59 protein-coding genes, 1 tRNA gene, 1 other RNA gene and 1 pseudogene (1 of these 62 cut by a window edge) are annotated in these 55,734 nt (G+C 40.3%); 35 read left to right on the top strand and 27 right to left on the bottom strand.

Annotated features, from left to right (window positions below; all coding sequences use genetic code 11):
- Positions 1-146 precede the first annotated feature (146 nt).
- The 3 genes from F3G98_RS07895 to rpsT form a co-directional block, all read right to left on the bottom strand.
- Positions 147-566 carry a TOBE domain-containing protein gene (locus F3G98_RS07895; protein WP_021086663.1) on the bottom strand — a complete coding sequence of 140 codons (420 nt, stop codon included), beginning with the start codon at positions 564-566 and terminating at the stop codon, positions 147-149.
- A 312-nt stretch (positions 567-878) separates the two neighbouring features.
- Positions 879-1,946 carry a peptide chain release factor 1 gene (prfA, locus tag F3G98_RS07900; protein WP_004317452.1) on the bottom strand — a complete coding sequence of 356 codons (1,068 nt, stop codon included), beginning with the start codon at positions 1,944-1,946 and terminating at the stop codon, positions 879-881.
- Positions 1,947-1,960: 14 nt separating this feature from the next.
- Positions 1,961-2,230 (bottom strand): 30S ribosomal protein S20, encoded by a 270-nt coding sequence (gene rpsT / locus F3G98_RS07905; RefSeq protein WP_004317319.1) that lies wholly within the window; start codon positions 2,228-2,230, stop codon positions 1,961-1,963.
- 157 nt (positions 2,231-2,387) lie between these two features.
- Between rpsT and glmM the strand changes: the two genes are divergently transcribed.
- From glmM to F3G98_RS07935, 6 genes are all read left to right on the top strand, one after another.
- Positions 2,388-3,728, top strand: a complete 1,341-nt coding sequence (gene glmM / locus F3G98_RS07910; protein ID WP_004317384.1) for a phosphoglucosamine mutase — start codon at positions 2,388-2,390, stop codon at positions 3,726-3,728.
- A complete protein-coding gene (gene lspA / locus F3G98_RS07915; RefSeq protein WP_149725985.1) occupies positions 3,721-4,173 on the top strand; it encodes a signal peptidase II in 453 nt (150 codons plus the stop codon). Before glmM ends, lspA begins: the two co-directional genes overlap by 8 nt.
- Complete coding sequence (locus F3G98_RS07920; RefSeq protein WP_107805591.1) at positions 4,163-4,525, top strand: NINE protein; 363 nt, start codon at positions 4,163-4,165, stop codon at positions 4,523-4,525. The genes lspA and F3G98_RS07920 overlap by 11 nt, the downstream gene beginning before the upstream one ends.
- A gap of 9 nt (positions 4,526-4,534) precedes the next feature.
- Entirely contained in the window at positions 4,535-4,969 is a 435-nt protein-coding gene (locus F3G98_RS07925; RefSeq protein WP_004317437.1) for a HemJ family protein, read from the top strand.
- Positions 4,970-4,978: 9 nt separating this feature from the next.
- Positions 4,979-5,524: an HI_0983 family protein gene (locus F3G98_RS07930; protein ID WP_021092665.1), complete on the top strand. Its 546-nt coding sequence runs from the start codon at positions 4,979-4,981 to the stop codon at positions 5,522-5,524.
- A 116-nt stretch (positions 5,525-5,640) separates the two neighbouring features.
- The gene (locus tag F3G98_RS07935; protein WP_004317286.1) at positions 5,641-7,080 is read left to right on the top strand and encodes an acetyl-CoA carboxylase subunit A; all 1,440 of its coding nucleotides are present in this window, start codon (positions 5,641-5,643) and stop codon (positions 7,078-7,080) included.
- A gap of 40 nt (positions 7,081-7,120) precedes the next feature.
- Here the strand turns inward: F3G98_RS07935 and F3G98_RS07940 are convergent, their stop codons facing one another.
- A complete protein-coding gene (locus F3G98_RS07940) occupies positions 7,121-8,050 on the bottom strand; it encodes an outer membrane protein assembly factor BamB family protein (RefSeq protein WP_149725986.1) in 930 nt (309 codons plus the stop codon).
- A 99-nt stretch (positions 8,051-8,149) separates the two neighbouring features.
- On the opposite strand from F3G98_RS07940, the gene F3G98_RS07945 reads away from it, so the two are divergent.
- The 3 genes from F3G98_RS07945 (at position 8,150) to F3G98_RS10450 (ending at position 10,802) form a co-directional block, all read left to right on the top strand.
- Complete coding sequence (locus tag F3G98_RS07945; RefSeq protein ID WP_103639742.1) at positions 8,150-8,722, top strand: SMI1/KNR4 family protein; 573 nt, start codon at positions 8,150-8,152, stop codon at positions 8,720-8,722.
- A gap of 169 nt (positions 8,723-8,891) precedes the next feature.
- A complete protein-coding gene (gene gdhA, locus F3G98_RS07950; protein WP_021084055.1) occupies positions 8,892-10,250 on the top strand; it encodes an NADP-specific glutamate dehydrogenase in 1,359 nt (452 codons plus the stop codon).
- Positions 10,251-10,637: 387 nt separating this feature from the next.
- Complete coding sequence (locus F3G98_RS10450; RefSeq protein ID WP_180999503.1) at positions 10,638-10,802, top strand: hypothetical protein; 165 nt, start codon at positions 10,638-10,640, stop codon at positions 10,800-10,802.
- Between the two features lie 1,183 nt (positions 10,803-11,985).
- On the opposite strand, the gene infC is transcribed toward F3G98_RS10450, so the two are convergent.
- The 3 genes from infC to F3G98_RS07970 all read right to left on the bottom strand — a co-directional run bounded on the left by infC (position 11,986) and on the right by F3G98_RS07970 (position 15,238).
- Entirely contained in the window at positions 11,986-12,504 is a 519-nt protein-coding gene (gene infC, locus F3G98_RS07955) for a translation initiation factor IF-3 (protein WP_103608697.1), read from the bottom strand.
- The gene (thrS, locus tag F3G98_RS07960; protein ID WP_103608698.1) at positions 12,501-14,321 is read right to left on the bottom strand and encodes a threonine--tRNA ligase; all 1,821 of its coding nucleotides are present in this window, start codon (positions 14,319-14,321) and stop codon (positions 12,501-12,503) included. The genes infC and thrS overlap by 4 nt, the downstream gene beginning before the upstream one ends.
- 335 nt (positions 14,322-14,656) lie before the next feature.
- Entirely contained in the window at positions 14,657-15,238 is a 582-nt protein-coding gene (locus F3G98_RS07970) for a YbaK/EbsC family protein (protein ID WP_103608699.1), read from the bottom strand.
- Positions 15,239-15,301: 63 nt separating this feature from the next.
- On the opposite strand from F3G98_RS07970, the gene ung reads away from it, so the two are divergent.
- Positions 15,302-15,988 (top strand): uracil-DNA glycosylase, encoded by a 687-nt coding sequence (ung, locus tag F3G98_RS07975; protein WP_103608700.1) that lies wholly within the window; start codon positions 15,302-15,304, stop codon positions 15,986-15,988.
- Positions 15,989-15,995: 7 nt separating this feature from the next.
- Here the strand turns inward: ung and F3G98_RS07980 are convergent, their stop codons facing one another.
- Positions 15,996-16,289, bottom strand: coding sequence for a hypothetical protein (locus tag F3G98_RS07980; RefSeq protein WP_103608701.1), 294 nt, complete (start codon positions 16,287-16,289; stop codon positions 15,996-15,998).
- Between the two features lie 78 nt (positions 16,290-16,367).
- Here F3G98_RS07980 and F3G98_RS07985 point away from each other — a divergent pair, with 78 nt between their 5' ends.
- The 4 genes from F3G98_RS07985 to F3G98_RS08000 all read left to right on the top strand — a co-directional run bounded on the left by F3G98_RS07985 (position 16,368) and on the right by F3G98_RS08000 (position 20,148).
- Positions 16,368-16,898: a pyridoxamine 5'-phosphate oxidase family protein gene (locus F3G98_RS07985; protein ID WP_103608702.1), complete on the top strand. Its 531-nt coding sequence runs from the start codon at positions 16,368-16,370 to the stop codon at positions 16,896-16,898.
- Positions 16,899-16,918: 20 nt separating this feature from the next.
- On the top strand, positions 16,919-18,085 hold the full coding sequence (locus tag F3G98_RS07990; RefSeq protein WP_223231337.1) for a replication-associated recombination protein A: 1,167 nt from the start codon (positions 16,919-16,921) through the stop codon (positions 18,083-18,085).
- A gap of 40 nt (positions 18,086-18,125) precedes the next feature.
- Entirely contained in the window at positions 18,126-18,641 is a 516-nt protein-coding gene (locus F3G98_RS07995) for a helix-turn-helix domain-containing protein (RefSeq protein ID WP_103608704.1), read from the top strand.
- An 88-nt stretch (positions 18,642-18,729) separates the two neighbouring features.
- A complete protein-coding gene (locus tag F3G98_RS08000) occupies positions 18,730-20,148 on the top strand; it encodes an alanine/glycine:cation symporter family protein (RefSeq protein WP_103608705.1) in 1,419 nt (472 codons plus the stop codon).
- Positions 20,149-20,192: 44 nt separating this feature from the next.
- On the opposite strand, the gene F3G98_RS08005 is transcribed toward F3G98_RS08000, so the two are convergent.
- On the bottom strand, positions 20,193-21,509 hold the full coding sequence (locus tag F3G98_RS08005) for an Ig-like domain-containing protein (RefSeq protein ID WP_103608706.1): 1,317 nt from the start codon (positions 21,507-21,509) through the stop codon (positions 20,193-20,195).
- Positions 21,510-21,739: 230 nt separating this feature from the next.
- A tRNA-Val gene (locus F3G98_RS08010) sits at positions 21,740-21,815 on the bottom strand.
- A gap of 223 nt (positions 21,816-22,038) precedes the next feature.
- Here F3G98_RS08010 and F3G98_RS08015 point away from each other — a divergent pair.
- From F3G98_RS08015 to F3G98_RS10465, 4 genes are read left to right on the top strand one after another with little or no spacing between them, the layout of a single operon-like run.
- On the top strand, positions 22,039-22,476 hold the full coding sequence (locus F3G98_RS08015; protein WP_149725987.1) for a cytochrome c3 family protein: 438 nt from the start codon (positions 22,039-22,041) through the stop codon (positions 22,474-22,476).
- Positions 22,473-23,177: a cytochrome c3 family protein gene (locus F3G98_RS08020; protein WP_149725988.1), complete on the top strand. Its 705-nt coding sequence runs from the start codon at positions 22,473-22,475 to the stop codon at positions 23,175-23,177. The genes F3G98_RS08015 and F3G98_RS08020 overlap by 4 nt, the downstream gene beginning before the upstream one ends.
- The gene (locus tag F3G98_RS10460; RefSeq protein ID WP_188116986.1) at positions 23,177-23,497 is read left to right on the top strand and encodes a PleD family two-component system response regulator; all 321 of its coding nucleotides are present in this window, start codon (positions 23,177-23,179) and stop codon (positions 23,495-23,497) included. The genes F3G98_RS08020 and F3G98_RS10460 overlap by 1 nt, the downstream gene beginning before the upstream one ends.
- Positions 23,498-23,536: 39 nt before the next feature.
- Complete coding sequence (locus tag F3G98_RS10465) at positions 23,537-23,818, top strand: winged helix-turn-helix domain-containing protein (protein WP_188116987.1); 282 nt, start codon at positions 23,537-23,539, stop codon at positions 23,816-23,818.
- Between the two features lie 377 nt (positions 23,819-24,195).
- Here F3G98_RS10465 and F3G98_RS08030 read toward each other — a convergent pair whose 3' ends face one another.
- The 3 genes from F3G98_RS08030 to F3G98_RS08045 form a co-directional block, all read right to left on the bottom strand.
- Entirely contained in the window at positions 24,196-25,080 is an 885-nt protein-coding gene (locus F3G98_RS08030; protein WP_103608708.1) for a methylenetetrahydrofolate reductase, read from the bottom strand.
- 66 nt (positions 25,081-25,146) lie between these two features.
- Positions 25,147-27,420: a 5-methyltetrahydropteroyltriglutamate--homocysteine S-methyltransferase gene (gene metE, locus F3G98_RS08035; protein ID WP_103608709.1), complete on the bottom strand. Its 2,274-nt coding sequence runs from the start codon at positions 27,418-27,420 to the stop codon at positions 25,147-25,149.
- Between the two features lie 574 nt (positions 27,421-27,994).
- Positions 27,995-29,491 (bottom strand): C69 family dipeptidase, encoded by a 1,497-nt coding sequence (locus F3G98_RS08045; RefSeq protein WP_103608711.1) that lies wholly within the window; start codon positions 29,489-29,491, stop codon positions 27,995-27,997.
- A 201-nt stretch (positions 29,492-29,692) separates the two neighbouring features.
- Here F3G98_RS08045 and rpmI point away from each other — a divergent pair, with 201 nt between their 5' ends.
- Both rpmI and rplT read left to right on the top strand, forming a co-directional pair.
- Positions 29,693-29,884 (top strand): 50S ribosomal protein L35, encoded by a 192-nt coding sequence (rpmI, locus tag F3G98_RS08050; protein WP_012000969.1) that lies wholly within the window; start codon positions 29,693-29,695, stop codon positions 29,882-29,884.
- Positions 29,885-29,984: 100 nt separating this feature from the next.
- Positions 29,985-30,341, top strand: coding sequence for a 50S ribosomal protein L20 (rplT, locus tag F3G98_RS08055; protein WP_004317321.1), 357 nt, complete (start codon positions 29,985-29,987; stop codon positions 30,339-30,341).
- Positions 30,342-30,750: 409 nt separating this feature from the next.
- Here the strand turns inward: rplT and dapF are convergent, their stop codons facing one another.
- Positions 30,751-31,494: a diaminopimelate epimerase gene (gene dapF / locus F3G98_RS08060; protein WP_149725989.1), complete on the bottom strand. Its 744-nt coding sequence runs from the start codon at positions 31,492-31,494 to the stop codon at positions 30,751-30,753.
- A 75-nt stretch (positions 31,495-31,569) separates the two neighbouring features.
- Between dapF and F3G98_RS08065 the strand changes: the two genes are divergently transcribed.
- Positions 31,570-32,190, top strand: coding sequence for a DNA alkylation repair protein (locus tag F3G98_RS08065; RefSeq protein ID WP_149725990.1), 621 nt, complete (start codon positions 31,570-31,572; stop codon positions 32,188-32,190).
- Here F3G98_RS08065 and coaE read toward each other — a convergent pair.
- The gene (gene coaE, locus F3G98_RS08070) at positions 32,180-32,782 is read right to left on the bottom strand and encodes a dephospho-CoA kinase (RefSeq protein WP_103608714.1); all 603 of its coding nucleotides are present in this window, start codon (positions 32,780-32,782) and stop codon (positions 32,180-32,182) included. The two genes, F3G98_RS08065 and coaE, sit on opposite strands and share 11 nt — an antisense overlap.
- A gap of 79 nt (positions 32,783-32,861) precedes the next feature.
- Here coaE and purM point away from each other — a divergent pair, with 79 nt between their 5' ends.
- Genes purM through F3G98_RS08085 form a run of 3 tightly spaced genes read left to right on the top strand, consistent with a single transcriptional unit; the run spans position 32,862 to position 34,556 of the window.
- Entirely contained in the window at positions 32,862-33,845 is a 984-nt protein-coding gene (gene purM, locus F3G98_RS08075) for a phosphoribosylformylglycinamidine cyclo-ligase (RefSeq protein WP_103608715.1), read from the top strand.
- A complete protein-coding gene (locus tag F3G98_RS08080) occupies positions 33,845-34,135 on the top strand; it encodes a hypothetical protein (protein WP_103608716.1) in 291 nt (96 codons plus the stop codon). The genes purM and F3G98_RS08080 overlap by 1 nt, the downstream gene beginning before the upstream one ends.
- Before the next feature lies 1 nt (position 34,136).
- A complete protein-coding gene (locus F3G98_RS08085) occupies positions 34,137-34,556 on the top strand; it encodes an RDD family protein (protein WP_103608717.1) in 420 nt (139 codons plus the stop codon).
- Here the strand turns inward: F3G98_RS08085 and F3G98_RS08090 are convergent.
- Both F3G98_RS08090 and F3G98_RS08095 read right to left on the bottom strand, forming a co-directional pair.
- A complete protein-coding gene (locus tag F3G98_RS08090) occupies positions 34,519-34,731 on the bottom strand; it encodes a bifunctional hydroxymethylpyrimidine kinase/phosphomethylpyrimidine kinase (RefSeq protein WP_223231328.1) in 213 nt (70 codons plus the stop codon). The two genes, F3G98_RS08085 and F3G98_RS08090, sit on opposite strands and share 38 nt — an antisense overlap.
- A 229-nt stretch (positions 34,732-34,960) precedes the next feature.
- Positions 34,961-35,386: a hypothetical protein gene (locus F3G98_RS08095; protein WP_103608718.1), complete on the bottom strand. Its 426-nt coding sequence runs from the start codon at positions 35,384-35,386 to the stop codon at positions 34,961-34,963.
- Positions 35,387-35,499: 113 nt separating this feature from the next.
- Here F3G98_RS08095 and ffs point away from each other — a divergent pair.
- Positions 35,500-35,597: signal recognition particle sRNA small type (gene ffs / locus F3G98_RS08100), an RNA gene on the top strand.
- On the opposite strand, the gene F3G98_RS08105 is transcribed toward ffs, so the two are convergent.
- From F3G98_RS08105 to dnaA, 5 genes are all read right to left on the bottom strand, one after another.
- Positions 35,584-36,819, bottom strand: a complete 1,236-nt coding sequence (locus tag F3G98_RS08105; RefSeq protein WP_021092473.1) for an HD domain-containing protein — start codon at positions 36,817-36,819, stop codon at positions 35,584-35,586. The two genes, ffs and F3G98_RS08105, sit on opposite strands and share 14 nt — an antisense overlap.
- The gene (gene queF, locus F3G98_RS08110; protein WP_223231329.1) at positions 36,819-37,436 is read right to left on the bottom strand and encodes a preQ(1) synthase; all 618 of its coding nucleotides are present in this window, start codon (positions 37,434-37,436) and stop codon (positions 36,819-36,821) included. Before queF ends, F3G98_RS08105 begins: the two co-directional genes overlap by 1 nt.
- Positions 37,437-37,489: 53 nt before the next feature.
- The gene (gene gyrB / locus F3G98_RS08115) at positions 37,490-39,799 is read right to left on the bottom strand and encodes a DNA topoisomerase (ATP-hydrolyzing) subunit B (RefSeq protein WP_103608719.1); all 2,310 of its coding nucleotides are present in this window, start codon (positions 39,797-39,799) and stop codon (positions 37,490-37,492) included.
- Positions 39,800-39,816: 17 nt separating this feature from the next.
- The gene (gene dnaN / locus F3G98_RS08120; RefSeq protein ID WP_148787045.1) at positions 39,817-40,884 is read right to left on the bottom strand and encodes a DNA polymerase III subunit beta; all 1,068 of its coding nucleotides are present in this window, start codon (positions 40,882-40,884) and stop codon (positions 39,817-39,819) included.
- A gap of 153 nt (positions 40,885-41,037) precedes the next feature.
- Positions 41,038-42,348 carry a chromosomal replication initiator protein DnaA gene (gene dnaA, locus F3G98_RS08125; RefSeq protein ID WP_103567040.1) on the bottom strand — a complete coding sequence of 437 codons (1,311 nt, stop codon included), beginning with the start codon at positions 42,346-42,348 and terminating at the stop codon, positions 41,038-41,040.
- Between the two features lie 122 nt (positions 42,349-42,470).
- Here dnaA and ruvC point away from each other — a divergent pair, with 122 nt between their 5' ends.
- From ruvC to F3G98_RS08160, 8 genes and pseudogenes are all read left to right on the top strand, one after another.
- The gene (gene ruvC, locus F3G98_RS08130; RefSeq protein ID WP_103567041.1) at positions 42,471-42,950 is read left to right on the top strand and encodes a crossover junction endodeoxyribonuclease RuvC; all 480 of its coding nucleotides are present in this window, start codon (positions 42,471-42,473) and stop codon (positions 42,948-42,950) included.
- A 16-nt stretch (positions 42,951-42,966) separates the two neighbouring features.
- The gene (locus F3G98_RS08135) at positions 42,967-43,656 is read left to right on the top strand and encodes an MOSC domain-containing protein (RefSeq protein ID WP_149725991.1); all 690 of its coding nucleotides are present in this window, start codon (positions 42,967-42,969) and stop codon (positions 43,654-43,656) included.
- A 105-nt stretch (positions 43,657-43,761) separates the two neighbouring features.
- A pseudogene (locus tag F3G98_RS11140) lies at positions 43,762-44,511 on the top strand (cache domain-containing protein); the annotation flags it as partial.
- A gap of 723 nt (positions 44,512-45,234) precedes the next feature.
- Complete coding sequence (locus F3G98_RS11145) at positions 45,235-45,687, top strand: methyl-accepting chemotaxis protein (protein ID WP_411160837.1); 453 nt, start codon at positions 45,235-45,237, stop codon at positions 45,685-45,687.
- A gap of 97 nt (positions 45,688-45,784) precedes the next feature.
- On the top strand, positions 45,785-46,300 hold the full coding sequence (luxS, locus tag F3G98_RS08145; protein WP_149725993.1) for an S-ribosylhomocysteine lyase: 516 nt from the start codon (positions 45,785-45,787) through the stop codon (positions 46,298-46,300).
- Position 46,301: 1 nt separating this feature from the next.
- Positions 46,302-47,408: a DNA adenine methylase gene (locus F3G98_RS08150; RefSeq protein WP_149725994.1), complete on the top strand. Its 1,107-nt coding sequence runs from the start codon at positions 46,302-46,304 to the stop codon at positions 47,406-47,408.
- A gap of 16 nt (positions 47,409-47,424) precedes the next feature.
- The gene (locus F3G98_RS08155) at positions 47,425-47,691 is read left to right on the top strand and encodes a hypothetical protein (protein ID WP_103608726.1); all 267 of its coding nucleotides are present in this window, start codon (positions 47,425-47,427) and stop codon (positions 47,689-47,691) included.
- Positions 47,672-47,962 carry a type II toxin-antitoxin system RelE/ParE family toxin gene (locus tag F3G98_RS08160; protein WP_103608727.1) on the top strand — a complete coding sequence of 97 codons (291 nt, stop codon included), beginning with the start codon at positions 47,672-47,674 and terminating at the stop codon, positions 47,960-47,962. Before F3G98_RS08155 ends, F3G98_RS08160 begins: the two co-directional genes overlap by 20 nt.
- Before the next feature lie 30 nt (positions 47,963-47,992).
- On the opposite strand, the gene thyX is transcribed toward F3G98_RS08160, so the two are convergent.
- From thyX to F3G98_RS08185, 5 genes are all read right to left on the bottom strand, one after another.
- Entirely contained in the window at positions 47,993-48,619 is a 627-nt protein-coding gene (gene thyX / locus F3G98_RS08165; protein ID WP_103608728.1) for an FAD-dependent thymidylate synthase, read from the bottom strand.
- An 89-nt stretch (positions 48,620-48,708) separates the two neighbouring features.
- A complete protein-coding gene (gene flgE, locus F3G98_RS08170; RefSeq protein ID WP_149725995.1) occupies positions 48,709-51,153 on the bottom strand; it encodes a flagellar hook protein FlgE in 2,445 nt (814 codons plus the stop codon).
- Between the two features lie 85 nt (positions 51,154-51,238).
- A complete protein-coding gene (locus F3G98_RS08175; RefSeq protein WP_149725996.1) occupies positions 51,239-51,535 on the bottom strand; it encodes a type II toxin-antitoxin system RelE/ParE family toxin in 297 nt (98 codons plus the stop codon).
- Position 51,536: 1 nt separating this feature from the next.
- Positions 51,537-51,788 carry a hypothetical protein gene (locus F3G98_RS08180; protein WP_149725997.1) on the bottom strand — a complete coding sequence of 84 codons (252 nt, stop codon included), beginning with the start codon at positions 51,786-51,788 and terminating at the stop codon, positions 51,537-51,539.
- 31 nt (positions 51,789-51,819) lie between these two features.
- Positions 51,820-53,187: a Na+/H+ antiporter NhaC family protein gene (locus F3G98_RS08185; RefSeq protein WP_149725998.1), complete on the bottom strand. Its 1,368-nt coding sequence runs from the start codon at positions 53,185-53,187 to the stop codon at positions 51,820-51,822.
- A 119-nt stretch (positions 53,188-53,306) separates the two neighbouring features.
- Here F3G98_RS08185 and pyrE point away from each other — a divergent pair, with 119 nt between their 5' ends.
- Together pyrE and F3G98_RS08195 are read left to right on the top strand one after the other, a co-directional pair.
- Complete coding sequence (pyrE, locus tag F3G98_RS08190) at positions 53,307-53,915, top strand: orotate phosphoribosyltransferase (RefSeq protein ID WP_149725999.1); 609 nt, start codon at positions 53,307-53,309, stop codon at positions 53,913-53,915.
- 205 nt (positions 53,916-54,120) lie between these two features.
- Positions 54,121-55,734, top strand: partial view of a methyl-accepting chemotaxis protein gene (locus F3G98_RS08195; RefSeq protein ID WP_149726000.1) — the 5' portion only. It continues 90 nt past the right edge of the window; only the first 1,614 of its 1,704 coding nucleotides appear in the window; its start codon is at positions 54,121-54,123; the stop codon falls past the right edge of the window.

A 55,734-nucleotide genomic window follows, 5' to 3' on the forward strand; every position in this document is an offset into this window, starting at 1 on the left:
TTTATTTTTTAAATTTGAGGGATATAAATATTAATCAAATTTTTATTTGACTAAATTTATAAAGGAAATTTGTGTTTATTTTGGCTATTAGCTTAAATTTAAATATTAGTTTAAAGAGAGAGTCGGAGCAAATTTGCCCCGAGAAATTATTTAACGCCAACTATGATTTGAGTTGCTTTGATGATAGCAGTTACTTTGTCGCCTGCTTTTAAAGCCAAATTTTGAACTGACTCTCTTGTGATGATAGCTGAAATTTTGCTGCCATTTGCGTCAATGATAACCTCAGCATTTACAGCGCCATCTTTTATCTCGCTAACAACGCCTTTGATTTGATTTGTTGCGCTAAGCTTGATGCTGTCGTCTTTTGAAACGATAACGCTTGAAGCTTTGAATAAAAATATAGCTTTTTTACCAACTTTAAGATCAAGAGCTTTTTCGCTATCAACTGTAATAGTTGCTTTTAGGACCTCACCACCTGCTAGTTTGCCAGCTATTAGCGAATTTACCGCACCTGTTCTTACTTCTGATATCTCGACGTTTAGTTGATTTCTTGCACTTAGTGACATATTTTCTCCTTATTTTGATTTAATGTTTGGGTATTATAGAGTATTATTATTAATGCAAACTTATGATCAATCAATAAAATTTTTTAATATCATAAGTAAAGATTTATAATTTATCAAAGTCCAAAATACCGCGCTAAATGAACTAAAATCTAAAAATTTAATTTAAATTATTTTTGAAAAATATATTGAATAAATATTATTTTTTATTATAAAACAGACAAACTAAGATCGTTTCAAGATCAGATTACTTTAGATCTTAGTTTGTAGATTTTTGATTTTTAATGACTTGGTGAGAATTTATAAATTTTGCGCTTAAATGCCAGCCTCAAGCATAGCTTCTGCTTGATAGTGAGTGATAAGCGGCTCTATGATCTCATCAAATAATCCTGCAGCCATGATCGCATCAAGGCGGTAAAGTGTTAAATTTATGCGGTGATCGCTTATGCGGTTTTGTGGGTAGTTATAAGTTCTTATCCTGCCTGAGCGGTCTCCAGTGCCGACTTGACTCTTGCGCTCGCTAGTCTCTTTTGCAAGTCTCTCTTGCTCTTGCATCTCGTAAAGTCTAGCTTTTAGCACCTTCATCGCAGCTTCTTTGTTTTTGTGCTGGCTCTTGCCATCTTGGTTTGTGACAACAAGTCCTGTTGGTATGTGCGTGATCCTAACGGCACTATCAGTTGTATTTACTGACTGACCGCCGTGGCCCGAGCTTCTCATAACATCAACTCTTATATCATTTGGATTGATCTCGATCTCGCTGTCTTCAACCTCTGGCATGATAGCCACAGTCACAGCCGAGGTGTGCACCCTGCCCTGACTCTCAGTCTCTGGCACGCGCTGAACCCTATGTGTACCACCTTCAAATTTTAGTCTAGAGTAAGCGCCTTTGCCCTTTATAAGCACGATGATCTCTTTAAAACCGCCAGTATTGCCCTCGCTTTGGCTAACGATCTCAAATTTATATCCACGAAGCTCTGCATATCTGATGTAAGCGTTAAAAAGATCCCCAACAAATAGTGCAGCCTCGTCACCACCGGTGCCTGCGCGAATTTCTAAAAATATATTTTTATCATCGTTTGGATCTTTTGGAAGAAGTAAAATTTTAATCTCTTCTTCAAGCTTCTCTCTTGAAATTTCTAAATTTTTAAGCTCATCTTTTGCAAGCTCGCCAAGCTCAGAGTCCTCAAGCAGGGCTTTATTCTCTTCGATGTCGTTTAGAATTTGTAGATATTTTTTTGCAGCAGTTGCGACTGGCTCGATAGATGATTGCTCTTTTGAGAGCTTTGTCATCTTTTCGATATCGTTTGCTATATTTGGATCGCTTAGAAGCGTAGAAATTTCATCATAGCGATCCAAAAATGGATGAAGTTTATCAGCAAACATTAAAATTTAATAGATTAAGCAGCTTTTAGAGTATTTACTAATTGAGCAAGGCGACTAACGCGACGAGCAGCAGTTTGCTTCTTCAAAAAGCCTCTACTTACGAAGCTGTGGATGCTTTTGTTAGCAACTTTTAAAGCTTCATTTGCAGCATTTAGATCTTTAGCTTCTACAGCTACACGCACTGCTTTTGTGATGTTTTTAAGTCTAGTGCGGTAAAATCTGTTTCTTTCTGTTCTTTTTATAGTTTGTCTAGCTCTTTTTTCAGCAGATTTATGGTTTGCCATAATATACCTTTTTTGATAATTTTAGTCCGTGATTATATGAAAAATATATTTAATTGTAACTGAATTTAAGTCTGCTTTAAAACAAATAAAATTTTAGATTTTAAATTTGATAATTTCTGATAAAATAGCACCATTTTATAATAAAAAGGATAATTTTATGAAACTTTTTGGAACAGACGGAGTTCGTGGTAAGGCTGGCGAAAAGCTTTCAGCTCAAACATCTATGCGCCTTGCAATGGCTGCTGGAATTTACTTTAGAAAGACCTCAGCGACAAATGTGATTTTGGTTGGAAAAGATACTAGAAAAAGTGGCTATATGATAGAAACCGCCATCGTTGCAGGGCTAACTGCAGTTGGCTACAACGTCCTTCAAATAGGCCCTATGCCAACGCCTGCAATCGCATTTTTAACAGAAAATATGCGCTGTGACGCTGGCATAATGATAAGCGCCTCACACAACCCATACTACGATAACGGCATCAAATTTTTTGATAGCTTTGGCAACAAGCTTGATGAGACGATAGAGGCCGAGATAGAAAAAATCTTCTACGACGATGAGCTCATCGCAAACGCCCAAAAGACGATGACAGAGATCGGTGCAAACAAGAGGATCGACGATGTTATCGGCAGATATATCGTGCAGATCAAAAATTCATTCCCAAAAGAGCTAAATTTAAAGAATTTACGAGTAGTTTTAGATGTGGCAAACGGAGCTGCTTATAAGGTCGCACCAACTGTATTTAGCGAACTTGGAGCTGATGTCATCGTCATAAACAACGAGCCAAATGGTAGCAACATCAACCAAAACTGCGGCGCACTTCACCCAGAAGATCTAGCAAGCGAGGTAAAAAGGCTTCGTGCTGACATCGGCTTTGCATTTGACGGCGATGCTGATAGACTTGTCGTTGTCGATGAAAACGGCGAAGTTGTGCATGGCGACGCGATACTTGGCTCACTTGCAGCATTTTTACACGAGCAAAAGGCGCTAAAAGGTGGAGCCATCGTGGCTACGGTGATGAGTAACGCCGCACTTGATGACTATCTAAAAGCTCACAAGATCAAGCTACTTCGCTCAAACGTAGGCGATAAATACGTGCTTGAGATGATGAAAGAAAATGGCATAAATTTTGGCGGCGAGCAAAGCGGTCACGTCATTTTTAACGACTACGCTAAAACTGGCGACGGACTTGTTACTTCAATGCAAGTAGTTGCTATGATGCTTAAAAAAGGCAAAAAAGCTAGTGAAATTTTTGGCGAGCTAAAGCCGTATCCGCAAATTTTGCTAAATTTAAAGATCACAGAGAAAAAGCCGCTTGATAAGATAGAGGGGCTAAAAGAGCTTGAGGCTAGCCTTGCAAAAGAGGGCATAAGATCGCTATTTAGATACTCTGGCACTGAAAATTTGATCAGACTTTTGCTTGAGGGTAAAAATCAAACTTTAGTTGAAAAACGCATGGATGAAGTTGAGAAATTTTTTGTAAAAGCCCTAAATGCATAAAAGCTTGATTAAATTTTTCATCGCGTTTTTTCTCATTTTTATCGTTGATCAAGCGATAAAAATGATATTTATAGATGGTTTTTCGTGGGAGGGCGAGTTTTTCTCGCTAGTTCTTACATATAATAAGGGCGTTGCATTTTCGATGTTTGCCTTTTTAGATGAGTGGCTTAAATTTATCCAGATTGCCCTCATTTTAGGCGTTTTTGTCTATCTAGTCGTTGAAAAAAAGCTGCTTTGCTCGCATGCCATTTGGCTTGGAGCTTTGCTAGGAGCTGGTAGCTCAAACATCACAGATAGATTTATCCATGGCGGCGTCGTGGATTACGTCTTTTGGCATAAGTGGTTTAACTTTGCGGTCTTTAACTTCGCTGATGTAATGATCGATCTTTGCGTTGTGATGATACTTTGGCAAAGTTTTAGAAAAAGGAGAGAGAGTGGGAAATAATATCTACGTCGCATACGCACTTTGGCTACTTACTGGCTGGCTTGGAGCGCATAGAATTTACCTTGGTAAATTTATCACTGGCTTTTTGATGATGGGACTATTTTTCATTGGCTACTCTACGTTTTATTTCATTATAGGCATACCATTCTTAGCTATCTGGGGCATTTGGTGGCTTATCGATGCATTTTTAGTTGGCGCTTATGTTGAGAAAAATTTACAAAAAGTCGAGCTAAAAGAGAGACTAAAACTAAAAGATAAAGAGGATGACTTAAAAAGGCTTTACGAGCTTTTTGAGAGTGGTGCGATCAGCAAGGCTGAATTTGAAGCTAGAAAAGAGATACTTTTTAGATAAGGAGACGTTATGGCAGAATATTATCTTTACTTAAAATACCTCCACTATTTGTTTTTCATCTCGTGGATGGCAGTGCTGTTTTATCAGCCAAGGCTCTACGTTTATCACGTAGAAAACATGGACAAGCCAGACTTTGTAAAGGTGGTTGAGGTGATGGAGTACAAGATGTATCACTACATCGGCTGGGTCGCACTGATTGGCTCATTTGTCACTGGTATATTGATACTTATCGCAATGCCTGATCTTATAAAAACTGGTCACATCCATGTCAAAATTTTAGTTGTCATCTTAATGGCTATCTATCACCTAGACCTTGGACGCTACATGAAGCAGCTCAAAGAAAAGCGCTGTAACAAAAGTGGCATCTTCTTTAGAGCTTACAACGAAGTGCCAACTATCGCGATGCTCATCATCATCTGGGTAATGATAGTAAATCCATTTTAAAGGAATTTGATGAAGAAATTTTTAGCATTTATCGCTTTGCCAGCGCTCTTGCTCGCAGCTACTCAGTATTTTGAGCCGATGCAGATAAAATTTGACAACAGACTCTACTCGCTAGCAGGCTCAGCCAAGCCTGTGCCAAATTTATTCACGCAGGAGTACTTGCTGCCTGGCGAGAAACTAGATAGTTTTAGCTACATGCTCTCGCTAAATACCCTTAAATTTGACGCTACGCCAGAGCAAGCGGTCGAGCAAAAGATAAATGATCTAAAAGAACTAAAAGCAAAAGGGCTAAAAGTGGCTTATAAAAAGGGCTCGCTCGCAAATGAAATTTATCTTGATATCACGATATTTTCAAACCTAAATGGCGTGCCAACAGCCGAGCACTCGATATATCGCTACACCAAACAAGGCGGAAATTTAGTCCTTTTTACCATCCAAAGGCGTGCTTATAAAAAAGAGGGCATTCAAAGATTTGCTACAAATTTCACGATCGAGTCGCAAGACTTTAGCAAAAAAGCCCTAGCCACACCTTTCCCACAAATCATCAGCAAATAAAGAAATTTGAGTGTAAATTTAGCCTTTGCACTCAAATTTTAAAACCAGACTTAACAAATTTATCTAAAAATAAAACGAATAGTTATATGATAAGAAAAACTCAAAAAGGATAGCCTATGATACATAAAATTCTTATCGCAAATCGTGGTGAGATCGCAGTTAGAATAGTCAGAGCTTGTAGGGATTTACACATCCAAAGCGTAGGAATTTACACAGCACCAGACAGCGAATGCTTGCATGTAAGGATCGCTGATGAGGCCTATCAAGTGGGCGAAGATCCGATCAAGGGCTATCTTGACGCCAAAGCTATCGTAAAGCTTGCAAAAGAGTGCGGGGCTGACGCGATACACCCAGGATACGGCTTTCTAAGCGAAAACTACGAATTTGCAAAGGCGGTTGAGGACGCTGGGCTTATCTTCATCGGTCCAAAAGCCGAAGTCATCAAGAAAATGGGCGATAAAAACATCGCTAGATATCTAATGAAGAAAAACGGCATACCGATAGTTCCAGGCACTGAAAAGCTAAATGATGAGAGTATGGACGCCATAAAAGAACACGCTAGACGCATCGGCTATCCAGTCATCTTAAAAGCAAGTGGTGGCGGTGGCGGCCGTGGTATCAGGGAGGTCTGGCAAGAAGAAGATATGCAAGATGCCTTTGAGTCATGCACCAGAGAGGCAAAAGCATACTTTAACAACGACGAAGTTTTTATGGAGAAGCTTGTCGTCAATCCTCGCCACATCGAGTTTCAAATTTTAGGCGATAACTACGGCAACATCATCCACCTTTGCGAGCGTGACTGCTCTATCCAAAGGCGCCACCAAAAGATCATCGAGATCGCACCTTGCCCATCAATTAGCGAAAATTTAAGAAAGATCATGGGCGTGACCGCAGTGGCTGCTGCAAAGGCTGTGGGCTACTCAAACGTAGGAACTATCGAGTTTTTACTAGATGACTACAACAACTTTTACTTTATGGAGATGAACACTCGTATCCAAGTAGAGCACGGCATCACCGAAGAGATCACAGGACATGATCTTGTCGTTAGGCAGATAAGGATCGCAGCTGGTGAAATTTTAGAGATCGAGCAAAGCGACATCAAACCACGAGGCTATGCGATAGAAGCAAGGATCACGGCTGAGAATGTCTGGGAGAATTTCATTCCAGCACCAGGCACGATCGAGGGCTACTACCCAGCTCTTGGCCCATCTGTGCGCGTCGATAGCCACGTCTATAAGGACTACACCATACCACCATTTTACGACTCACTTATCGCAAAACTGATCGTCAAGGCGACTGATTACGATCTAGCGGTAAATAAGCTTGAAAGAGCACTTGAAGAATTTACCATCGAGGGCGTGCGAACGATCATCCCATTTTTGCTAACGATCAGCAAGAGTAAGGAATTTAGAAGGGGATTTTTCGATACTAGCTACGTTGAGAAAAACTTAAAAACTATCCTTGAAAACACCTATGATGATATGAACAAAGAGCCAAATGACGACCTAGAAGAGGTCATCGTAGAGGCGATAAAAAGATATAAAAAGAAGAGATAAATTTATCTCATTATGGCTTTGGCGATAAATTTCGCCAAGGCTAAATTTCCGCGCAAACTGCGTAAATTTTAGCTCCGTCATTAGCCACAGCATAGAGCCTGCCACCGCTTACTAGCATGATCTGATCTGCGCTAAGTCTAAATTTCTCAAACTCTATCTCTTTTAATAGCAAGCCATCTTTGGCGCTTATCAAAACTGGCTTATTTTTGCGGTTTGCGAGCAAAATTTGACCTTTGATCCAAACAAAATGCTCCGTGCCGCTGGTTTTAAACTTAAACATCACCTCGCCACTTTTTGCATCCACGGCGTATAGATCTCCACCCTTGCCAGCGGTGCCAAAGTAAAGTACCCCATCATTCAGGCAAACTGGCGTGTAGAGATATGCACCAAGCTTTAGCCGCCAGATGGTCTTGCCTATCCTTGCGCCCTGCTCTTTGGGCGGCAAATTAGTGTTTAAATTTTCATCTTTTGCTTCGCTTTTGAGCTCTGCGCCGCCCAAAATTTCTTTGCACTCCATCATAAATGGCGAGCTCATGCGTACGCAAAAGCCATCAAATTCATACGTTTTAGCGTCGTTATATATCTCTTTTATGGGCTCCTTAGCAACGCCGAGCTCGCTCATCTGCCCGTCACTTATTTTTATAAGCTTTGCAGGGGAGTTTATGTAGCCCTTGTAGTATCTCGTATTTAGCACGAAGTAGCCATTTTCTGGGTAACAACGCGCATTGCTAGCTATAAAAATTTCGCTTTGTTTATAGGTAAGCGTTGATCTTTTATGCTCGCTAAAGTCGCGTGAAAATGTATCTAGTAGCACGTAGTTTGGCGTTAGTTTTTGAGCTATCTCTAGCTCGCTAGGCACCCCAAAAGCAAAATGCACAAATGCAATGCGCTCATCCATCTCGTAAATGCCAGTTACGCCGTGCCCGCGAAACTCCACACCAGGCATATCAAGAGGATATGATCTAACCACGCTAGCTCCTTAAATTTATGGCGATTATAACCTAAATTTCAAAGCGCACTAGGCTAAATTTGATAAAATTTGCCAAATTTAGCAAATTTAAGGAGCAATATGTTTTTAAAACTAGACGAGATCGCTAGAAAACTAGATCAAATTTTCTTGCCGCTAGAGCAAGAGGGTATGACTGGCATGAGACTTTTGCCGCAAAAGGACGCTTTGGCGTTTATGCAAGCACAAAAGAGCCTTGGCGTAAATTTCCCAGCCAAATTTACAAATCTTTTAAGCAAATTTGAGCTTGGCAATTTTGAAATTTGCAATATCAGTTTTGGCTGTAGAGGCGACTACGCGAGCGAGCTAGTGCGCCTAAACAGCGTAGATGAGTTTGGTGGCAAATGGTGGAGTGGCGAGGATCGCCCAGTAAATTTGATAGTTTTTGCCGTGGGAGATCCTTGGATATTTTTGCTTGATTGCGCGAGTGGTGCGGTCTATGCGTGGCTACTTGAAGATAAAAAGCTTTGCAGCAGGCGCGTTGCGAGCGACTTTGAAAAATTTTTCATAGCGCTTGCTAGCACCTATATAGCAAGGCTAAATGATGAAGCCATGCCATCAGCCCAGCAAATCCTAAATTTTGTCCATGCAGACGACACAGCACTTGATTTTTGGCAAGAGATGGCGCAAATTTAGTAAATTTTATAAATTTATCCTAGCAACCAAAGCAAAAACCACTTTTTATAAATTTAGTTTCGATATGTAACACTCATTGCCCAAAATAAAAATATTAAAATATCTTTAAATAAAAATTTTTTCTAGCCGAGCTAATATTTAACTACAAAAAAAGGAAAAAGGAGCAAAAATGAGCGAGTACATCGAACAAACGATGGAGTGGATAAAGAAGACCAACCCAGGTCAAGGCGTCTTTGTCCAAGCTGCGACTGAGGTTTTAAACAGCCTAGAGCCGCTTATCAAAAGAGAGAGCAAGTACCAAAAACACGCGATCCTAGAGCGCATCGTCATCCCTGAGCGCACGGTGATCTTTCGCGTGACATACACGGGCGATGATGGCAGACCAAAGGTAAATAACGGCTACCGCGTGCAGTTTAACTCAGCTGTTGGCCCATACAAAGGCGGTCTAAGGCTCCACCCAAGCGTCGATCTTGGCGTGCTAAAATTTCTTGGATTTGAGCAAATTTTCAAAAACTCGCTCACTGGCGTAAATATCGGCGGCGCAAAAGGTGGTAGCACCTTTGATCCAAAGGGCAAGAGCGAGGGCGAGATAATGCGCTTTTGCCAAGCATTTATGAGCGAACTATATCGCCACATCGGCAACACCGTGGATGTGCCAGCAGGCGACATCGGCGTGGGCGCTAGAGAGATCGGCTATATGTTTGGCCAGTATAAAAAGCTAACTGGCAGATTTGATGGTATCCTAACTGGCAAGGGGCTAAACTGGGGCGGCAGCCTAGCGCGCACAGAGGCTACTGGATACGGACTAGTATATTTCACTCAAAACATGCTAAAAAAAGCTGGACTTGATCTAGAGGGCAAAAAATGCAGCGTCAGCGGTAGCGGAAATGTCGCCATCTACACGGTCGAAAAGCTCTATCAAGCAGGCGCACTGCCTATCACCGTCTCTGACTCAAACGGATATGTCTATGACGCTGAGGGCATCGATCTAGCGGTGCTTAAAGAGCTAAAAGAAGTAAAACGCGCTCGCCTTAGCGAATACACCAAATTTAGACCAAACGCAAAATACGTAAGCGTGAGCGAATACAAAGAGGGCAGAAACGGCGTCTGGGACGTGCCATGCGACGGGGCCTTCCCATGTGCGACACAAAATGAGCTTCACCTAGCTGACATAAAAGTGCTTTACGCAAATGGCTGCCGCTTCGTGGCTGAGGGCGCGAACATGCCAAGCACGCTTGATGCGATAAATTTCATGCTTGCGCAAAAAGACTTTCACTTTGCTCCAGCAAAAGCAGCAAATGCTGGCGGCGTGGGCACAAGCGGACTTGAGATGATGCAAAATGCTGGCATGACTTCGTGGAGCTTTGAAGAGGTCGATCGCAGACTTCATGGCATCATGAATCACATCTTTGAACTAAGCTACGAAACAAGTAAAGAGTTTGGCGATGAGGGCAACTTAGTGCTTGGCTCAAATATCGCTGGCTTTAGAAAAGTGGCTGATGCGATGATAGATCAAGGATATGTGTAGGCTGATTTGCTCTGTAAATTTACGTCCAAGCCAAATTTGGACGTAAATCGATACGAGGCAGGCTATGGTTTTTAGCCAAAATGGAATTTGCCTTTTGCACGGCAAATTTTACTAGCAAGCCAGCAAATTTACGCTAGCTTGAAGTATTTTATGCCGTGTTCGTTTTGACAAATTTTTGCTGGCGAGGCAGATGCGAATTTGAAGCTTGACTAAATTTCACTAGGGTGGTGAGCAGACCACTTTTTTAGAGCTTTTAGTATAAATTTTGTCAAAATAGCCGATATGGCGGTAAATAGTGGTGCGGCGAGGCTCGTCCTTTAAATTCGATGGTTTTTACTGCGGATGATCCGTTGATGTTTTTGCTTGATTGCACGAGTGGTGCGGTCTATGCGTGACTACTTGAAGATGAAGAGCTTTGCAGCAGGTGCGTTGCGAGCGAAAAATTTTCATAGCGCTTGCAACTTCGACATAGTAAAGCTAAATGACAAAATCCTGCCAGAAAGCGAGCAAGACCTAAAATTTCTCAAGCAGATAACAGAGCACTTTTTTTGACAAGAAATGGCTTATGAAATTTAGTAAATTTAGGCTCGTCCAGCCTAAATTCTCTTTTATAAATTTAAGCTACAAACAAGTAAATTTCTTACTAAATTTAGCCTAAGCACACACACCATAAATTTATAAACTCGCAAGATGGTTATCAAATTTACTTTACTAGACGACTTTATCCAGTCAAATTTCAGCAAAGCACCCATGCAAGGGTCGGCAGCAGAAAAAAGGTGGGATAAATTTTTGTAAGCGAAAATTGAAATTTACTGCATTTAACCCACAAATAAGCAAATTTCTCATCAAATTTAGTCACCACATAAAAAGTATTATTAAAACAATATTTCTCTTGCCAAATTTAGCTAGATATTAGGCAAAAATTAGCTTAAAACACTCACGCAAGCGCTAAAAATTTGTAAGCTCAAAAGGACTTTTTCAAATTTACTCCAACAAGTTGGCTTTACCAAGTAAAATTTCAACAAAGCAACCCACACGAGCGATAGCAAAATAATTAAATTCTGCTAAGTAAAGATTAAAATTTGATAAATTTAAGCTGCAAATAATCAATTTTCTTACCAAATTTGCCTATCACATAAAACCAAAAGTAGTCAAAACATTTTGTAAAAAGCATTATTAAAGCAACATCCCGCCCTTGCCAAATTTAGCTAGCTCATAGGCAAAATTTAGCTTAAAAACTCTCACTCAAGCATATAAAAAACAAAATTTAAAACTCACAAGAAGTTTTAGGCACAGCGCTTTTGCGAGTGACAGCAAGATAATCAAATTTGGACAAGGGAATTTAAATTTTGCTAAATTTAAGCTACAAATAATTAAGTTTTTTACCAAATTTAGCCTGCAATTAGACAAAATTTGGTTTAAAACACCCACGCAAACACTTAAATTTACAAACTCGCAAGAAAGTCAATTTGTCTAGATTATTTTCAGCACAACGTCTATACAAGTGATGTCAAAGTATTAAATCCCAGCAAGCAAAAATCAAAATTTACTAAATTTAAGCCGCGTCTAAATTCATCCTACAAAATTTAACCACAAGCCACATCAACAGCAAACACCCCCAGCGTAAATTTAGCAGATATAAAAATGATAGAATTTTTGAGAAATAGTTATTTATGAGTTTTTTGTATTAAAAATTTAGTAAAAGAGCAAGCACTAGCCTGCTCTTTGTGAGAATTTAACCCTTTTTTGGAGTTACAAGCATATTTACATAACGACCTTCTATCATAGGCTCTTTGTCGCGGTCAGCTTCATCTTTGATCATCTCCCAGACCTTCTCAAGCATGGCCACGCCAGCTTCTGGAGTGCTCATCTCGCGACCCTTCAAAAACACACGAAATTTAACGTGTTTGCCGTCTTGCAAAAATTCGCTCGCATGTTTGACCTTGTAGTTTATATCGTTTTGGGCGATCTTAACAGAGAGCTTTATCTCTTTGACGTCGATGATTTTTTGCTTTTTCTTGGCCTCTTTTTGCTTTTTCTCTTGCTGATAGCGGAATTTACCATAGTCCATTATCTTGCAAACTGGCGGCTTCGCATCAGGCGCTATAAGCACCAGGTCAAGCCCAAGCCTATTTGAGATCTCTAAAGCCTCATCTCTTGAGATGACACCGTATGCTGTGCCATCATCCCCTACACATCTTACCTCTCTCGCCCTTATATCTTCATTGAGCAATACTTCATTTTCCTTACTCAAAAATGTACCTCACTAAGTTTCTCCTTCGTTAAATTTATAAAATCCGCCAAGCTCATATCGCTCTGCGTCCTAGCCTGTCTATCGCGCAACGCAACGCTCTTATTCGCTACTTCGTTGTCTCCTAGCACGACTATCATAGGCACCCTTTGTTTTTCTGCCGTTCTTATTCTTTTATTTAAACTCTCATTTTTACTTGCGATCTCGCTATCGACGTTGATCTTTCTTAGCTCGCGTGAAATTTCTTTTGCATAGTCTAAATGCGCGTCGCTAATAGGCACAATGACGACTTGCGTTGGAGCTATGAAAAATGGCAACTCACCAGCAGTGTGCTCAAGTAAAATTCCTATAAATCTCTCAAAACTGCCAAGCAAGGCTCTGTGAAGCATTACAGGGCGCTGTCTTTCGTTGTTTGCGTCGATGTAGCCTAGGTCAAAGCGCTCTGGCAGGTTAAAATCCACTTGGATCGTGCCGCACTGCCACTTTCTCTTAAGCGCGTCAGTTATCTTAATGTCGATCTTTGGTCCATAAAATGCGCCGCCGCCCTCGTCGATGCCGTATTTAAAGCCGTTTTCATCAAGAGCTTCTTTTAACGCTTTTGTAGCAGTTTCCCAAATTTCATCGCCGCCGATCGCTTTGGCTGGCTTGGTTGAAATTTCCATCTCATAGTTAAAGCCAAAATTCTCCATTATCTTGCCAGCAAATTTTAAAATTTCTAAGATATTTTCTTTTATCTGGCTTGGCATACAAAAGATATGTGAGTCATCTTGTGCAAATTCACGCACCCTGAAAAGTCCGTGAAGCACGCCGCTTTTCTCATGGCGGTGTACGACGCCGTATTCAAAAAATTTAAGCGGCAAGTCGCGGTAAGAGCGGATGTCACTTTGATAAACTTTGATATGACCCACGCAGTTCATCGGCTTTATGCCATACTCTGTCTCATCGATCGTCGTAAAGTACATATTTTCTTTATAGTTTGCGTAGTGGCCGCTCTTTTTCCACACATCAGCTTTTAAAAGCTCTGGTCCACGCACTGGCTCGTAGCCACGGTCACGGTGAGCTTTATATAAAATTTGCTCTAACTTCGAGCGCAAACGTCCGCCGTATGGCAGCCAGATCGGCAAACCACCGCCCACTTCTTCATCAAATGTAAACAGCTTCATCTCGACGCCAAGCTTTCTGTGATCGCGCTTTTTAGCCTCTTCGATGATGCGGATGTGCTCTTTTAGGCTCTCTTTGTCTGCGTAAGCTGTGCCGTAAATTCTAGTTAGCATCTCGCGGTTCTCATCGCCGCCAAGATACGCGCCAGCCACGCGTGTAAGCTTGAAGAATTTTAAAAATTTAGTATTTGGCAGGTGTGGTCCGCGGCAAAGATCTTCAAAATCGCCTTGCGAGTAGCTGCTCACTTCGCCATCTGGGATTCTTTTTAAAACCTCTTGTTTTAAGTCGTCATCTTTAAATTTATCGCTCATATTAGCTTTGGTTGAGCAAGTTTTAACTATGTCAAATTTCTTCTCAGCAAGCTCTTTCATCTTATCTTCGATCGCTGCTAGATCGCTCTCACCTAGCTTCGTACCCTCATCATCAACTCTAAAATCATAATAAAATCCATCTTCTACGTTTGGTCCGACAAAGAATTTCGCCTTTGGATAGAGTGATTTGATAGCTTGTGCCATGAGGTGTGCACAGGAGTGTCTGATAACGTGTAGTGCCTCTTTTGAGTTGTCGAAATAGACAGGCTCAGCACTACTCTCACGCCCTGCGATACTTTGAGTATCGACTATTTCGCCATTTAGTTTGTATGCGATGATATCGCTCATTGTTTTTCCTTATATCAAATTGTCTTTTTTACGATAAAAGAACGATTAAGGATTTTATCAAAATGGGCTTTAAGCTAAACTTAATATTTGCTAAGCAAATTTTTATAAATTCTTTTTAAATTTAGTAAAATTTGAGTTAAAATTTTTGCTTTTAAAATATAAACTTTTATATATAAAGATAAAAATCCCTAAAATATACGTATTTTATCTATATACTTTATTATACTTTAAGATTATCCCTGATAATATTTGCTCCTGAAATGAATTTAGCAATTTCTCGTCTTTGCATTACTTAAATTCATTTTTCTCCCGACTAATTTAGTGCTAGGAAGTGGTTAGCCTAGCACTTTTTCTTTTGCAAATTTAACAAATACTGGCTTTACTATCCTGGCGTAGTCTTTGGCGTTTAAGATGAGTGATCTATCAAGAAGCCCCGCATTAAAGGCAATCTCCTCGTTTCGCTCTAGCAAACTTTCGTCCACAACAAGGTGTAAATTTTTATGAAAGCTAAATGGCGGAACCGAGCCAAATACGCAATCAGCCAAGGCCGTAACCTCCTCTGGGCTAGCAAGGCTTGCTTTTTTGCCATCAAATTTTTGCGCAAGCGCGTCAAGATCAGCCTGCTCGTCCGCTGGTAAGACAGCGAGCAAGTAAATTTTACCAGCCTTCATTGCTGGCCTTTCATCATCTAGCAAGTAGCCTTCAAGTACATTTTCATCTTTAAAAATTTCTCTAAATTTCGCTTCATCAATGCCTTTTATAGAGCACACCAGCGCCTTTGCGCCCTGACTCATCTTCGTGCCCCTTATCTTCGCAACCTCCTCTGAAGTCCTCGCGCTCTCATGCTCTATCACTCTAAATTTAGCCCCATTTTTGCTAAGAAGATCGTGGATTTTATTAAAAATTTGCTCTGACACAGCTCTTTCCTTTGGATAAATTTAGTTAAAATTATACCGCTAAAACGACAAAAGGGCAGGAAAATGCAGATAAATTTAGATGACGTAAAGATCGAGCCAAGCTGGAAAGAGGTGCTAAAAGATGAGTTTTTGAGCGAAAATTTCGCACGCATCAAAGAAAATTTCTTAAAAGCAAAGAGCGCTGGCGTCGTCTATCCACCAAGTGGGCTTATATTTAACGCATTTAACCTAACGCCATTTCACGACGTCAAAGTAGTCATCCTAGGTCAAGACCCATATCACGGCGCAAATCAAGCCATGGGGCTAAGCTTTTCAGTGCCTAGTGGCGTGAGGGTCCCGCCAAGCCTTGTGAATATTTACAAAGAAATTTACGCTGACCTTGGCATAAAAGAGCCAAATAGCGGCGATCTTACAAAGTGGGCAAAACAAGGCGTGCTGCTTTTAAACTCGACCCTTAGCGTAAGTGCGGGAGCTGCAAATTCTCACGCAGGCTTTGGCTGGCAGGGCTTTACAGACGCAGTTATAAGAAAGATAAGTGAAAATTTACAAAACGTAGTTTTTATGCTCTGGGGCAACCCAGCCAAGGCAAAAGCACCGCTCATAAACGCTAGCAAGCACCTCATCTTAGAAGCAGCCCACCCAAGTCCGCTAGCTCGTGGGGCGTTTTTTGGCTGCAGGCACTTTTCCAAGGCAAACATCTACCTAGCAAACCACGGGAAAACACCCATCGAGTGGGACTTAAACGCTTAAATTTGAGCTATTTTTTAAGCTCAGCAAGAAGCTTATTTACTTTTTCTAGCTCGTTTTTGCAAAATTTCTCATCGTTATTTTGCATTATCATAGCCTCTTGGCCGATTTGTCTTTGCTTAAACTCATCAAATTTAAGCTCAAAAAGCCTTAGCGCTTTCTCGTCACCTGCAAGCTTCTTGCTCTCTTTGGCGTAAAGCTCATCAAGATAGAGCCTGCTTTGCTTTACATACTCCTTGCAAACCTCGCTTGCACCAAATAAATTTACGCCCAGAAAAAGGGCAAAAATAGCAAATTTTTTCATATTTTTCCTTGAAATTTTTGCGTTATACTAGCCTTTAAGCACTTAAATTTTAAAATATTTTGCAAAAAAAGGATGAAAATGAGGCGAAAAGATAGAGAACTAAGCCCTGACGAGGCGCTTGACATTATCGATAGTTGCGAATATGGCGTGATCTCATGTGTGGATGAAGAGGGAGAAATTTTTAGCGTGCCTATCTCGCCTGTTAGAGTTGGTGAGAGCATTTTCGTCCACGGAGCGACCGCTGGTAGCAAGGCAAAACTGCTACAAAATGGGCGAAAAGTGGAGTTTGTCTGCGTTAGCTTTAATAAAGTCCCGCACCTAAATGATAGCGAGCTAGAGGCGATAAAAGACGACGGCAAGGCGCTTGGCGGTAAGGTCTTTACGACTGAATACAAAAGCGCCATCGCAAAAACAAGAGCCTACGAAGTGATAGATGATGCAAAAAGATATGAAATTTTAAAAATTCTCAGCCAAAAATACACCGCCTACGCGATGAGCACCTTTGACGTGGCGGCAGAGTATGGGCTAAAAAATATGAAAATTTACGAGCTAAAGATAGAGAGCCTTAGCGCAAAGGCCAAAATTTTACCAAAAGTGGCAAAGGAGTAAATTTGAGCTCACTTGCACTGATGTTTAGACCAAAAAACTTGGATGAAATTTGCGGTCAAAGGGCGGTTAAAGCAGCCTTTTTAAAATTTATAGCTACAGGGAAGATACCGCACTCCATATTTTATGGTCCAGCAGGCTGTGGCAAGACGAGCTTTGCAAGGGCTGTGGCAAGCGGGGCAAACTACGACTTTTACGAGTTTGACGGCGGAAATTTAAAGATAGATGACTTTCGCAAAATTTTAAAAAACTACGAAAACGCCCTAAATAAGCCACTCTTTTTCATAGACGAGATCCACAGGCTTAGCAAAACACAGCAAGAAGCGCTACTTATCCCCATGGAAAACTACAAAGCCCTAGTCATCGGCGCTAGCACGGAAAATCCCTTTTTCACGCTAAGCTCAGGCATCAGAAGCCGCTCGATGCTCTTTGAGTTTAAACCGCTTAGCAGTGGCGATTTTGAGGAGCTTCTTGGCAAGATAAAAGAGCAAATTTCATTTAGCATAGATGAAGATGCCAAAGAGTATCTCTTTAAAAGTAGTGGCGGTGACGCAAGAGCTATGCTAAATTTACTCGAATTTGCCGTCACGCTTGATGAAAATGTGAGCTTAGAAAATTTAAAAATACTTCGCCAAAACGCCCTAAAAGAAGGGGCAAAAGAGGACGACACGCACTACGAGCTAGCAAGTGCTTTTATAAAAAGCCTACGCGGAAGCGACGAAAACGCCGTCATATACTACCTTGCAAGGCTCATAGACTCTGGCGAGAGCGCAGACTTCATCGCAAGACGCATGGCGATATTTGCCAGCGAAGACATCGGCAACGCAAACCCAAATGCGCTAAATTTAGCCGCAAGCACGCTAAGTGTGGTAAAAGAGATAGGCTTTCCAGAGGCTAGGATCATACTGGCTCAGTGCGCCGTCTATCTAGCTAGCTCGCCAAAGTCAAACTCCAGCTACAACGCGATAAATGCCGCACTAAGATACGTGCAAAGCGAAGAAATTTTAAAAATTCCGCCATATCTAAAAAACCACACAAAAGAGAGCAGGGACTACCTTTATCCGCATGATTTTGGCGGCTGGGTCGAGCAAAAATACCTAGAAAAACCGCTCATTTTTTACAAAAGCAAGGGCATAGGCTTTGAAAAAACGCTAAATGAGTGGCTAGAAAAGATAAGGTCAAAGGGCTAAATTTAGGTTTTACCCTTTTGAAATTTAAAAAGGTACGTGCATGAACAAGCAAAATTTAGAATATATCGCAAATTTAAAAGTAGATGATGTTCCGTGGGATAGACTAAGCTGTAGTTACGGCACGGCGGAGCTTTTTGCACAAATTTTAAACACACTTACAAAGGCTGTAAAAAAGACCAAATTTAATGAAAATGAGCTTAGTGATCTGCTTGATGAGATAGTGGCTCAGTGCGAGTATCAAGAGACTTTTTGGCACGCAACGCCCTTTGCGCTCGTTTTTCTAGTGCGAATTTATAAAAGTGCGCTAAGCGAAAAAGGAGAAGCAGCTAAATTTATCTCACGTAAGCTTGAAGAGTTTTTTAAGCTTATGCTTGAAATTTGCGAAAAAGTAGAGCAGATGGAGCATGCAAAGCCGCTTGCAAAGATGGAGCAAATGCTAGAGCCAGAGTATCTTGATATCGTGGATCAAGATGAGCTAAGCTATGACGATAGGCTATTTTACAGCTTTTATTACTATTCACGCATGGTTTTGCAGGGCGCTTTTGTAAAAATTTAGTTTGGGTATGATTTTTTAGCTATTAATTTAAATTTTATATTTATTCAAATATACTTCTCAAATCCAAATCAATCACGAAAGTTAAAAAATGCCTACAAATTTTGCTGAAATTTTAAATAACTGCGTTGAAAGTATAAATTCATTTCTCTGGGGTCCATACTTCCTCATCGCCCTACTTTGCGGCACTGGACTATTTTTCACCATTAGACTTGGCTTTGTTCAGATTTTTAAATTTAAGATGGGTTTAGGCGAACTTTTTGGAAATTTCTCACTTCACGGCGAGGCTGCTGGCAAGGCTGGTATGAGCTCGTTTCAAGCAGTAGCAACCGCTATCGCGGCGCAAGTTGGCACTGGCAACCTCGTTGGTGCGACGACAGCGCTTATCATGGGTGGCCCTGGAGCCATTTTTTGGATGTGGTGCGCAGCTTTTTTAGGCATGGCTACAAATTTTGCTGAAATTTGCCTCGCTCAAATTTACCGCACCAAAGATGACAGCGGCCACACGATAGGCGGTCCAGCCTTTTACATAAGCCGCGGATTAAAGGGCAAATGGGCGAAATTTCTAGCTGGATTTTTCGCTATCGCTATCATCATCGCGCTTGGCTTTATCGGCAACATGGTTCAGGCAAACTCCATATCAGACGGCTTTAGCGGTGCTTTTGGCATACCGCAGTGGCTAACAGGGGCGTTTTTGGCTCTCATTTGCGCGCTAATTTTCATAGGCGGCGTAAAGGCAATAGCAAGGGTCGCTGAAAAGATCGTGCCGTTAATGGCGCTACTTTACATCGTTGTTGGCGTGGTTATCATCGCTTTAAATTTTCACCAAATCCCAGAGGCGATCTCGCTAATATTTAAAGCTGCGTTTAACCCTTCGGCTGCTTGGGGCGGGGCAACTGGAGCTAGCATCGCAGCTGCTATGAGATACGGCATCGCAAGGGGACTTTTTAGCAACGAAGCTGGCATGGGCTCGACCCCGCACGCACACGCTGCTGCAAACGTCAAACACCCAGTCGATCAAGCCGTCCTTGGCATAATGAGCGTCTTTATAGACACCTTTGTCATCCTAAATATAACCGTTTTTGTGGTGCTAACCGCAAACGTCATCAGCTTTGAAAACGGCAAGGCGGTCTTTACTGGCATCACCTTGGTGCAAGAGGCGTTTTCGTCGCATATCTTTGGCAAAACTGGCGGTTATAGCTTCGTGGCGATCTGCCTATTTTTCTTCGCATTTACGACGATCATTGGCTGGTACTACTTCGCTGAGATCAACGTGCGCTACCTTTTTGGTGCAAAAGCGGTTAAAATTTTTAAAATTTTAGTTGTTGTTTTTGTCTTTTTAGGTAGCTTGCAAAAGGTTGATTTTGTCTGGAGCCTAGCCGATATGTTTAACGGCCTTATGGTTGTGCCAAATTTAATCGCCATTATCCTTCTAAGCCCAGTCGTGGCTAAACTTTTAAAAGATCATGACGCTGGCAAAGATTACGACGTAAAAGAGTATTTGAAGTAAATTTAAGAGTATGTGGAGAGAGGCTCTCCACATTAAATTTATGATTATAGGTGGTCAGTTGGAGCAACAGTTATAGGCTCAAGTGGCATATAAAATGTCGTTGCTTGAGGCTCTGCGTATTTATTGCCAGCCTCATCTACTGATGAAGCTTGGACTGTATATTCATTAGTACCAAGAGTATCCAACACACTACTCTCAGCTCTCCAGTTACCATCAGCATCAGCCCTAGCACTTAGTCTTTCAACTACATGAGCTTCGTTGCCTTGCTCTACCCAAGAGTTACCTAAGCCATCACGATTAATAATATCAGCAGTTTTGATAACCAAATTTATATCAGCAAATGCCTCTGCTTTGCCCTCTATAGTCGGTGAAAAGTCGTATTGTTTATTGCTATCATACATTGTGTTATAGTGCTTTAGGTTTGAAAAATCATCAGTAGATATTTTCGTGATAGACAAGGTGCTATTGTCTGTATCAACAGTTATCTCTTGCGTGCTTGTAGCTTTTAGCTCTTCGCCGTTTGCAGCTACTTTGCTAGCCTCGATAGTAAATTTATGATCCCCATCAGCTAAAGGCGAAGTTGGTGTGTATGACCAGTTTCCGTCTGCATCAGTAGTTGTTGTACCAAGTAGCGGTGCATTTTCTCCTTCGCCATCAAATATGCTTATAGTAGCGTTTGAAGTAGCCTTGCCAACTAAAGTTGGAGTGTTATCATTTGTGATATGCAGACCTGTTCTTTGTGAATTTTCATGCTCTAAGATATTGCCCTCGATGTCAAGGTTGCTGCTTGTCACAGTGTTTGTATTGCCAGTCACTACGTTATCATCAACTGCTGTGACAGATACTTCTAGTGGCTGCGAGAATATATTGTTATATGCATTATCTATCGCAGCTGCAAGTGTATCAAGACTAAAGCCCTCCTCGCTTACGCCACCGCTTACATTTGTAAAAGCCTCTGCACTTGCATTTGCTTGAGAGCTTAGGTTTTCAAAATTTGCATTGATGTTTGAGTAGTGACCGCCATTTGCAAAGCTAGCAGCGCCAAGGCTCACGCCATTCGAGCTTACTCCGCCTGCTGATTGAGTGCCGCCAGCTGCAGTCTCTTCAAGATCAGAGATATTTTTACCATTTAGTAGTTGCTCTTGTAGCGATGCTATCTCTTTGCCAGTCTCATCGCTAGCATTTTCATTTTGAGTTTGTGCAGCTTGCACCTCAACCTTTACGCCGTCTTGCTCTTTTATGACCTCGTTGTCATAGATCACGTCGCCTGCTTTTAGAGTTCTTTGATTTCCATTAGCATCAACTGCGACGATGGCATCCGTGCCGATTATTGATTTGATTAGTCCTTTAACTTTACTCATAATTTTTCCCCTTTGCGTATTTTTATGTTGTCAATTATAAGTAAAAAATTTATTTTATAGCTATTGTACTTTGGTACAGTTGTGACATTTTAGAAATGTGAAGTTGTAAATTTTTGAGTTAAATTTAGCAAGAATTTGCTGTATTTTAGGGATTTAGTTTAAAATTTAAAAATGGTAGAGTTACAAAAAATATTTTTGGATTTTACGTTTTGGGAAATTTTATATAGAAATGGTGGCCCCGAATGGACTCGAACCATCGACCACTACCATGTCAAGGTAGTGCTCTACCAACTGAGCTACGGGACCAAAGATTTGGGATTATATTTTATTTTCCATTTTATTTAGCTTAATTGCCATTTTCTTTAAAATTCAACTTCATAAAACTAGTCTATATTTTAGCACTCTAAAATATTATTAATGCAGATTTAATCAAGCAAGGACTATAATTTCATAAAAATAAGTTTAAGCAAAAATATTAGTTTTCCGTTGAAATTTGATGTTTATAAATCTTAAAAGAAAGGAAAAGGGTATGAATAAGCTTAAATTCATTACTATTTTTGCCTGTTTATTTTCGCTTCATCTCTTTGGCACCGATATGCCAAAGGGCGATCTAAACGTCACAAAAGTAGCAGTCTCTGATGAGATAAGAGCCAAGTATAAGATCAAACCTCATCACGAGCACCTAAGCTTTGACTGCGTTGATTGTCACCAAAACCAAGGCGATGATCCTAGCAAATTTAAAGCGATCGGCGACGCTGGCTGCCTATCCTGTCATAAGAGTAAAAAGCTCTTAGCTCAAAGGCTAAAATTTATGGATACTCTAAAGGCAAATCCTCACAACTCTGTTCACGATGGTCCGACTTTGTACTGCGACGAGTGCCACAACGAGCACAAACCATCTACAAACATGTGCTCTGAGTGCCATGAACACGAGGTGCCACAATGGATGAACGGAGTAACACCATGAAAATTTCAAAAAAATTACTAGCGCTTATAATCTTCATAAGCGGAATTGTTGGATTTTTAGTCGTTCTACCAGTTCATTATGCGCTTGATGAGACAAGTGGGGATAAATTCTGCGTAGTTTGCCATGAGATGGATCCTATGGTGATCGCCTACAATGACGACATCCACAGCGGCAAGGGTAAAACCGGCATTAAAGCAAGATGCGTGGATTGTCACATACCACATGACAACATCGCAAAATATGCCCTAACAAAGGCAAAAAATGGCATTTTAGAGGGCTGGGTGCATTTCTTTGGCGATCCTAACGCAATCGACTGGCACAAAAACCTCAAAAATCGCGAGCATTTTGTCTTTGACAACGGCTGCACAAGCTGCCACACAAACGTAATAGATAGCAACAACACTTCAGCGCAGGCTCAAAAGATGCACGCTCACTATAAAGAGCTCCTTGACACCCCTAAAGAGCTAAAATGTGTAAGCTGTCACTATGACACAGGTCACGGCGCTGGCTTTAGAAACTATCTTGAGTACTGGAAGCCGTCATATAAAATTTATGACAAGAAGATGCTTGAAAAGAGGATCGAAACTAAGCAAAAATTCTTCAAAGATGAGTATAAACCTACAAAAGAAGAAGAGGAATTTATAAAACAAAAGGCTGAAAAAGACGCCAAAAAACCAGCTGGCGGTGGCATGGCTGGCTGATGAAGAAGATCTTGTTGCTCTCAAGCGACTTTGAGCAAAATGTCATCCTAAATGCATCGCTTTACCGCTTTGGGTTTAGGATGATCCAGCTCAAAAGCGCCAGCGAAGTCATCAAAGACTTTAAGTGTGGCAACAGATATGATCTGTACGTTTTTGACGTAAAGGCTAGACATTTAAACCTTGATCTGGTTAAATTTATAAGAGATAGCCAAAACATCACTCCCATTATGCTTTTGCAGGGCATTAGCGTCCCTAGCGTTTTTAAGAGGATTTACTACGCTAGGATTAATGATTTTATCATTAAGCCATTTTTGTCATGAAGAGTTTTTATTTCACGCCTTTAGCTTTGCAAGGTGCTTTTGGGCTCTAGATTTGAACTAAAAAATGGCCTAATCTTTGACAAAGACTCTCTTTGCATAAGAAAAGAGTGCGAGGTCATCTATCTTGGCAAAAAAGAGAGCCAGCTGCTTGAAATTTTATGCAAAAACTCGCCGCACGTCGTCACCTACGACGAGATAGATCATCACCTATACAAAAACGAAACCTTATCACAAGACCGCATAAGATCGCTCGCAATGGAGATCAGAGCTAAGATCCCAGCCAGCCATTTGCCTAAAAACCGTACGAGGCACTGGATATAAGGTGGAGTGAGAGGGTTTAGTCAAATTTAGATATTATTTGAGGGCTAAATTTTTATACTTTTGGATCAAATTTGCTTAAATTTGCAAAAACTCTTGCCTTGTTTGACTATTTTATTGAAACGATTTTTCGGGGCAGCTTTGATAAATTTGCCTGCCCCTTTTTTATATTTTAAATAGTAGTAGCGCCTGCCGTATCATATATCTCGTCAAAGCCATATCACTTTTACCATAACAGCTTTTTGAAAATTTGCAAAGCAGTGCCAACTGACATTTAAAACAGCTTGTGATAGCTAATCATAACGACTATTCTTTGTGGATTTGTGGTGCCACTAGGTCATCAAGAAAGAATTTGTATAAATTTATAGCAAGAGCTGGCTTTACACCAACTCTCTTATGCTTTTTGTTAGCTCCAGGCTCGCTTCGATCTCGGCGCGTTTTGCCATGACACTTTCTATGTTTATGCTTAAATTTAGCCCGTTTTCATCACCAAATTTCTTTAGCTCGCACCAAATTTCTTTAATGATATTGCAACTTTCAAGCAAGTAGTCTGAGCTGGAATTTAGCCTCTCTTCGACCGAGTTTGGCACGCTCACTCCGAGCCATTTGATAAATTCAAGCGTTTTTGCATTGCCCGCTGTGCTAAATGTAAGAAATATCGGCTCGCTTATCTTTGCTGCCGCGCAATCCTCTAAAAATTTACGCGCTAGCTGTGCGTCAAATATCGCTTGCGATATGAAAAATTTAGCCCCAGCTGCGATCTTTTCACGCATCCTTTGTGGCTCATCGCCCTTTTTGCCATGGCGCTCTGCGATACAGACGCCGCCCACTGCTAACTCTTTAAATTCGCTAGCTATCTCGTAAGCGCGAGCTAAATTTAGCCTCACTTTTTGCGTGCTTGAAGTTGCCCCCACTAACACGTTTAAATTTGAGCTTTGAGCCTTAAGTGCTGCGTGAAATTCATCCTCGCCGTATCCGCTTGCCACGCGATAAAATATACTAGGAGTAGCGACGTTTAGGTAATTTTTGTAGTAAATTTCTGGGCTTAACGTCCCACTAAACTCAAATGTCCTCTCGCTATCATTTCGCTCGCTCTCGTCTTGCACCTCGTAAAGCACGAGCCCGTCGGCCTTGATATCATTTATCCGCCCGCTCCAGCGTTCTGAGATCTCACGCAGCTTTGCCTCGTCAAATTCAGCCTTTGGCGGCGTGAGGCCATAGAGCACGAGCCCTTTTTCTTTGTTTAAAATTTTTTCTTTTAACATTTTTCGTAACTTTGATTTTAAATTTGCAGGATTAGCGCCTAGTCTTGCTAGACGCTAAATTTTGTATTATAGACCTCTTACGATCTTGACGGCTTCTACCATATTTTTAAGGCTTGGCTCGACCTCTTCCCATTTTCTAGTTTTTAGGCCGCAGTCAGGGTTGATCCAGAGTTGCTCTTTTGGTAACACCTCAAGCAGAGCTTTGATCTGAGCGACGATCTCCTCGACACTTGGCACGCGTGGGCTGTGGATGTCGTAAACGCCAGGTCCAACCTCTTGTTTATAGCCAACGGCCTTAAATATTTTAAGTAGCTCGTTGCCACTTCTTGCAGTCTCGATACTGATAACATCAGCATCCATTGCCTCGATGGTCTTGATGATGTCGTTAAATTCAGAGTAGCACATATGCGTGTGGATCTGAGTTTTCGCCTCGGCTGAGCTTACTGAAAGCTTGAAGCAATCAACCGCAAATTTCTCATAAGCTGGGATATTTTCAGCTCTTAGCGGATAGCCCTCTTTAAACGCTGCCTCATCGACTTGGATCACTCTGATGCCCGCATCTTGAAGGTCTGCGATCTCGTCATAGATACAAAGTGCAAGCTGTTTTGCTACCTCGCTTCTTGGAAGATCATCACGCACAAAGCTCCAGTTTAGCATAGTCACAGGTCCAGTTAGCATGCCCTTCATTACGTGTTTTGTGATGCTTTGAGCGTATTTCATCCACTTAACAGTCATCGGCTCTGGGCGGCTCACGTCACCAAAGAGAAGTGGTGGCTTGACGCAGCGGCTGCCGTAGCTTTGCACCCAGCCATTTTGGCTAAATGCATATCCGCTGATCTGCTCGCCAAAGTACTCGACCATGTCATTTCTCTCTGGCTCGCCATGCACTAGCACGTCTAGACCGATATCTTCTTGGAATTTCACGCAGTGATCGATATATTTTTTGATACCTGCCTCATAAGCAGCCGCGTCGATCTCGCCTTTTTTGAAATTTTGGCGAAGCACACGAAGATCAACCGTTTGAGGGAAGCTACCTATCGTTGTTGTAGGCAAGATGCCGTAGTTTAGCGTTTCGCGTTGGATTTTTATGCGGTCTTCAAATTTCTCGTCACGCTCAAATTTGCTTAAATTTTTAACGCGATTTTGAACACTTTCAGAGTGGATAAGCTTTGAAGTGGCGCGAGTTTTAACAGCATTTTTGTTCTCTTCATAAATTTTAGCTTCAGCCTCATCAAGCTTCTCGCCGTTTGCAAGTTTTGTGATGATCTTGATCTCATCAAGCTTCTCAACCGCAAAGCTTAGCCAGCTTTTGATCTCAGGGTTTAAATTCTCTTCATATTTTAATGTATAAGGCACGTGTAGAAGTGAGCATGAAGTGCCGATATAAAGGTCTTTGCCGCCTATCTTTTCTGAAATTTCACGAACAAGTTTTACCTTCTCGTCGATATTGCTTTTCCAGATATTTCTGCCGTCGATCACGCCTGCAAATAGCGTTAAATGGCTGTTTTTGATAGTCTCAAGTGCTTCAAAATTTCTCTTGCCGTGGATGAAGTCAAGTGCGATACCATAAATTTTAGTTTTAGCCACTTCGCTAACTGCCTTGATCGCATGCTCAAAATATGTCGCAAATACGATTTTAACGTTACTTACAACGCCTGTTAGCTCGTTATAAACCTTTGTGATAAGTGGCAAAAGTAGCTCTTCGTTTTTGTCTGTTACAAAGATCGGCTCGTCAAACTGCACTAAAATTTCATCATCAAGCTTAGAAATTTGCTCAAGCAGCTTTTTGTACTCGCCTACAAGCGCGTCAAGGTGCTTAAATGGGCAGCTGCCGTCAGTCGTCTTTGAAAGGGACAAGAACGTGATAGGGCCGATCAAATTTACCTTGCCTTTTACGCCGTTAGCCTTCGCCTCTTTATATTCATTTAAAATTTTGTCCGCTTTTAGGCTAAATTTACTCTCGCTGCTAAGCTCTGGCACGATGTAGTGGTAGTTTGTGTTAAACCACTTTGTCATCTCCATCGCAACGCCACTTTTGTTGCCTCTTGAGCAAGCAAAATATTGCTCTAAGCCGCTTAAATTTGCAAATCTTGGAGGTGTAGCGCCAAAAGCGATGATGTTATCAAGCATTAGGTCATAAAATGAAAAATCATTAACGCTAATAGCTGAAATGCCAGCGTCTTGTTGATATTTCCAGTGTCTTTGGCGAAGCGTCTTTGCAGTCTCTTGTAAATTCTCTTCACTAAAGCCCTCTTTACCAGCCCAAAAGCCCTCTAATGCGCGCTTTAACTCTCTTTTCTCTCCGATTCTTGGAAAACCTAAAACATAACTTTTTATCATTTTTATCCTTTATAAATTTCTATTTTTAATTAAAACTGCGCAAGGCGCAGCAACCTTGAACGTGCAGTGGGGTAGGTGGGGGTTTGGGGGCAGAAGGGGCGACGTTTTGCGTCGCAAACTCGCAACTGCAAGCAGACCGTAAGTAGAAACCCCTTCTGCCACCAAAAGCCAAATTTTCACTATCACAGCTCAAACAATAAATTTAATCACCTCAAACATGGTGGATGGCACCCGCTTCTTCTTAAGCTAAAATAAAATTTATAAAAAACCCTGCTAAAAAGATCCTTGCCAAATTTTAAACACTGCTTCGTTTTATTTTTAAAAATGCAGTTACAATGCAGCGGACCTGCTAGCAAAAATGGATTTATATCAATGTGAAAAAATGTAAAATTGTTTAAAAATTTGCGTGTTTTTTGAAAATCGCTGATATGTTTTTTGCCGAGATTAACGAGCTTTATGCATGGGACAAGGCATCAGCGTTTTTCCTTTGTAGTGAATTTTTGCCGCATTATAAACGCTCTTTGCCAAATTTTTGTTTAAATTTGGGCGCTACTAAATTTCACGCCCAAAACTTTTAGTCTTTTTTGCCTTTATTTAGGGATTTTAGCTTGGCGTCCATGTCGGCTGTGAGCATAGTAAAGACCTTGTTTGTAAGCTCCTGAGTTAAATCCTTAGCCTCTTGCATTGTTTTTTTGCTAAATTCATTTAGGAGTTTGTCCGCTTTTTTCTTATCTTTTTTATAAAGTTTTACGTACTCATCTTCAAATTTAGCCTGTTTTACCGCCAACTCTTTTTCAAATTTAGCGTAGGCCTCTTTAACCACCGGCGAATACTTCTCATAGTCAGTCATCACAAGGGTTTGAAGCTTTCTATAAACCCAGTATATCGAAGTATCATCAGCATCGTATGAGCCGTCTGAGTAGCCTTTTATAAAGCCATCAAGCCCCTCGTAATACGGCAAATAAACGCTAAGATCAGCCATGCCAAGAGCTACGTAGGTCACGCGGCCGATCTCTTTTGGTAGCCATGGGCGCACCTGCATGACGTGAGACTCGTATGTTCTAAAGACGCTTATAGCGCGGTAGATGTTTTTCTTATCTTCATCTTTGCTAGCGTAGTTATCAAACGCAGTGCCGTCGTAGTGGGCTCTCATTGCAGCTTTTAGGTCTTCAACACTTAGTTTTTTCTCTGGTTTTAAAAATACTGGGAATTTCTGACCGTCGGCAAAGTCTTGTTTTAAGCTTGGGTTAAACATGCTTTGCACCCAGCAAACACGTGGGTAGTTGTAAGTCACATCTCTCTCATCATCCCTTGTATAGGCCTTTGTAAAGTTAAATTCTCCGTCTTTTGCAAGGTCATAAGTCTTGTTGTCGATCGCAAATTTGATGACATCTTTTGCACCCATGAAATTTGGATCATTCTCTTTGTAAGCGTGAAGTCTGCCTTGGTTTGCAGTGACGAAGTACTCATCTTGTGGGATTTTTGAAGCGATCCATTTGTGGCCTGTGCCAGTTTCAAAGTACCAAAGCTCGTTTGCATCGACAAATACCACGCCAAAGCCCTCGCCAGCGCCTTTGGTCTCAACTATCTCGCCAAGAAGCTTAACCCCCTCTTTTGCGCTTTTGATGCGCGGCAAAAGCACGTCTGGTATGTCGTCCTCGGTGATACCAGTCTCTTCGTTATATGGGTCGATCTTTAAAAGCTCATCTTTTGCGTAGATGGTCTCAGTACCGCTTAGTCCAACGCCAGCCTCGTTGTAGCCGACTGCTCCGTGAAGTTTTGTGTGTGAGTTTGCGATAGTTGTGTATCTCATGCCATCTTTTGGGAGTGGATATGTAAAGTCATTTGCGCCGTCATGTGCCTTTGAGCTGTGCATGCCAGTTTGGTTTTTCTTTGCTGGATGTATCAAAAAGACTTGCGCCTTTATAGCCTTGCTATCAGCGCTTCTAGCCACTAGCATAGAGCCGTCGTTTGAGGCTTTATCTCCTACTAAAATGGTAGTGCATGCCAAGCTACTTGTGCCTAAAATCGCACTCATAGCGACGATTGATGCGAGAATTTTCCCTTTCATTTTTACTCCTTTAGTAAAATAAATTTCTTATATGTGATTATATGCCAAATTTAATAATTTAATTATAAATTTTAAAACTTTTTTAAGTTAAATGTAAATTTATTGCAAATTTTGTCTAAGTGAAATTTAAATTTTCTAAAGGATTTTTCGCTATAATCCAAATCTTACGCACTTGCGTATAAAATTTCAAAAAGGATTAGCATGCCAAAGATGAAAACCGTTCGCGGTGCTGCTAAGCGCTTTAAAGTAGGTAAAAATAAGATAAAAAGAGGCTCTGCTTTTAGAAGCCATATCTTAACAAAAAAACCTAGTAAGCGTATGAGAGATTTGCGTGGCCCACAATACGTGGATAGCACAAATGTCCCAGCCGTTCGCAAAATGCTCGGCGTATAAGCAGCGTAGATTTAAGTTTTTGACAAAAAAGTCATTCAAACTCCCCCAAATTTTAGGGGCAAGACTCACTTCGTGAGCGCCAATTTGTAAAAGGATAAATATGGCAAGAGTAAAAACAGGCGTAGTTAGAAGAAGACGCCATAAGAAAGTTTTAAAGCTAGCACGTGGCTTTTTCAGTGCTAGACATAAACACTTTAGAAAAGCTAAAGAGCAACTAGAGAGAAGTTTAGTTTACGCATATCGCGACAGACGCCAGAAAAAACGTGATTTCAGACGTTTATGGATCGTTCGTATCAACGCAGCTTGCAGACTAAACGACATTAGCTATTCAAGATTTATCAACGGCTTAAACAAAGCTAAGATCGAACTTGATAGAAAAATTTTAGCTGATCTAGCTATGAATGACGCGAAGGCATTTGCGGCACTTGCAAAACAAGCAAAAGATGCTTTGAAATAACACCTTTTCTCCGCTTCGGCGGAGATCTTCTTTTTTATACACTTTAAATTTTAATAACAAAAACTCTATAAATCTCTTTGTTTTAATTTACTACCCGCGACTTTTACAAACTACTAGCTAAATTTAACTACCAGTTGACGAAATAGCTAAATTTAGAACTCGTATCAAAGCAGCGTTTAGAAAGCTTCAGTAAATAAAATTTCGGCGGAGATTTTTACACCCCAACAAATTTCATATAAATTAATTCTTGAAATATTTAAGTAGCTAAACTCTTAAATGGTTTGTATTTAAATTTTAATCAGTACCGCTGCAAATTTAGTTCGGCCATTAAGTGCAAATTTAGTGATATAAATTTGAAAATTTGCTTGCTCTGACTAACCCAAAGCAAGCGTAAAAATCGCTCTAAAAGCTAAATTTCAATACTCGTATCAAAGCAGTGTTTCACTGCTCCGCTAAATAAAATTTTACCGTTTTCAAGCCTAAGTCCAAGCTCCTCTCCGCTTTTTGGATAGACTTTTAGGCATTGCGCTGCGTTTAAATTTAAAGTAGCGCCGTAAAAGCAAGCCGCCATACCAGTGCCACAAGCTAGCGTCTCGTCCTCCACGCCCCTTTCGTAGGTTCTTACCTTTAAAACTCCGCCATCAAATTTGGCTAAATTTACATTTGCATTGTATTTTTGACGAAGCGCTCTGCACTCTTTGACGTCAAATTCATCTAAATTTTGTGTGAAATTTACAAGGTGAGGCACGCCAGTATCGTAAAAATACCAAGTTTTGCCGTTTTCATTTAGCGGTTCGCTTAAGATTTTTGGACTTGTTAGCACGACCTCGACGCACTCATCTTTCACGCTTGCCATCACCTCGCCGCTGCCAGTTAGCAGAGCAAATTCGCTTGAACTAACAAGGCCGTTTAGATAGGCATATCTAGCAGCCGCGCGAGAGCCGTTGCCACACATCGCAGCGTAGCTTCCGTCGCTGTTGTAAAACTCCCATTTTACGCCCTTTTCGTAAGGCAAAAGCACGATGAGCCCGTCAGCTCCCACGCCGTTTGTTCGGCTGCAAATTTGCCTTGCAAGCTTGCTTCTATCTTTGCTTAAAAATGTGTGAAATATGACAAAATCGTTGCCGCTGGCGTTGTATTTTGAGACTTGCATGAGCCATCCTTTTATTTTTTGCTTGATTTTACTAAAATTTAGATAAGAGTTATTAGTGATTTTAAAGGAGCCACTTTGAAGAGCTACATCTTAAATTTAGAAAAAGAGTTTTCTTTGATAGAAAATGGCTTTAAAGAGCAAGAAAAAAGGGCTTTGGCTGACTATAAAGCAAAGGGAGTTGAGCAATGCAAAGAGCTTGCACGTCTAGCATATGGCTCGAATGTCTATCAAGTACGGATGTATGCGGTTTTTCTCTTTGGACACCTATCAGATCGTGAAGAAATTTTAACGTTTATGAGAGATGAAGTCTCAAAAGATGAAAACTGGAGGGTTCAAGAGGTGCTGGCAAAGGCGTTTGACGAGTTTTGTAAAAAAGTTGGCTACGAGCAGGCACTTTTAACGATCGATGAGTGGCTAAAAAATGGCAACGCAAATGCAAAAAGAGCCGTAACAGAGGGGCTTAGGATATGGACAAATAGGCCCTATTTTAAAGATAACCCAGATGAGGCCATTAGGCGCCTAGCCAGCCTAAAAGAAGACGAGAGCGAGTATCTTAGAAAGTCGGTTGGCAATGCAATAAAAGATATAAGTAAGAAATTTCCAAATTTAGTAAAAACCGAGCTTGAAAGCTGGAATTTGCAAAGCAAAGAGACCCTGCAAACATATAAATTTGCTAGTAAATTTATCAAGAAATAGCGCAAATTTGCCTTAGAAATTTCTCTAGCTCCAGCTCTAAATTCTCCCTGTCACCACTATTATCGATAAGATAATTTGCCATTTCTCTCTTTTGCTCTATATCTATCTGAAGCTCTACTCTAGCTTTTGCATCCTCTAAGCTTAGAGCGTTTCGGCTCATTAGACGGCTTAGTAAAAGCTCTTTTGGCGCGTAAATCACGGCTACATTTTTAAACTCAGCGTAACGCTCCTTTTTTTCAAAAAATAGCGGAATATCTATAAAATAAACCCGCTCTAAGCGCTCAATCTGCGAGGCCTTTGATAAAATTTCAGCTTTTATCTTTAGGTGCAAAATTCGCTCTAAATTTTTAAGCTTTTTTGGCTCACGAAAGACGATCGCACCCAGTTTTTTGCGATCTATCTTACCAGCCTCATCTAAAATTTGCTCGCCAAATTCTCTAACGATCTCGCCTTTGCAAATTTCAAGCTGCTCGTGTGCGATCACGTCTGCGTCGATCACGCTAAAACCTCGCTCTTTTAGTAAATTTACAACCGTGCTTTTGCCGCTGGCGATCGAGCCTGTGATGACGTAGGCATTTGGAAATTTCTGCAAAGCCGCTCCATTTTTGAAAATTGATAACAATTTTAGCAACTTTTGGCTAAAGTTTTAAAAAATAACCAAAAGGGCGAAAATGATAAGTTATAAAGATGCCGGAGTCGATATAGATGCTGGAAATAGCTTTGTTGAGGCGATCAAGCCTTTCGTAAAATCTACGCAAACACCAAACGTCATAGGCGGCATCGGGTCATTTTCAGGTGCGGTCAGACTGCCAAGCGGATATAAAAATCCAGCCATTTTAGGTGCCACAGACGGCGTTGGCACGAAGCTTCGTCTAGCTATCGACGCTAAGAAATTTGAGGGCGTTGGCGAGGATCTAGTCGCTATGTGCGTAAATGACCTCATCTGCAACTTCGCCACACCACTCTTTTTCCTCGACTACTATGCGACTGCAAAGCTTGAGATAGAAAGCGCTAAAGAGGTGGTGAAAAGCATCGCAAATGGCTGCAAAAAGGCGCAGTGCGCGCTAATCGGTGGTGAGACAGCCGAGATGCCGTCGATGTATGAAAAGGGCGACTTTGACCTTGCTGGATTTGCCGTGGGTATAGCCGAGGCTGATGAGATCGATAGAAGCAAATTTGTAAAATCTGGTGAAGTTTTAGTCGCACTTCCTAGCAGCGGCCTACACTCGAATGGCTTTTCATTGGCAAGAAAAGTAGTAAGCGAGCTTGGACTAAAATTTGACGAAAAAGTGGGCGATAGAGCGCTCATCGACGTGCTTCTTGAGCCAACTAGAATTTACGTGAGCGACTTTTTAAAATTAAAAGATAAGATCACAGCAATGGCGCATATAACGGGTGGTGGCATAGTTGAAAACCTGCCTCGCGTCTTTCCTGCTGGGCTTGGTGCGAAGGTGCAAAAAAGCGCTATAAAAACGCCTGAAATTTTTAAAATCCTCGCGCAAAAAGTAGAAGATAGCGAGATGATGAGGACATTTAATATGGGCGTTGGCATGATCCTTGTTGTGCCTAAAGAAAACGTAGATGTTGTGCTAGCAAATAGCGATGGCTACGTGATCGGCGAAGTGATAGGCGGCAAGGGCGTAGAGCTAGTTTGATGCACACAAATAGCGTAAAACGCCTGCAAAAAACTGAAAATAAGAGCTTTTTTAACCTTAGCGTCTATCAGTTTTTAGGCATGTTTGGCGTGCTAGAGAGCGATATCAAAAAGCTTGATTTTTATGAGTATTGGTGTGAGATCTCGAGAGGATCAGGCATGCTGCCTATCATGCAAGACAACGGCGAGGACGGCGATCTTTACGATGAGAGCTGCGAGGTGATCGACTGCCTTATCTACCTATATGACTGGGAGAAATTTAGCCGTATCTACATAAATACAGGAAAGTAACTTGGCAAAGCAAAAGGCAAAAATAGCACCGATCTGGGCTAGAGTAAAAGCCTCTATCATCGATCTTTTCATCATCGGCATGCCGATACTTTACGCCACGACCTACCTTTTGCTTGACGGCAAAGAGGCGTTTTTGCAAAACCAGCTTGCGATCTTTGGCGCAAATAGCCTCATCTCATTTATAATGTGTCTATTTTTTAGCATAAAGGCACAAACTCCAGGCTACAAAGCGCAAGAAATTTATCTCATAAATTTACAAACTGGCAAAAAACTAGGCCTTTTTCACGCGATCTTGCGCCAAATTTGCTTTGCATTTGCTGGCTTTAGCATCATCGGACTTTGCCTTTGCTTTTTTAGAAAAGACAAGCTAAATTTACACGACATCATAACCCACTCAGCCGCCGTGCAAAAAGCAGTTTAAATTTACTTCGCTCCGTGCCAAAGTAGGCGATTTTTACGCCTAGCTTTATGTCGATACTCTCTTTTATGACCTGACAAATATACTCTTTAAAAAGCCCTATGGCCTCCTCTAAGCTCTTTCCCTTTGCAAGGTAGCAAACAAGCGACGCCAAAGAAAGTGTACCAGTCCCACTCATCACAAGCGGGCTAATCTATGCGCTTATTTTTTATCTTAGCAATAGCTTTATCACAAAATAATGCATATTTATCAATGTAAAATTTAGCTTATGAAGTTTTGTTTCGAATTTTTAGTCATAAATCGCCTAATCTAGCTAGATAAATAGAGAAAAAACAAGGTCAGAAACGAGAAAATTTAGCTACAAGCCACGAAAAATTTTGATTAAATTTAAATGAAATTTAAGCACTTTATGAGTAAAGTTTGACCTCGTTTATCAAAAACTCATAGACCCTTTGCTGGACTAAAATTTCCTCCTCGCAGCCACTCATCAAGCGGCGAAGGTGCGAAAAGTCTATCTTTTTAGCATATCTTTTGTGGTCTTTCATATCTTTATCTATGCTTAAAAGAAGCGTGTCAAGCGTGATCCTATCGCTTCTTTTGACCCTTGCGACGTACTCTCTAACGGTTTGGATTAAGAAGTCTTTTCTAGTCTGATCGTTTTCATAAATTTCACTTACGATGTCGTTTAAGATGGAAAAATCATCCTCGTCTGGGTCAAATTTAGCCGAGATAATCGCAGCAAAAATTTTGGCACGAAACTCTAACGACTTGTGGTGATAGATGAAAAAATCCCTAAAAGCCGATAAAAAACGAAGCTTGATCTTTCCTGGCATTGCCCTACTTTTGGTGAAATTTATGTGAGATTATATACTCTTAAAGCTAAATTTTTAAAAATGTAACTATAAAACTAAATTTAAGTATAGTTTTTGTATGATTGCGAAGCTCCTTCTTAGACCTGTGCAATGCTTTTTATGAGCACCGCTTCAGGGTGGGAACACAGCAGAGCACTTGTATTAAGTGTGTGCCGCAGTCATCTGAGAGGGGGTCTTTCTAAACCAAAATGCTCATTAAAATCATCGCAAATTTCTAAAAAATCCACTCCATCGATCTTAGGTTTTTCGCTAAAAAATTTATACATATTATTAAAGCCATCGGTTAGCTCTTTTGACTTGACGCCGTAGCTTATAGAAATTCCAGCTTCGATGTAGGCTGAGAGCTTGTCGCAGTATTTTAGCGCTTTGCCATCTATCGGGTTAAATTTATCCTCATTTACGTTCTCCATAGTCCCTTCGTGGCAGATGATCTTGCGCTCATAAGTCCTATTTTCAAACTCATCTTTGATAAATTTCTCGCCATCTTTTCTGATGCCAAGGATGTAGCTAAACTCATCTTTTATCTTTTCTGGTACAAATGGCAAAATCCTCTCATCAATAAGCCTCATCTCATACTCACTGATGATCTCATTTAGCCCCTTTACGCCGTATTTTACAGGGCTTATGATATCTCTTGTGAGGCTCTCTGGTAGGTCGTGAAATAGTGCGCAAAAGAAGTTATTTTCTAAACGTTTTTTGCAAGCTTTTGCTTTTAGTGAGTAAAAGTAGCTAAGTATCGCAACAACTAGCATGTGTCCTAAGACCGCAGTTTCAGGGATGCGAGGCGTTTGTGCCCAGCGCTTTTGAAACCTTAACCTACCACTTAGATCAACAAGGCGGGCTAGTTTTTGATTCATAGCGATCTTTCTAACACCAATTAGCTCGTAATAATCCTCCATCTCCTCCTCAACTTTCGCCTTAAGCTCGTCGATGTCACTTAAAAACTGGCTCGTTTGATAGACGATAGAAAATTCCCACCTCGTGGCAAGATAGCTCGCTGCTTTTAGTATAAGGCGCTCTTTTTCGTGAGTTTTGTCGTTTTTATAGTGGTTTTTAAATCTCTCCAAAAACTCGCCGTCCTCGATATCTGAGATGAGCGTCTCAAGGTTGCTTAAAACCCAGCTATTTATCTGCTCCTTTTTTGTCTTTTGGATGTGGTGAAAGACGTCAGGGCGTATGTCTGTGACTACGACCCTGCTTAAAAACTCAAAAATTCCAGCCTCGATGATGTAGTTCATGTCGGCATTTTGCTCTTGCTTTGCTATGAAATAAGCGATGATAAATTTATGAGCCTGCTTGTCAAGCTCGACTAAATTTGTCATCTTTGGATAGTCGTTCCAACGTGATATAGATGCTGCTTTAAAGATATGTTCTATAAGCTTAGCACTTATCATTATTTATCCTTTTTGACTACTTTTGGCTTCTTATCATCGGCGTAGCTTATCTTTCTAAAGCCCTCTTTGTTTGAGCTTTTTCTTGGCTTGTCATCTTTTTTAAATTTATCATCTCTGCTGCCTCTACTGCTAGCGCGATCGCTTGTGCTACGTCTCTCGCGCGGCTTGTCGCTAAAGCTTCTCTCCCTACTTCTTGGAGCGTATTCTTTCTCTTCAGCTGGCTTTTTTACCACTAGATCAGAGCTGATCTCGATAACCGTATGGACATTTCCACGTGGGTTAAAGTCGCCAACTATCTTCATAAATTTAGGCTCAAGTTTTTTCTCTAAAACAGAGTAAATTTCATTTATACTATCTTCGTGGCTGATGTTGCGGTTCATAAAGCTATTTATATAAAGCTTTATCGCTTTTAGCTCGACAACTAGCTTATTTGGGATGTATTCAAGGTATATAGTCGCAAAGTCAGGATAACCAGAGCGAGGGCAAAGGCAGCAAAACTCAGGCAGAGTGATCTTTATGACATAGTCCCTTGTTTGCTTATTTTCCCAGACCTCAAGGTCACTCTCTACGTCAAATTCTTTTAAAATTTTCTCGCCATACTTCATCTCTTCGCTCATTCTTTTTCCTTTATATTTTTGCTAACCAGGTCAAATTTAAATTTGATCACCTTTTATATATCCAAGTGTTTAACGTCTTTTGCGTGGTCTTGGATGTAGTTTCTTCTTGGCTCGACCTCATCGCCCATGAAGAGATTAAACGTATCAGAAGCGCTTATAGCGTCGTTTATATCGATCTTTAAAAGTCTTCTGTTCTCAGGGTTCATCGTAGTCTCCCAAAGCTGCTCAGGGTTCATCTCACCAAGACCTTTGTAGCGCTGGATATATGCACCTTTTTTCGCATTTTTCTCTACTTCATCAAGCACGTCTATAACGTCACTATGCAAGTCTAGGCCGCGCTCTTTTATCTTTTGGCTGATGTAAAGTGCCTCTTCATAGAGTGGATTTGTAAATAAATTTTCATTTACCACAAGCTCTTCTAGACCACTTTCAGTTTGGACATAAATTCTAACCTCATCTTCACTAACGTAGTGGTTTAGGATGTTGTGACCCTCAGCTTTTAAGAAGTCTCTTAAAATTTCAAAAATTTCATTGTAGCTTTTTGAGACGATGTCTGGATTTTCTATCATATAGCGGATCGCTGAAAGGACGTTAAAGCGTTTTTCAAGCTCTTTTAAGACGCTTCTATAAGCTGCAACAATCTTTAAGAAATCAATCAAATCCGCACTGCCGATACCCTCTATATCAACGCCCTCGATGCCAGTTTCGATAAGAAATTCATTTAGCGCTTTTTCATCTTTTAGATAAATTTCTTTCTTACCTTTTTTATAGCGGTAAAGTGGCGGCTGAGCTAGATAGATGTGGCCGTTTTCTACAACCTTATTTAAAAATCTAAAGAAGAAAGTTAAAAGTAGCGTCTGGATGTGGCTACCATCGACGTCGGCGTCGGTCATGATGATGATCTTATGATATCTAAGCTTTTCAGCGTCAAATTCATCTCCGATACCGCAGCCTAGCGCTGTTATCATATTTTTTATCTCATCAGACTTTAAAATTTTATCCAGTCTTGCTTTTTCAACGTTTAGAATTTTACCCTTTAGCGGCAATATCGCTTGAAAAACTCTATCACGTCCTTGCTTTGCAGAACCGCCTGCAGAGTCGCCCTCCACTAGGTATAGCTCGCTAATTACTGGATCTTTGCTCTGACAATCAGCTAGTTTACCAGGGAGCGTGCCTACACTCATGCTCTCTTTTTTACGAGTTAGATCCCTAGCTTTTTTAGCGGCCTCGCGACCACGAGCTGCCATTAGAGCTTTATCCATTATCGCTCTTGCTTCGATAGGATTTTCTTCAAAATACTTTGTAAGCACGTCAAAAACCATCTTTTGAACGATAGGTTTTACGTAGCTAGAGCCTAGTTTGCCCTTTGTTTGTCCCTCAAACTGCGGCTCTGGCACCTTTACGCTTACAACTGCTATTAATCCCTCGCGGATATCTTCGCCAGTTATCTTTGTATCTTTTTCACGTGCAGCAGCATTTGCTTGAACGTAGTTTGTGATAACTCTTGTAAGACCCGCTCTAAAGCCAGCCTCGTGCGTACCGCCATCTGGAGTTTTGATGTTATTTACAAAGCTTAGTAAATTTTCACTATAAGTGTCATTGTAAAGCAGCGCAAAATCAACCATAACATCATCTTCGCCGCCGCTAAATGAGACTGCTTTGCTGACAGCATTTGCCTTGTTCATATCAGTTACAAAGCTCTCAAGTCCGCCCTCAAAATGAAAACTCTCGCTTCTGCCATTTCTTTGATCTTTAAAATTTATAGTTATCTTTGGATTTAGATAGGCTAGCTCGCGAAATCTCTTTACTAAAATTTCATCGTCAAATTCAGTCACTTCAAATATGCTATCATCTGGCCAAAACTCGACTTGCGTGCCTGTGCGGTTTGTAGTTTTTATAACTTCAAGATCGCTTTGTGGAATACCTTTTGCAAATTCTTGTCTGTGAAGCTTACCATCGCGTTTGATATTTACGACTAGCTTTTTAGAAAGGGCATTTACGACAGATACACCAACGCCGTGAAGACCGCCTGAGACCTTATAAGTGTCCTTGTCAAATTTACCACCAGCGTGAAGCACTGTTAAAACAACAGTCGCAGCTGAAATTTTCTCAGTTGGGTGCATATCTACTGGGATACCACGGCCATTATCACTAATGATCGCTGAGCCCTCACGTGTAAGCTCAACGTCTATTGTATTGCAGTATCCTGCCATCGCTTCGTCGATAGAGTTATCAACGACTTCGTAGATCATGTGGTGAAGACCGCTTATGTTAGTATCACCTATATACATGCCTGGGCGCTTTCTAACCGCCTCAAGACCTTTTAGTACTTTAATATTTTCTGCGCCGTAATTATTTTCCATCATAAACCTTTTTCAACTTATATATTTAATGGACTTATAACCGTTAGAAGCTCTTTTGAGCTAACAACGAAAGGTAAATTTTTATCTTTAAATCCAAACTCAAATTTCTCATCTTCTATGCTTTGTAGGAAGTCTATTAAATTTCTATTTTTTACATTTATGCTGATATCTTCTTCAAGTCCTGTTTGAAACTCTATCATCGTTTTGGCTTCAGAGTTGTCCTCTATAATGCTCTCAAATGTGATGCTCTCTTTTGAAAAAGTTATCTTCATCTGATCGCTTAGCATAGAAATAGTCTTTATGCCCTCAACCATCTTATCTCTGTTTAGCTCAAATCTTATAGCGATATCTTTTGGTATAACGCGCTCATAGTCAGGAAATTTGCCATTTATCAGCTTTGTGAAAAACTCAAAATTTTGGCTTTGAGCGATGAGGACGTTTTCATCATAGTAAATTTCTATCTTGTCGAAAAATAGCTTTTGAATTTCATTTATCGCCTTTTTAGGGATGATGAGTGAAAACTCATTGCTAGCTTCATTTGCAAATTTAAACACAGCTAGCCTTTTTGTATCGGTGCCTACTATATTTATATAGTTTTGTCTTATATCTAATAAAGCGCCATTTAGCTCAAATTTAGGGTTGTTGCTATCAATGCATGGTAAAATTTTCTTTAAGCTTCTACCTAGCATTATGGCGTCTATGTCAAATTTAGCCTTGCCATTGATGTTTGGAAACTCTGGGAAGTCTTCAAATTTATACATTGGAAGTTTGTATTTTGAGTTTTTTTGTTTGATGTAAAGATAGTTATTAACAGTTTCAAGCGTTACCTCTTCATCTTTTAGGCTTTTTATTATGTCAAGTAGCTTTTTGCCATTTGCTGTTGCATAGCCCTCATCAACGATCTTTGCGTTGCTTAGTTTATATGCTAGTCCTATCTCGTGATCAGTCGCTTTTATGTTTAAAACTCCATCTTTTGCTGAAATGTAGATGTGAGAAGTGATAGCACTAAGATCTCTTTTTTCGAGATATGGATTAGTGTTTGTTACTATGCTCTCAAGCATGTTTTTGTTTATTAAAACCTTCATTAAATACTCCCTCTTATTTTTAATTTTCTTTTTGTTGTATTAGTTGGTAGCGTGAAAGTGTGAAAACAATCTTTTATCACGCCAGCATCGTTATTTAAAATGTGAAAAGAATTTTTCATTTCTTCACATTTATTCACGAATTTCATTCTGTTTTTATCCTTTTGTTAAAATTTTGTTCTTTATCTCAGTCACTCTGAGATTGAAAATTTCGTTGCTCTCCATGAGCTCGTTTATCTTTTTTATGTTGTGACTAACGGCGCTATGGTCTTTCATACCAAAATAGTTTGCGATCTGCGGCATTGAATTTGTAGTGAGCATCTTCGCAAGGTAGATGATGATGCGTCTAGCTTCTACGATGTTTTGCACTCTTGATTTGCTTTTTATGTCGCTTGGCTTGATGTTTAGCTCTTTGCTAACGATCTCTATAATGGTTTCAAGATTTATATTTTCATGTTTTTCTTTGATGAGATCTTTTAGTGTGTTTTTAGCAAATTCAAGCGTTATCTCAACTCTCATCAAGCTTGCGTAGGCATTTAAATTTATGATAGCGCCCTCGATCTCACGGATATTATCGCCCATGTTTGTAGCGATGTAGTCGATGACCTCTTTGTTTAGATAAATTTTGTCAAATTCACATTTTTTGATGATGATAGCTATCTTTGTATCAAGCTCAGGCGGTGTGATATCAGCCATTATGCTTTGCTCAAACCTTGACTTTAGCCTCTCATCAAAGCCTTTTAGTATCTTTGCTGGGCGGTCTGAGGTCATGACGATCTGACCTTTTTTGGCGATGAGCTCGTTAAAGGTGTTGAAAAACTCCTCTTGAATTTTATCCGTCTTGCCAAGAAACTGCACGTCGTCTATTAGTAAAACGTCGCAGTTTCTATACTTTTCACGAAATTTAGTCATCGAGTGGCTATTTAGATGCGTGGTAAAATCAATCATAAACTGATCGCTCGTCACGCAGATGACTACTTTGCCTTGATCTAGGCAGTAGTTGCCAACTGACTGAAGCAAGTGCGTCTTGCCAAGACCAGTTGTGCCGTATATAAAAAGTGGGTTGTAAAGCACGCCAGGTTTGTCTGCGACTGCTTTTGCGTTTAAAAATGCAAACTGATTTGAGTCGCCACAGACAAAATTTTCAAATGTATATCCAGGGTTTAAGATGCTGCTTTGCGCCTTGATCTGCTTTACATTTACTTGGCTTTGTTTTATGTTTTTTAGCTTGGTTTGGCTTGTTATCTCGACCTCTGGCTTTTTGCCGGTTTTTACTTCGTAAAGGTAGGCGATCTTTTCGGCGTATCTAGTTTTTATAAATTTAGCCATCAATTCACTCGTGGCGTTAAAAACTATAAAATCTTCGTTTGAAGCCTTTTCATTAAATTTTAATTGTTTGATGTAGCAGTCAAATTCATTAGCTGATATTTTTGTCTGTAAAAGCTCTAAAATCTCGTCTGCTAGCAAATTTCAACCCTTTTTATTTAATGAATTTTATTAGCGATTTTATCTTAAATTTAATAAAACCTTTGTTAAACTCTGACAAACTTTTTCACGGCGTGAAAAAGTCGTGAAAAAGTATTGAAAAGATTGTGATGAAAATTTTAGGAATCGATCCAGGCACGAAAAATTGCGGTTACGCGATACTTGAAAAGAGCAAATTTAAAACTACTCTTCTTGAAGCTGGGCTTATAAAGATAAAGCCAAACACGCTTCAATACCAAATAACAGAGCTTTGCGAGGGACTTGACCTCATCTTTAAAAATCATAAATTTGACGAGGTCGCGATAGAGGACATCTTCTTTGCCTACAACCCAAAAACGGTCTTAAAGCTAGCTCAGTTTCGCGGGGCGCTTAGTCTTAAAATTTTGCAGCTTCATGGGGACTTTGCCGAATACACGCCGCTTCAAGTGAAAAAAACAGTCACTGGCAAGGCAAAGGCTGACAAAGAGCAGGTGGCATTTATGGTGAAGAAAATTTTAGGCATAAACAAAGAGATAAAACCCCTTGACATCACCGATGCGATCGCGATCGCGCTAACTCATGCGAATAATTTAAGAATAAACTAAATTTGATAGGAAAAATATGGCAACACTAAAAGCTTTACTAATCGGTGATGTGAAAAACTATGGCTCGCAAAATGCAACTGATAAGCTAAATTTACCTTGGAGCTCAGCTATTTTTAAAGTAGCTCAAAATGGCGAAATTTTCGCAAATGAGCTTGGCTTTGAGGGCGATAGCGTCGCTGATACGAAGCATCACGGCGGCCCTGAGAAAGCTGTATTTGCAAATTCATTTGCAAACTACGCCGAGTGGGAGAAATTTTTAGGATTTAAAAATATGGCTTATGGGGCGATGGGGGAGAATTTATGTATTGATGGGCTTGATGAGAGCTGCGTCTATGTGGGCGATATCCACAAGGTGGGCTCGCTTGTGTTTCAAGTCTCACAGCCTAGAAAGCCATGTTTTAAGCTCTCAAAAAGATGGGGCAATGAAAATATGGCAACTCACATCTTCAAAACAGGCCTTACTGGCTGGTACTACCGCGTCCTTACGCCAGGATCGTGCAAAGCAGGCGACGTGATAGAGGTTATAGAAAGTGACCCAGTTCATATGAGCATTTTAGAGATAAACAGGCTCTTTTACGCGCCAAGTGAAAATTTAAATTTACTTGAGAAATTTAACGCCCTCACTACTCTTACAAATGGCTGGCATGATGATATGAAAAGACGCATCGAGGGAATTTACAGCACCGAATTTATGAGAACACTATAAACATTTATACTTTTGCTCCGATTTTGTTTTACAAATGAATTTCAAACAAAATTTAAAGGAGCATAGGTGTTTCGTTCTATCACAAATAAGATAGCACTCGCCTTGATGATCTTACTCATCATCTCGTTTTGCGCTATCTCGGCGGTTAGTTATTTTACTTCAAAGGACAAGATCGTTGAGCTTGTCAGTGGCAAAGAGGATCAGGTCCTCAAAGATATAAAAAGTGTTGCAAACACTTTTTTTGATGAAAATTTAGAATACGTCAAGAAAATTTCATCAGCAGTTGAAGGCGCTCAAAGTGGCGATGAGATAATGAACTTTGTCTTATTAGAAAAAAAGGTCGCAAACTCTGCGGTGAAATATGTCTATTACGGCGATGAGGACGGACACTTCTTTCAGTCAGATGGTAAAAGAACAACCGTAGCTGATAACTACGACCCAAGAACTAGAGGCTGGTATAAGAGCACAAAAGAGAAAAATAAAGAAATTTATACCGAGCCAAGGATCACTTCTACAAATGATCTTGTTATGAGTTTTACTGCTCCTGTTACTAAAAATGGTAAATTTGTTGGCGTTGCTGGTATAGATGTAGATGTGAAAAAAGTTAGCGACAAGATCATCGAGATAGGCAACACTGGCGATGGCGGATATGCTTATGTGATGAGAAAAGATGGCACTATGCTCTTTTCTGACGTAGTTTCAGAGGTTGGCACTATCTTGCCAGCTACAAAGGTCGTCTCAGAAAAATATAACAATAAAGAATTTGACGAAAATGGTCTGATCTCATATAAAAACTCTAAAAACCAATATGTAACGGCTAAAATTTTACCTATCAACGATGATGGCTGGCTTGCAACTGTCGCAGTAGGTGCGGATACATTTTCAAAGCATACTATGCCTATCTTAAAAGCTCAGCTAACCCTTGCAGTTCTCTTTATAGTCATACTCTCAGCCATTGTATTTTTCCTACTAAAACGCTCGCTTAAACCTATCGGGGTTATCCAAGAAAAGCTTTCTGATACCTTTAAATTTATCACTTATGAGAGCAGCACCGCTCCAAGCAAGCTAGACATCCACACTACTGATGAATTTGGCGTGATGAGTGAAGAGATAAATAAAAATATCGACAAAGTCATAGCTGGCATCAAAAAAGATAACACCATGCTTGAAGAGCTAAATGTAGCTGCAAATAACATGATAAGAGGAAATTTAGGCGTCAAACTAAGCGAAAATCCAAACAACCCATCACTTATCAAGCTAAAAGATCTACTAAACACTTTCTTTAGCTCTATCAGTCAAAATTTAGGCAGCGTCATAAATATCCTAAAAGCCTACTCAAATAATGACTACACCGCTAAGATCGAGCTAAGAGATGACATAGAGGCTGATCTAAAAGCTATGATGGTTGGTATAAATAACGCAGGCGATGCTATAAGCGCTATGCTAAATAGCAACCTAAATCAAGCTCAAATTTTAGAAGAAAAGGCAACTATACTTGCTGGCTCTATGAGAAATTTAACTGATGGTGCTAGCAAACAAGCTGACTCTATCCAAGAGAGCGCGGCTGCGGTTGAGCAGATGTCAAGCTCTATGAATGCCATCTCACAAAAGACAGGGGACGTCATAAGACAAAGCGATGAGATCAAAAATATCATCGTTATCATCCGTGACATCGCTGATCAGACAAATTTACTAGCTCTAAATGCCGCCATAGAAGCAGCAAGGGCTGGTGAGCATGGACGTGGCTTTGCGGTCGTGGCTGATGAGGTTAGAAAACTAGCTGAGCGCACACAAAAATCTCTAGGCGAGATAGAAGCAAATACAAATGTATTGGCTCAATCAATAAACGAGATGAGTGAGAGCATAAAAGAGCAGGCTGAGGGCATAAATATGATAAATAGAAGTGTCGCTCAAATAGATAACGTCACAAAAGAAAATAGAAGCGTCGTTAGTAACACAAACGACGTAACTAGTGAGATAGACAGCATGGCAAAAGTCATACTAACAGACGTTAGAAAAAATAAATTTTAATACCCAAAAATACTACCAGGCTCATGTAAATTTACGTGGGCCTTTAAATTTTAAATCTTTTTTACGCTAAAATTACCAAAAATTTAAAGGAGAATATATGCCACTACTTGATAGTTTTTGCGTAGATCATGTGAAGATGAAAGCCCCAGGAGTTAGACTAGCAAAGAGTATGAAGACCCCAAAGGGCGATGATATCAGCGTTTTTGACTTGAGATTTTGCAAGCCAAATGAGGAAATTTTGCCAGAAAAAGGCACTCACACTTTAGAGCACCTATTTGCTGGTTTTATGAGAAACCATTTAAATGGCAACGGCGTGGAGATCATAGACATTTCGCCGATGGGTTGTAGGACTGGCTTTTATATGAGCGTGATCGGCACACCTAGCGAAGATGCGGTCAAAAACGCATGGCTAGCCTCTATGAAGGACATCTTAGAGGTCAAAGATCAAGATAAGATCCCAGAGCTAAATAAATTTCAATGCGGCACTTACAAGATGCACTCGCTTGATGAGGCGCACGCCATAGCAAACAAAATTTTAGCACAAGGTCTAGTCATCATAAATAACGAAGAGATCAAGCTCGATCTTGACGCTATGGGACTAAAAAAGCACTGATTTGAAGCCAGCTAAACAAGAAAATCAAGCCTATCTAAAAGAGCAAATTTTAACCTATCTTGGTAACAAACGCTCTCTTTTAGGCTTTATCGAGCGAGGCGTAAAATACGCAAAAGACGAGCTTAAAAAAGAGAAGCTTAGCTGCTGCGACCTCTTTAGCGGAAGCGGCGTGGTGGCTAGGTTTTTAAAACAAAATAGCGAATTTCTAGTCGCAAACGACTTGGAGCTTTACAGCTTCATCACAAACTCATGCTACCTGCAAAACGCTACAAATGAGCTAAGAGATGAGATAAATTTCTGGCAAAAAAAGCTTGAAAAAGAGATAAAAGAAAACCTTTCTGAGGGCTTTATAACAAGGCTTTATGCCCCGCAAGATGATGAAAATATCGCTTTTGGCGAGCGGGTCTTTTACACAAAGAAAAATGCCAAATTCATTGACACCGCAAGAAGGCTCATAGATGAGATATTACCAGAGGAGATTAGAAAATTTTTCATAGCTCCACTACTTTATAATGCAAGCGTGCATGCAAATACGAGTGGAATTTTTAAAGGTTTTCATAAAAATAAAGAGGGCATCGGTCAGTTTGGAGGACATGGGCAAAATGCCATCTCAAGGATCACTTCTGATATAAATTTGACAAAACCAATTTTTTCAAATTTTAGCGTGCCATTTGAGGTCTATCAAAAGGATGCAAATTTACTGGCAAAAGAGCTTGATGGGCTTGATCTAGTCTATCTTGATCCGCCTTATAACCAGCATCCATACGGCTCAAACTACTTCATGCTAAATCTCATCGCAAGCTATGAAGAGCCAAGTAAAATTTCAAAAGTCTCAGGCATCGCAAAGGGCTGGAACAGATCAGTTTTTAATAAAAAATCATCAGCGAGCGAGGCATTTTTTGAGCTCATAGCAAATTTAAAGGCTAAATTTGTGCTCATCTCGTTTAACTCAGAGGGCTTTATCAACCAAGATGAATTTGACAAAAATCTAAATAAAATGGGCAAAGTTCAATTACTTCGCCAAAAGTATAATGCCTACCGCGGCAGCAGAAATTTAAAAGCTAGAAACATCCACGTAGACGAACTTCTTTACGTTTTGAAAAAGTAAATTTAAAGGATATAAGATGACAACTACAATTTTTAAAGGCGATATAACGCCTCAGATAGCCCAAATTTTACAAGATGCCTACGAAGCCATAAAAAAGATCGATCCTCAGTTTAAGATGGAAAATGATGGATACAGACTTTGCAAAGATGACGCAAAATATCTAAAGGATATGGCCTTTAAGGCTAAAAATAGTGAGCTTGAATGTGTCGAAGAAGATGAATTTAAAAGTCATAAAAGAGAGTTGCTCATAGGACTTGGTGCAGATGAGAGTAAAATTTTCTAAGGAATTTGAACAAGCTACTGATAAGATCACTAAATTTATAGCTAAAGATAGTGTTGAGAAGGCGGTACTTTTTTACAATGATCTGATAACAAAGATTGAAGAGATAAAATATATGCCATATCGTTTTCGCAAAAATTTAGATATAAACGATGATGATGTTAGAGATTTGATATTTCGTGGTTATGTTGTTCCATTTTATATCGATAAAGAAAAAGAGACTATAACTATACTTTTGATCTACAAAGAGAATTTGCCAAGCATAAAATTTTAGTTCTTTCTCTTTATTTAACTACTTTTAATTTTAACCCTCATCCTCTGGCAAGCACTTCTCAAATATAAATTTATGCTCTTCAGGCAAGGCGTCATAGATAGCATTTGCTAAATTTCTTATCTCCCAAAGGGCTGACTTTGAGCTTCTTAGAGAGATAAAATTTTGCAAGCTTCTAGCATTTATACTCCATGTAAGCTCGGTTTTATAGCACTCTGGCAAGCAGTATTTAACTATATCAAGGCTTTTTGTGGTTGAGGCTAAAATTTCACGTAAGTTTTCAAGCGCTTTTATGCTTGCGTTATCGACCATTTCGTCATTTGTTAGCACGATAAATTTAGCCGCACGCTCAAACTGCCCTACTTCAAATTTCTCCTCCTTTTTTAGCTCTTTTAGCGTGTAGCGGGTTGATTTGACGCTTAGGCTCGCTATGCGGTGGCGGGCTAGCTCCTGAAGTAGTGCGCGCGAGATGCCTTGGATGTAGAAGTTGTAGTAAAGATGCTCTAGCGTTGAAGCGTGTTTAAATTTATTACCCACTCTATCTATTAGCTCGACGTCTTTTTCGCCGCCATTGTCGCCTTTTTCAAAGCTTTGCCAGCATGTGCGGATCGCGTGAGAGCAGATATTTAGTGGAGTGTGATTTAGAAGTGTTACTTGCATATTTTCTCTTTTTGTGAAATTTTTTAGCATTTTACAAAAAGAAGGCTGATTTTATTTGTAAATTTAAAAGGGAGCAAGCGCCCCCTTTGTTATTGTTTTAGTTGAAGAAGTGTGTTTAGCATCTCATCACTTGTTGTGATCGTTTTTGAGTTTGCTTGAAAGCCTCTTTGGATGACGATAAGATCTGTTAGCGCACGGCTTAGATCGACGTTACTAGCTTCTAGTTTTGAAGCTGCGATCGTTCCTTTATCGCCTGTGCCTGCTGCGCCGATGACTGCTTCGCCTGAGTTTGCAGTTTGTGAAAAGACGTTTCCGCCCTCACTTTGAAGACCCTCGTTGTTTGTAAAGCTAGCAAGTGCCACTTGAGCTAGACCAAAGCTTTGTCCGTTTGTAAATGCACCGATGATAGTACCAGTTTCGTCGATCTTTAGGTCATTTAGTGTGCCACCTGTGTAGCCATCTTGTGAGATAGACTCAGTTGATGAGTCTTTATCAAAGCTTGTTAGTCCGTTAAAGTCTGTTCCCAAACCAAAATTTAAACTAACATTTTGACCACTTTGTGAGCCGTTGTTAGCTGAAAATGTTATCGTAGCTGGGTGAAAGCTAGCTAGTGAGCCATTTGAGTTAAATCTCAATGAGCCAGTTACGACGTTGTCTGGACCCTCGCCTGTGTAGTTTATCTTAGCAGGCTCTGGTACTTGGATGATCATATTCCACTCTGTACCGCCATCTGTTGTAGTACCTGTCTTTGCCCATCTGATACTAACTGTGTGCTTTGAGCCAAGTGAGTCAAAAATTTCAGCTGTTGAGCCGTGGCTTGACATCATCATCTTACCGCTCGCTCTTAGTGCTTGACCTGGGCTTAGTGCGCCATCAAGTGCTTTCATGATATTTGTAAAGCGAACGTTTTCGTTTACTGCTGCGTTGTTTGTGCCTTGAGCTGGTTTTGTAAGACCAGTTGTAGTCATATAAAGGGCTTGATCAGCCATTTCGTTTGTAGGGTTTTCTAGTTGAAATTGACCTAATTTATTTACAGTGATCTTTACGCCGTCGTTTGTATCATCTCCAGCAATTGCCTGAAGTGCTGCGATACCGGCTGCGTGTTTTTGATCAGGTGTGCCTGCTGCTGCTGCGTAAGCGTTGTTATATGCTAGTGCATAGGCTGGATTTGTTATAGCTGCGCCACCTGTACCTGGAGCTACCTTATGAGCAGCAGTTGCAAGTTTTGCTGCATCAAGTGCGTCAGAGTTTGCTCTTATTTGACCATCACCGTTATAATCAACGTGGTTTCTAGCATCCTCTTGCATAGCTGCGCGAAGATCTTCTGTTGTAGTGATCTGTCTTGCGATTTTGTCGTTATTTGGATGAACAGCTGTTGTTTGTGAGCTTGTATAGACATATTGATAAGCTGTGATGATATCTTTGCTAGCTAGACCGCCAACTGTGTTTCCAGCATTTACTGTTAGGTGGATGTTTTTTGTCTCTTCAGTTGTGCCTGAGTTGTTTCTGTTTATAAGCGTTAGTTTGTTACCCTCTGAAATTTCAGCTCTAACACCAGTTTTGTTGTACTGAGCGTTGATAGCAGCTGCAACGTCACTGATACTTGTCATCGTGCCAGCTTGAGTTTTGATGTTTTGTCCATTTAGTGTTATATCAAGTGTAGCTGGCGGGTTGATCTGACCGATGTTTTGTGCTAGAGCGCTACCTACTGAAAATTTCTCAGTCTTAGCATTTGCGTAGCTTACCCAGATACCTTGACCATCTCTTAGAGCAAGACCGTTTCCAAGCTCGTCAAATGTAACGCCAAGATCGACACCACGCTCTGTTAAAATTTGCTCGTTTCTTGAGTTTGTATAAAATTCATCGTTGTTTGTATCGTTTTCGTTATGAACTTCGTTGGCATTTAAAATTTCATCATTATTAAAATCACGTCCGCCAGCAACTGAATCAAGTGCGTAAATAGGGGTACTTCTTTGACCGATGCTGTTACCTGAGTCAAGGTTGCCTTTTATTTTAACTTCTGTTGTTGCTCTTGCTGGAGTTGTAAGACCTTCTTTGATAACGATGTTGCTTATAGGGCCTGTTGAGTCGATAGTACCAGTCTCGTCATCTCTAGTCCAGCCTTGAACGATATAACCGCTGTTATTTACGAAGTTACCAGCTTTATCACGGACGAAATCGCCGTTTCTTGTATAGTATCTTGTCGTTCCGCCATCTGGAGAGACGACAAAGAAGCCATTTCCTTGAAGAGCAAGGTCGGTTTGCTTATCAGTGGCTGTTAGTGTGCCTTGTGAGAAAATTCTTGTAGTTGAGTTTATAGTCGTTCCTAGACCTATTTGCATAGCGTTTTGACCGCCTAGCTGACCTTGTGGAGCGGTAGCAACTCTTGGAGTTTGGCTTAGTATATCAGCAAAATTTGCGCGGTTGTATTTAAAACCATAGGTATTGACGTTTGCGATATTGTTGCCTTCTACGTCCATGGCTATCTGGTGGGCTTGTAGGCCTGAAACACCAGACCAAAGTGATCTCATCATGAGCTTATCCTTTTTCTCGTTTTAAAATTTTTTATGATCTTTCTAAAGCAAAAGATGTTCCAAAATTTATATCGGCAAAAAATAGTTACTGAGGATATTTTAAATTTGGCAGATTGTATTTATAGATTGATATGATAGTAATAGTTTGTTCGCCCTCATCTATGACGAATACAACAACATATCCCTTGAAGACCAAGTCTCTTACTTGAATATCTTTCATAGTTAGATTTTCTCTGTAAGAGTATGGTCTTTCAGGGATTTTTATGATTTCATTTTTTAGACTATCGCGAAAGTTATATGCGCGATCCTTGCTATCTTGTTTTATAAATTTTAATATCTCTTTTAGATTCTCTTTAAAATCATCTGTAAAAAGAATTTTCATCTTAAATTTTGCCTTCTATTATGGCATCGGTTTCAGCGATCACATCATCAAGAGTGCAATATTTAAGCTCGCCACGTCTATGCTTTGTGATCAGCTCTTTTAAATTTTGTTCATTTTCTTTATTTACGTAGTAGTCGCTATAATCTACAAATTCAACCCTTGCATGAGGGTTTATTCGTTTTATCTCTTGAACCGCTTTTTGTAAAATTTGAGTTATCTGTGGTGTCTCTTCGGCAACTAGCATACCTATCATTTTTGCTCCTTACATATTTTATCTATCATATTTATCCAAGTATCAACGCGCCTACGATGCCACCGATGATTAGTGGGATGTTAAAAAATACAAATGTAGGCACGCAAGTATCATATATGTGGTTGTGCTCACCATCAGCATTTAGACCGCTCGTTGGTCCAAGTGTGCTGTCGCTTGCTGGGCTTCCAGCATCGCCTAGAGCCGCTGCTATACCAACTAGCAAGATGATAGCTGGCACGCCAAAGCCAAGGCTAAGGCAAAGTGGCACGTAGATAGAGGCTAAGATAGGGATAGTGCCAAAGCTAGTGCCTATGCCCATCGTCACAAGAAGTCCGATAAGTAGCATCAAAAATGCTCCACCTATCTTGCCGCCAGAGACCAAGCTGGCGTATTTTACAAGCTCGTCTATACCGCCACTCTCTCTTAAAATGGTGCCATATCCTGCAGCAACAAGCATGATAAATGCGATAAAGCCCATCATGGCAAGGCCATTATCCATGATCTTATCTACTTTTTTGTATTCGATGCCTCCAAAAACGACCATGACCAAAAGTCCAAGTAGCGCACCAAGTGGCAAGAGTGAAGTATAAATTTGCACGACAAAGGCGACAACCGCACCAGCCAAGACCGCCCACTCTTTTTTAGTCATCTCAAGGCTTTTTGCACGCTCGATCTCATCAAGCTCTGCTTTTTCAAATTTAGAAGTTTTATAAATTCTCTTTCTGCCGTAGACAAAAATAGCGATGATAAGGCCAACCAACATCGACGCACCGCCGATCCACATGACCGATGAGATGTCTGAGATAGTTGTGTTTATGCCGTTGTTTGCTAGCTCTTTTTTAAGGATATTGTGAAAAAGCAGACCAAAGCCAACGCTAAGGCTCACATAAGGCGCTTGCAGACCAAATGTAAGAGCGCAAGCCACTGCACGTCTATCTATGCCCATTTTGTTCATAAGGGCAAGAAGTGGCGGGATCAAGATAGGTATAAAGGCTATATGAACTGGGATCAAGTTTTGAGACAAACAAGCTATAAATGCGATAGTTAGTGTAAAAATGACCTTATTTGAGCTAAGAAATTTACTCATTGCATTTATCAAAATGGCTGTTAAATTTGTATTTGCGATGGCAGCTGCAAGAGCACCTAGCAAGATGTAGCTAAGAGAGGTCTCAAGGTTGCCTTGCATACCGCTTATGAGGCTTTGCGTGGTCTCTTTTAGAGCCGTAAAAAAGCTCTCAAAACCGCTTGCCAAACCACTTTCAAATCCACTAAAACCATGCTTATACATAACCCCAGCAACAAGCGCAGAAACGAGGATAGAAAGCAGGATGTTAAAACGTAGCAAACATAGCACCGTCATCACCAAAATGCTAAAAACAACAGGGTTAAAGAGAAGCATGAGTGTCCTTTTTGTATGAGTGCAAGAATTATACAAGGGCGGGGCTTATTAAATTTTAAAAAGAGTGGCTTAAGTGGGTATGTGTTAAGATTTTTGGCAAATTTTAAAAGGAAAAAGCGATGGATTTAGAGAAAATTTATAAGGACGCTGGGGCGTATTTAGAGGGGCACTTTTTGCTAAGTAGTGGCAACCACTCGCAGTTTTATCTGCAAAGTGCAAAGGTGCTTGAAGACCCAGCACTTGCAGCAAAGCTAGCAGATGAGCTAGCGCGTGTGATAGAGAAATTTGGCATTAAATTTGATAGCGTTTGTTCTCCTGCACTTGGTGGAATTTTAGCTGGATATGAGCTAGCTCGCGCGGCGAAAAAGCGTTTTATATTTACAGAGCGCGTTGATAGGGTGATGAGCTTAAGGCGCGGCTTTGAAGTGAAAAAGGGTGAGAAATTTATAGTTTGTGAAGATATCATCACAACTGGTGGCTCAGCACTTGAAGCAGCGCACGTGATAGAGAGCCTTGGCGGCGAGGTGGTTGGTTTTGCGGCACTTGCAAACCGTGGCTTTTGTAAGGTTGCAAATTTAGACAATGAAGCTAAGGCAAATGCAAAACTGCCAAGCGATAAGCCATTTTTTGCTTTGGGGAATTTTGAATTTGAAATTTATGAGCCAGAGCGCTGTCCGCTTTGTAAGAGCGGCAGCAAGGCTATTAAGCCTGGAAGCAGAGGAAACTAAAGGCTACTAAATTTTACGTATTTTTTACGCTCAAAGCTTAAGATAATAATATTTGTAACTTATTCGTTATTTTGGGCTTTTAGTAAATTCTCTCATCAAATTTATTCTTTTTTTCTTAAATTTCAAAAGTTAATTTATAATTAAGATTTGAATGTATAAAATGGCACAAATTTTTAGGAGATCCCAAAATGCAAGGATGTGTGCTATGAAAATATCTACAAAGATAATTCTCACTTTTGTTTTCTCAGTTTTGCTTGTCAGCTGTTTGCTCATCTTTTTAAATAGCAAATTTTCAAGCGATCTAACTCAGTTTTTCACCAACAAGTCCTACGACGAGCTGGTAAATGCCAGAAAAGAAAATTTAAAAGATGACGTCGAGACGATCAATCAAATGATGCGTGAAATTTATAATGGCGGCAAAGAAAAAGGGCTAAGCGACGATGAGATAAAACAAGAAATTTTTAGAGTCGTCTCAAAGCTAAAATTCTTTAGCGACAAGACTGGCTATATCTTCATCTACGACTACGACGGCGTTGTTTTGATGCACCCTGAAAAGCCATCGCTTGTGGGTAAAAACTTAATCGGACTAAAAGATCCAAAAGGGCTACTTCTGATAAAAGAGCTCATCGAAAAGGCTAAACAAGGCGGCGGATTTGTTACATTTGGTTGGGCGAAAAAAGAGGGGCAGGAGCCAGTGGAGAAGCTTGGCTACGCTGCAAATTTTGAGCCATATAAATGGATGCTAGGAAGTGGCGTATATGTCGATGACTTAGCGGACGAGACAGAAAAGACAAAGGCCGTTTTAAACGAGCAAAACAGCCAAAATACAAAAACATTTATCATCGCTTGCGCCCTGATCACAGTTGTTTTGATAGCTATCGTGTTATTTATCTTAAGTAGGGCGATCATCAGACCTATAAAAAATATCGTTGCAAATTTAACCGCGATGTCAGATGAGATAAAAAGTGGCAGAGGCGATCTTACTAAAAAGCTTGAAGTTAGTGGCAAAGATGAAATTTCAAACATCAAAAGCTCTATAAATGACCTAACAAGCGAGCTAAGATCTGTGATAGAGAGCGTAAAAGGCCTAGCGCATGAAAACTCATCTATCGCCGAGCAACTCTCTTCAACATCAGCTCAAACTACAAATTTAACCAACAAATCTTCGCTAATCGTCACAGATACGACAAATATGGCAAAAAATATGTCAGAAGAGATAAAGAGCTCATTTGAAGAGGCTAAGAAGAGCAAAGAAAATCTTGAAAGAACCTGTCTATATATAAATGAAGTTTCAAACGATGTTTTGGGGCTTAGCAAAAATGTCGATGAGGCTGCAAATAGCGAAATTTCACTAGCTAGCTCGATGAAAAGCCTAGCTGATCAAGCTAAAAATGTAAAAGATGTCTTAAATATCATCGATGACATCGCTGATCAGACAAATTTACTTGCTCTAAATGCCGCCATAGAAGCAGCGCGTGCAGGAGAGCATGGACGTGGCTTTGCAGTCGTGGCTGATGAGGTTAGACAGCTAGCTGAACGCACGCAAAATAGCCTAAGCGAGATAAATGCAACTATAAATTTAATCGTTGAAGCGATCTCAAACTCAAGCCATACCATCGGCGATAATGCTAAAAAAGCTGGCGAGCTTTGCAAAAAATCAGCCCAGATAAATGAAAAAATAGAAAATATGAATCTGCTAATGAACGAGACTGTTAGCTTAAATGAAACCTCTACGAGGGACTATATAGAGACTGGAAATAAGGTCGAAGAGCTGATAAAAGGCATCGTAAATATCGATGAAATTTCAAAACAAAACTCA

This window comes from Campylobacter concisus (genome assembly GCF_902460895.1).
Lineage (GTDB): Bacteria > Campylobacterota > Campylobacteria > Campylobacterales > Campylobacteraceae > Campylobacter_A > Campylobacter_A concisus_BC.

What these genes read in the sequence shown, in the direction of transcription:
- F3G98_RS08135 (WP_149725991.1), top strand. Translation starts at nt 42,967, where the DNA reads ATGGCAACACTAAAAGCTTTACTAATCGGTGATGTGAAAAACTATGGC.
- metE (WP_103608709.1), bottom strand. Translation starts at nt 27,420, where the DNA reads ATGATAAAAAGTTATGTTTTAGGTTTTCCAAGAATCGGAGAGAAAAGA.
- F3G98_RS08175 (WP_149725996.1), bottom strand. Translation starts at nt 51,535, where the DNA reads ATGAAAATTCTTTTTACAGATGATTTTAAAGAGAATCTAAAAGAGATA.
- prfA (WP_004317452.1), bottom strand. Translation starts at nt 1,946, where the DNA reads ATGTTTGCTGATAAACTTCATCCATTTTTGGATCGCTATGATGAAATT.
- F3G98_RS07985 (WP_103608702.1), top strand. Translation starts at nt 16,368, where the DNA reads ATGAGGCGAAAAGATAGAGAACTAAGCCCTGACGAGGCGCTTGACATT.
- F3G98_RS11145 (WP_411160837.1), top strand. Translation starts at nt 45,235, where the DNA reads ATGTCAAGCTCTATGAATGCCATCTCACAAAAGACAGGGGACGTCATA.
- F3G98_RS08080 (WP_103608716.1), top strand. Translation starts at nt 33,845, where the DNA reads ATGCACACAAATAGCGTAAAACGCCTGCAAAAAACTGAAAATAAGAGC.
- F3G98_RS08155 (WP_103608726.1), top strand. Translation starts at nt 47,425, where the DNA reads ATGACAACTACAATTTTTAAAGGCGATATAACGCCTCAGATAGCCCAA.
- F3G98_RS08090 (WP_223231328.1), bottom strand. Translation starts at nt 34,731, where the DNA reads ATGAGTGGGACTGGTACACTTTCTTTGGCGTCGCTTGTTTGCTACCTT.
- F3G98_RS07945 (WP_103639742.1), top strand. Translation starts at nt 8,150, where the DNA reads ATGTTTTTAAAACTAGACGAGATCGCTAGAAAACTAGATCAAATTTTC.
- F3G98_RS08015 (WP_149725987.1), top strand. Translation starts at nt 22,039, where the DNA reads ATGAATAAGCTTAAATTCATTACTATTTTTGCCTGTTTATTTTCGCTT.
- lspA (WP_149725985.1), top strand. Translation starts at nt 3,721, where the DNA reads ATGCATAAAAGCTTGATTAAATTTTTCATCGCGTTTTTTCTCATTTTT.
- gdhA (WP_021084055.1), top strand. Translation starts at nt 8,892, where the DNA reads ATGAGCGAGTACATCGAACAAACGATGGAGTGGATAAAGAAGACCAAC.
- F3G98_RS07930 (WP_021092665.1), top strand. Translation starts at nt 4,979, where the DNA reads ATGAAGAAATTTTTAGCATTTATCGCTTTGCCAGCGCTCTTGCTCGCA.
- F3G98_RS07895 (WP_021086663.1), bottom strand. Translation starts at nt 566, where the DNA reads ATGTCACTAAGTGCAAGAAATCAACTAAACGTCGAGATATCAGAAGTA.
- luxS (WP_149725993.1), top strand. Translation starts at nt 45,785, where the DNA reads ATGCCACTACTTGATAGTTTTTGCGTAGATCATGTGAAGATGAAAGCC.
- dapF (WP_149725989.1), bottom strand. Translation starts at nt 31,494, where the DNA reads ATGCAAGTCTCAAAATACAACGCCAGCGGCAACGATTTTGTCATATTT.
- F3G98_RS07990 (WP_223231337.1), top strand. Translation starts at nt 16,919, where the DNA reads ATGTTTAGACCAAAAAACTTGGATGAAATTTGCGGTCAAAGGGCGGTT.
- rpmI (WP_012000969.1), top strand. Translation starts at nt 29,693, where the DNA reads ATGCCAAAGATGAAAACCGTTCGCGGTGCTGCTAAGCGCTTTAAAGTA.
- F3G98_RS08020 (WP_149725988.1), top strand. Translation starts at nt 22,473, where the DNA reads ATGAAAATTTCAAAAAAATTACTAGCGCTTATAATCTTCATAAGCGGA.
- F3G98_RS08030 (WP_103608708.1), bottom strand. Translation starts at nt 25,080, where the DNA reads ATGTTAAAAGAAAAAATTTTAAACAAAGAAAAAGGGCTCGTGCTCTAT.
- F3G98_RS10460 (WP_188116986.1), top strand. Translation starts at nt 23,177, where the DNA reads ATGAAGAAGATCTTGTTGCTCTCAAGCGACTTTGAGCAAAATGTCATC.
- F3G98_RS07925 (WP_004317437.1), top strand. Translation starts at nt 4,535, where the DNA reads ATGGCAGAATATTATCTTTACTTAAAATACCTCCACTATTTGTTTTTC.
- F3G98_RS08160 (WP_103608727.1), top strand. Translation starts at nt 47,672, where the DNA reads ATGAGAGTAAAATTTTCTAAGGAATTTGAACAAGCTACTGATAAGATC.
- F3G98_RS07995 (WP_103608704.1), top strand. Translation starts at nt 18,126, where the DNA reads ATGAACAAGCAAAATTTAGAATATATCGCAAATTTAAAAGTAGATGAT.
- F3G98_RS08005 (WP_103608706.1), bottom strand. Translation starts at nt 21,509, where the DNA reads ATGAGTAAAGTTAAAGGACTAATCAAATCAATAATCGGCACGGATGCC.
- dnaN (WP_148787045.1), bottom strand. Translation starts at nt 40,884, where the DNA reads ATGAAGGTTTTAATAAACAAAAACATGCTTGAGAGCATAGTAACAAAC.
- rplT (WP_004317321.1), top strand. Translation starts at nt 29,985, where the DNA reads ATGGCAAGAGTAAAAACAGGCGTAGTTAGAAGAAGACGCCATAAGAAA.
- glmM (WP_004317384.1), top strand. Translation starts at nt 2,388, where the DNA reads ATGAAACTTTTTGGAACAGACGGAGTTCGTGGTAAGGCTGGCGAAAAG.
- F3G98_RS08000 (WP_103608705.1), top strand. Translation starts at nt 18,730, where the DNA reads ATGCCTACAAATTTTGCTGAAATTTTAAATAACTGCGTTGAAAGTATA.
- F3G98_RS08180 (WP_149725997.1), bottom strand. Translation starts at nt 51,788, where the DNA reads ATGATAGGTATGCTAGTTGCCGAAGAGACACCACAGATAACTCAAATT.
- queF (WP_223231329.1), bottom strand. Translation starts at nt 37,436, where the DNA reads ATGAGCGAAGAGATGAAGTATGGCGAGAAAATTTTAAAAGAATTTGAC.
- ung (WP_103608700.1), top strand. Translation starts at nt 15,302, where the DNA reads ATGCAGATAAATTTAGATGACGTAAAGATCGAGCCAAGCTGGAAAGAG.
- F3G98_RS08095 (WP_103608718.1), bottom strand. Translation starts at nt 35,386, where the DNA reads ATGCCAGGAAAGATCAAGCTTCGTTTTTTATCGGCTTTTAGGGATTTT.
- flgE (WP_149725995.1), bottom strand. Translation starts at nt 51,153, where the DNA reads ATGATGAGATCACTTTGGTCTGGTGTTTCAGGCCTACAAGCCCACCAG.
- purM (WP_103608715.1), top strand. Translation starts at nt 32,862, where the DNA reads ATGATAAGTTATAAAGATGCCGGAGTCGATATAGATGCTGGAAATAGC.
- F3G98_RS08045 (WP_103608711.1), bottom strand. Translation starts at nt 29,491, where the DNA reads ATGAAAGGGAAAATTCTCGCATCAATCGTCGCTATGAGTGCGATTTTA.
- gyrB (WP_103608719.1), bottom strand. Translation starts at nt 39,799, where the DNA reads ATGGAAAATAATTACGGCGCAGAAAATATTAAAGTACTAAAAGGTCTT.
- rpsT (WP_004317319.1), bottom strand. Translation starts at nt 2,230, where the DNA reads ATGGCAAACCATAAATCTGCTGAAAAAAGAGCTAGACAAACTATAAAA.
- F3G98_RS07935 (WP_004317286.1), top strand. Translation starts at nt 5,641, where the DNA reads ATGATACATAAAATTCTTATCGCAAATCGTGGTGAGATCGCAGTTAGA.
- thrS (WP_103608698.1), bottom strand. Translation starts at nt 14,321, where the DNA reads ATGAGCGATATCATCGCATACAAACTAAATGGCGAAATAGTCGATACT.
- F3G98_RS10450 (WP_180999503.1), top strand. Translation starts at nt 10,638, where the DNA reads ATGCGTGACTACTTGAAGATGAAGAGCTTTGCAGCAGGTGCGTTGCGA.
- F3G98_RS08105 (WP_021092473.1), bottom strand. Translation starts at nt 36,819, where the DNA reads ATGATAAGTGCTAAGCTTATAGAACATATCTTTAAAGCAGCATCTATA.
- F3G98_RS07980 (WP_103608701.1), bottom strand. Translation starts at nt 16,289, where the DNA reads ATGAAAAAATTTGCTATTTTTGCCCTTTTTCTGGGCGTAAATTTATTT.
- thyX (WP_103608728.1), bottom strand. Translation starts at nt 48,619, where the DNA reads ATGCAAGTAACACTTCTAAATCACACTCCACTAAATATCTGCTCTCAC.
- pyrE (WP_149725999.1), top strand. Translation starts at nt 53,307, where the DNA reads ATGGATTTAGAGAAAATTTATAAGGACGCTGGGGCGTATTTAGAGGGG.
- F3G98_RS08185 (WP_149725998.1), bottom strand. Translation starts at nt 53,187, where the DNA reads ATGCTTCTCTTTAACCCTGTTGTTTTTAGCATTTTGGTGATGACGGTG.